We start from the raw sequence: 57,671 nt of genomic DNA, 5'->3' as shown, positions 1-57,671 counted from the left end.
CCCGCACCTTGCCCGGTTCGATCTTGTTGTCCGAAATCAGCGCGGTGACACCATTGGCGAATTCGAGCCGTTCGGCCATCAGCCCCGCGGTATTGGTGGCCGATACGATGCTTCCCGGCTTGCCGATCGGCGGAAGCTGGCTCCATTCGGCGGTCAGCGTCGCGAGCCGTTCATCGCGGACTTTTGCCGGAGCGGCCAGCGCGGCGAGCAGCGCGCCTTCCCCCCCGGCGATCGGGGTCGGCGTCGTCAGCGCGATGCGCGAGACGGGCGCGCTGAAAATCGCACGACTGATGTCCAGCATGACTTGCGGCGTGGCCGAAGCGCGAATGGCGGCGAACATGTCGACCTGGCCCTGCGGCGTCGACACCACTTCGTTGATATCGACCGAACGGACCAGGTCGTCGGCCAGCCGCGCGCCGGGCTCGTTGCGCGCATTTTCGAGCTCCTTGCGCAGTGCGACCTCGATCTCGTTCGCTTCGCGGTCGATATCAGCTTGCGACGGCGCGGTCGTCACGGCGTCGGCGATCACCCCGCGGACATCGGCAAGCGCGACCTTCCAGTCGCCGATCGGCGAGATGACGGCCGAGGTCACATCGGCGCTGCGGCTGATATATTCCTGCGAGACGCCGGCGAGCAGATAGCTGCCGCCGTCGCGCGCGCGGTTTTCCAGCCGCCGGTTCACGAGGGCCTGCGCCAGATATTCCAGATAGAGCCGCCGCGTGTTTTCGACCGTGTCGATGCGTTTCTTCCACGGGCGGATCATCGCAAGGGTGATCGACACCGGCTGGTTGGGTTCGACGATGACCGTCGCGACCCGCCCCTTCGGATCGGGTTTGCCGAAATCCGGCTGCCGCGGCGCTGCCCCCGTCGCTTGCCAGTCGCCATAATATTTCGCCACCAGCCGTTCGAATTCGGCCGGGTCGCCATCGCCCGAGATGACGACGACGGCCCGATCGGGGCGATACCAGCGGTCGTGAAAGGCCTTCACCGTGTCGGCCCGTGCCGCCGTCAGCGATTCGATCGTCCCGATCGGCGAGCGATCGCCGAGCAGCTGGCCGGCGAACAGGTGCGCCGTCATGCGGTCACCGATGCGCTTCTGCGGACCGTCGGCTTCGCGCAGTTCGGACATGACAACCCCGCGTTCGGCTGTCACCGCCGCTTCCGAAATCCGCGGTTCGCGGACCATGCCCGAGAGAAGTTTCATGCTTTCATCGAGATTCGCCGGCGTGATGCTGGGCAGGTCGAGCTGGTAGACCGTCTGCGTCGGTGTCGTCTGCGCGTTCGAATCGCTGCCGAAAGTGACGCCGAAACGCTGCCAGATGCGCTTGGCTTCGCCGTCGGGGATATGCTCCGACCCGCGAAAGGTCAGATGCTCGAGAAGATGCGCAAAGCCACGTTCCTGTTCGGTCTCGAACATCGAACCGACATCCATCCGGACGCGGATCGATACCTGCCCCGGCGGCACGCCGTTGTTGCGCACCGCATAACGGACGCCATTCGGCAAAACGCCGAATTTCCATGCCGTATCGCGCGGAATGTCGCTGCCGGCATAAAGCCAGTCGCCGCCTTTGACTTCGCCCTGCGCGGTCGCGGCGGGCGGGGCGCTCTGGGCCAGCGTCGCAGCGGGAACAAGCAGCAGGGCCGCAGCGGCTCCGGCGAGGAAGAAGGATCGGGCGGAACGGGGCGGCGCGCATGCGGGGAGATGAAACATTGGCCCATCTTATCGCGTTCAAACCTTGCTGGCCACTGAACTGTCACGCGGCGCTTGTCCTTGGCCCGGGAGGCGCTTAGCCATTCGGGATGGATATCTCAGCCGGATCGTCGCCCCTTCCCCCCCTCGCCGCATTGGTGCAGATGACGAGCGGGATCGATCCCGACGCCAATCTTGCCACGATCGACCGTGCGATGGCCGAAGCCGCTGCCGGCGGCGCCGCGATGGCTTTCCTGCCCGAAATGTCCCTGCTGCTCGACCGCGACCGCGCGCGATCGGCCGCCCATATCACGCGCGAGGCCGACAGCCGCTGGCCAGCGGCGCTGCAGGCGCTGGCAGAAAAACATGGATTGTGGCTGCACTCGGGGTCGATCCCGCTGCTTGCGGAGGATGGCGAGCGGCGGGTCAACCGCAGCCATGTCATCGCGGCCGATGGCAGCATCCGCGCGCGCTACGACAAGATCCACATGTTCGACGTCACCTTGCCTTCGGGCGAAAACTGGCAGGAATCGGCCGCTTACGAAGGCGGCGCATCGATCGATGTCGTCGATACGCCGCTGGGTCAGCTCGGCCTCGCTATCTGCTACGACCTGCGTTTCCCCGAACTGTTCCGCGCGCTTGTCGATCGCGGGGCGACGATCATTGCGATCCCCGCTGCCTTCACCGTATCGACCGGCGAGGCCCACTGGCATGTGCTGATGCGCGCACGCGCGATCGAAACGGGGTGTCATATCGTGGCGGCGGCGCAAGCTGGAGCGCACGCCGACGGACGGCAAACCTATGGCCACAGCGTTGCCGTCGATCCTTGGGGCAGCGTGCTCGCCGATGCCGGCGCAGCAGCAGCCGGTGACGGCGGCTATCGCGTCACATTGGCGCCGATCGAGGATGCCCCGCGCGATCGCGCCCGGCAATCGATCCCGCTGGGCCGGTCGCGCGCCGTCCGGAATATCGCACTTTAGGCATATCGTTCAGGCCGTTGCCCAAAGGGTGGCGGCGAATCGGGCGATGGTCGGCACAAATGACCAAGACGCACAAAAGGCCCCGAGCAAAGCTCGGAGCCCTTTGGTATCGGTATCGATCAGCCGAAATTACGGGCTGGTCGGGGTGTCGTCGTTGTTGTCCGACGCGATGATGATGCCGCCGATGATGGCCGCGAGAGCGAGAACTGCGATGATCCAGCTGGTGCTGCCTTCGAGTTCGCTCTGGCCGTCAACAGCCGAAGCTGCGCTTGCCGCCGGTGCTGCCGACGCCGCCACCGGCGCCACAACCATCGAGGTCGCTGCGAGGGAGATCGCAGCCTTCTTAAGCAGGTTCATCTTATTCTCCGTCCACTGGATAGTCTTGTCGAATCACATCGAAGAATATTCCCCGATCTGCTTCTGCAGGGCCCTCTTAGGCACAGCAGCCAGCAATTGCAACGACGTTTTGCCTTAGCCTTGTGAATCTTAGCAATTTGCAAACAGGCAAAAAAGTTGCTCGCCGGAACCCGTTTTAACCACGCCGGACGCGGTCGAAGATTTCGCCCGTCACCGGGTAGCCCAGATGGTCCGGAATACAGAGCCAGGACTGCCCTTCGCGATCTTCGATCCATGGCGTCACCAGTTCGACCGGAAACTGCGACGAATGCTCCGAAAACGCTGGAAAATTGGCACTCAGGGCAAGGCGCTCGAGGTTGCGGCGGGTCGGAAAAATCACCGAAACGTCGCCGCGGTCTGCCATCGCCAGCGTCTCTTCGGCACTTGCCCAGAAGATATGGCTGTGCTCGGCCTCCTCGACTGTCAGTTCATGACCGTGCGGCGGCGCGGCGACCGCGTAGAAACGCGTGTCGAACGTCCGCGCTTCCTTGAAATTCGGACACCAGCGGGCGAACGGCACGAGCGCTTCGATCGCGATTCGGTCGCCCCGCGCGGCGAGCAGGTCGGAAAGCAGCTCGCCCGCAAGCAGCGCCTGCCGCACCTCGGCGACATCCTGTTCCGCGAGCGCCGGCCAGCCGACGGCAAGACCGGTTTCTTCCAGCGTCTCGCGCAGCGCCGCGACGCGCGCAGCGCCGTCGGCTTCATCGAGTTCGGGTGCGTGCTGGCGCGCGACCAGATAGTCGTCGGGATCGATCCTGCCGCCAGGAAAAACGACCGCCCCCGCGGCAAAGGCCATGGCCGCCGACCGTTTGACCATCAGAATCTCGTCGGGTCCACCGCTGCCCGAAGGGCGCATGATCACGAGTGTCGCCGCGGGAATCGCCCCCTCGGGCAGATTGGCGGGCGGGGCGGACGGCGGATCGGCGCGGGTCATGACATGTGGCGATAACGGGGCCGCACAGCCTTGTCATCCCGGCATTGCGGGACGGCGCGCGCGGGTGCAAGATGCAGGCACGACGGGACGGGAGCAGCATATTGGGAATCATCGAGATTCTGGGTGTCGCCGGCAGCCTCAGCCTCCTTGCCGGGTGGCGGCTTTACCTCACCATATTGGCGACGGGCACCGCGATGCATTTCGGCTGGCTGCCACTTCCCGAACATCTCGCAGCGTTACAGATACTCGCGAACCCGTGGGTATTGGGCGTAGCGGCAGTCGGTACGCTCGCGGAGTTTTTTGCCGACAAGATCGCTTGGGTCGATTCCGCGTGGGACATGATCCACAGCATCATCCGCCCGCTCGGCGGCGCGTTGCTCGCGCTGGCGCTGGTCGATTCGTCCGACCCGGCCTGGCAGGTCATCGCGTTCCTGCTCGGCGGCGGAGGCGCGCTGCTGAGCCATGGGGCGAAGGCGACGACGCGCGCGGTCGTCAACGTCAGCCCAGAACCCTTCAGCAATGCGGCGGTATCGACCGGCGAGGATGTCGCGACCGGCGGCCTGCTCGCGCTCGCCATCGCCTACCCGCCGCTCGCGATCGTCATTGCCGTCCTGATGGCGATTGCCGCCGTCGTGGTGATCGTCGCGCTGCGCCGTCTGCTCCGCAACATCAAGGCGACCCTGAAGAGCGCGCTGGGCGATGCCCCTGCCCCACCCGATGCGCTGCCGCCCGCGCCCGATCGCCCGGCCGCGTAACGCGCCCTGCCCGATAACAAGCGTCAGGCGGGGAGCAACGCCTTGAGCGGCGTTTCGGTGTCGGCGAGCTGTTCGGGGGTTGCGGCGAGCCCTGCGGTGACGATCATCCGGCCCTGGACATAATCCCTGGTCGCATTGACGCAGTCGAGCGCGATCACCTTGCCTGCCTTCAAATAGACGACCGAGAAGCTGCGCGTCGCGGGATCGCCGCGCAGCACCGCCTGATCGTGCCCGGTCGAAAGCCCCGCGGTCTGGAGCTTGAGGTCATATTGGTTCGACCAGAACCAGGGAATCGCATGATAGGGCGCCTCGTCGCCGACGATACCCTTCGCCACGACATTCGCCTGGTCATTGGCATTCTGGACCGATTCCAGCCGGATTTCGGCGCCTTCGGCAAAATCGTTCACATGCGATGCGCAGTCGCCGATCGCATAGACATCGGGCAGGCTCGTCTTGCACAGGCGATCGACACGGACGCCGTTGGCGCAATCGGCGCCCGCCGCAATGAGCGGTTCGACCGCGGGAACGATACCGATGCCGACGATGACGAGATCGGCGGGGATCACCTCGCCGTCGGCGAGGCGGACGCCCGTGACGCGGTCGACGCCCTCGATCGCATCGACGCAGACGCCGAGCCGCAGGTCGACACCATGGTCGCGATGTTCCTTCTCATAGAAGCGCGAGAGGTCCACGCCAGCAACGCGCGCCAGCACGCGGTCGAGCGCCTCCAGCAGCACAACCTTCTTGCCCGCCTTGTTGAGCACCGCCGCGGCTTCGAGCCCGATATAGCCGCCGCCGATCACGACGACCTGCCCCGCGGTTTCCGATGCCGCCTTCATCGCATCGGCGTCGGCGCGCGTGCGCACGCCCTGTACGCCGGGCAGGTCGCCACCCGGAATCGGCAGCATGCGCGGATGGCCGCCGGTCGCCCAGACGAGCTTGCCGTAACCGATCATCTCGCCGTCGTAGGTGGTAACTGTATGCGCCGCCGGATCGACCGACACGACGCGCTTGCCGAGCAGCATCGCCACCTCGCGCTCGTCCCAATATTTGGCGGGACGCAGTTGGATGCGCTCGAATTCCTTTTCGCCCGCGAAATATTCCTTCGACAGCGGCGGGCGTTCGTAAGGAAGCTCGGGCTCTTCGCCGATGATCGCGATGCTGCCGGCGAACTTCTGCGTTCGCAGCATGACCGCAACCTGCGCTCCGCCATGCCCCGCACCCACAATCACCACGTCGAACTGCATCGCCTTCGTCTCCTGCGGCCTCCCGTGACGCGGCCCTTGCACGCGGGTGCAAGCGAGGCAAGCCGGTCCGTGTTTGACGGGACGAAAGAAAAGCTGCGGGTCAGGACAGGCCCGAAAGCCATTCGGCGATCATGTTGCGCCCTGCCGCGACGGCGGCCGGGCCATGGCGCCGATGACGCTCGCGCATCTCGTCGACGCTGCCGCCCGTTTCGGCCAGCGCCTCGGGCCATTGGCGGAGCCATTCGTCGAAACGCGGGTCGAGGCCCATCTCGCCATGGAATTGCAGCGCCAATATGTTGCTGCCGCGGCGGAACGCCTGATGGCGATAGGCTGCGGTCGACGCCAGCAGTTCGACATCGTCGGGCAAGTCGAAGGTATCGCCGTGCCAGTGGAGCAGCGGCGTGTTCGCCAGATGTCGCAGCGGCGATGCGCGATCGACAAAATCGAGCGGATGAAAACCGATTTCCTTTGCGGGTCCAGGATAGACCGGGGCGCCCATCGCGGCAGCGATCATCTGCGCGCCGAAACACACGCCGAGCGTCGGCCGGCCGGCGTCGAGCCGCCGCGCAAGCCGGCGTATCTGGCATGCGATCCATGGATGGGCGTCCTGTTCATACACCCCCATCGGCCCGCCCATCATGATGAGCAGGTCGGGTTCGCCAAGGTCGATCGAACCGAACCCCGGGTCGGTCACATCGACGCGCGCAAGCGTATAGCCCGCCGCTTCGATCGGGTCGCGATATCCGGCCAGTCCCTCGTGCGGCACGTGGCGGATGATGAGTCCGGTTCTGGTCATAAAATCTGGCGGTGAATCGAGTGGTTGGCGCGTTGTCTTGAGGCGCCATTGTCTAGCAAAACGAAAGCACGACTGCCACTCTACCAAAGCAGTAGAGATACTGTTGCGGCCCGTAGTTGAGCTTGCTCCCTTTCGCTACGGGCCGCCATTCCACGCATCATGTCCCTAGGGTCGATAGGGTATGGCATCGGGCAGTATCACGCCGACGCGCCGGGCATAGTCGTCCCATGCCGCCGCCAGTGCCGCCTTGCGGTCGGGATCGAGCGCCGACAGGTCGCGCGTCTCGCCGGGATCGCGGGCGATATTGAACAAACGCCACGCGCCGTCGCCGATATCGGTCAGCTTCCAGTCGCCCTGCCGCCAGGCGCGCGATCCGAAAAGTTCGGCCCCCACGCCATCGTCCGCGCCATAGACACGCGCATCGGGGCTGCGGAGCCAGCTCGCCCACGACCTGCCGGTAATCGGACGCACGGTCCGGCCGCCGACCCGCGTCGCGCGGCTGTCCGCACCGGCGAGGTCGAGCAGCGTCGGCGCGATATCGGCGACCGACAGATATTGCGTCTCGGCGCCATCGCGTGGCGCGATGCCCGCGCCGCTGATAAAAGCGACGGCGCGGGTCCCGCCTTCGCTTTGATAGCCCTTGGTCAGCCAGGAGGGCGCGGTCGCAGCCTGCGCCCAGCCAGCACCATAGGTAAGGTATGACGACGCCGTGCCGCGATTGGCGAGGCTGTTGTCGGCTCCCTTGAGCGAGCCCGCAAGCATCTGCGCCCCCGTCGTCTCGACGTCGAGCGCCTCGGCGCCGTTGTCGGCGAGGAAAACGACGACCGTATTGTCGAGCTCGCCCGACGCGCGCAGCGCCTCGATCACCCGGCCGACATTCTGGTCGAGCCGGTCGACCATCGCGGCATAGATTTCCATGTTGCGCGCGGCGAGCGCCTGCTGCTCCGCGGTCAGCGAATCCCAGCTCCCGTCGCGGTTGCGCGGTGTGTGTGCCGCGACATCAGCGGCAAGGATGCCGAGTTCGCGCTGCCGCGCCAGCCGCCGTTCGCGCAGCACATCGAACCCTTCATCGTAGCGCCCCTTGTAGCGTGCGATATCCTCGGGCGGCGCTTGCAGCGGCCAGTGCGGTGCGGTGAAGGCAAGATAGGCAAAGAAGGGTCGCCCACCCTTCCCCGTCGCCGGCCGTTCACCGAGAAAATCGATCAGGCGGGTCGCGAAATAATCGCTCGAATAGAAATCCCGTGGCAGTCGCGCGAGCGTCTTGCCGTCTTCGCGATAGGTCGCGACTCCGCGCGTCGCGGGATCGGCGCCGGCGTCGATGTCGGTGCCATAATGATTATGCCCGCCTTGCAGCAGCGCGAAACTACGCTCGAAGCCGCGTGCGTGCGGATCCTGATCGGGCGTCAGGCCAAGGTGCCATTTTCCCGAAAGCAGGGTCCGGTATCCGGCGGCCCCGAGACGCTCGGCCAGCGTCGCGACATCGCTCCGCAAATAGCCTTCATAGCCGGGCTGGCCCTTCTGGTTCGGCCGGATCATTTCGGCCATCGTCCCGAGCCCAGCGAGATGGTTGTCGGTGCCGGACAGCAGCATCGAGCGCGTCGGCGAACAGGTCGGCGCGGTATGGAAACCTGCGAGCCGGATACCGTTCAACGCGAGCCGGTCGAGGTTCGGCGTGCGAATTTCGCCGCCGAACGCGCCCAAGTCCGAATAGCCGAGATCGTCGGCAACGATGACGAGCAGGTTCGGCCGCTGTTCCTTGGCCTGCACCGGCGCGATCGCCGCCAAGGCTCCCGCGAGCGCAATGAGGATAAGGCGGCCGGGCCGCGAGCCGTGGATCATCAAAGGGTCCTTTGAAAGCAAAAGGTCGGCGCACCCCGGCGAATGGAACCGGGGCGCGCCGCAGACAAAGCCGGCGCAGTCACAGGAAGGGAGAGGAGAGCCAAGCGCCGGCCGGGTTTCGTCAGGCGGGTTCGTATTGAACCGCCTTTTCCTTGCGGACCGTCCGGCTGCGGCGGCCGTCGATCGCCACCGGCACTTCGCCGGCGATCGTCGCGCGGCGCAGTGTCCGGCGTTGCAGCCCGAAATCGGCGGTCGCGCGGTGCTGGGTTGCCTGATTGTCCCAGATGGCGACATCGCCCGCGCGCCAGCGCCAGCGCACGACATTTTCGGGCTTGGTGATATGTTCCTGTAGCGTCTGGAACAGCCGCGCGCTGTCGGTCTGGTTCAGCCCGACGAACTGTTTGACGAAATGACCGAGCAGCAGGCTGCGCTGTCCGCTAACCGGATGGACGCGCACCACCGGATGCTCGGTCTCGTACACCGTCGAGGCGAAGACATTCCGATGTTCCTTGATCCGCTGTGCCGCGCTTTCGGCATTGGGCGCGCTCTGCAGGATCGCCGCATAATCATAGAGATTGGTGTGCGTTGCCCACAGGTTGTTGACGAGCTGGCGCAGCGCTTCGGGAAGGCCTTCATAGGCGGTCTCGCCGTTCGCCCATTGCGTGTCGCCGCCCGCCTCGGGGATCGTCAGCGCGCGCAGGATCGATGCCTTGGGATAGGCATCGACAAAGGTCACGTCGGTGTGCCAGCTCGACGCCGCATAGCCTTCCTTGCTGTCGAGCTCGAGCAGGTAGCGCGACCCTTCGGCGACGGGCACCGTCGGATGCGCGACCGGATCGCCGAGCGCGGCGGCGAAATCCTCATGCTCCTGATCGGTCAGATGCTGCTGGTCGCGAAAGAAAAGCACCTTGTGCCGTACCAGTGCCGCCTGGATCGCCTGCACCGTCGCCGCGGGCAGGTCGCCCGATAGCTGGACGCCGTTCACGATCGCGCCGATCGTGCCGGTCACGGGGGTGACGTCGAGGTCGATAGTCTTGTCGCGGGCATTGGCATAGCTATTGTGAAGGTCCGTCATGTCAGTCTCCTTTGGGGGTTGGACGGCGGGTATTCGGCGCAGGCGCGTCCGGCCGGTTCCGGCTGTCGTCGCGGCGAATTTCGGGAATGACGATACGCATCAGATCTTCGTCCGCAGCGTTGCGCCGATCGTACGCGGTTCGCCGATCAGCGAGGTCACGATGCCCGTGACCGCCGGCGACAGCGTCTGGAAATAATCCTTGTCGAACAGGTTGCGCGCCCAGATCGACAGGTCGAACAAACCATCGTCGGTCCTGAACCCGATGCGCGCGTTCGCGATCCCATAGGCGGGAACATCGGCGTAGATGCTGTTGCTCGACGAGGTGTTGAACGACGATCGGTGCGAATAATCGGCATGGGCGTAGAGTGACAGGTCGCGCCCGCCGAGATTGCCGAGCGGGGCCGACACATCGCCGCCGAGCGTGTAGGTAAATTTGGGGACGCCGGGCAGTTGCTCCCCGGTCAGGTCCTGGATGCCGCTGATATTCAGACGTTCGGGGGCCTGCGGTGCGTTGGGATAGTCGCTGTAGGTCGTGTCGGCATAGGCGACCGAGGCATAGAAGCTCGCACGTTCCGACGGCGCGAAGCTCAGGTCCCCTTCGACCCCGCGCGATCGCACGCCCGGGATGTTCGCGATATATTGGCGGACATTGACCGAATTTTGCACCTGCTCGGTGATCGCGGTCTGATAGTCGCGGATCTCGGTCCAATATCCGGCGACGTTGAGCGTCACCTTCTTGTCGAACCATTCGGACTTGATGCCGAGTTCGTAGCTGTCGACCTTCTCGGGCGCGACCGCGGCGACATCTTCGGGGCGCAGCCCGGCCGGCAGGTTGGTGAGGTTGAGCCCGCCCGACTTGTTGCCACGCGAATAGGTCGCATAGGCGAGCGCATCGTCGCTGAATTGCCACGACAATGTTGCGAGCCCCGAAAGGCTGTTGTCCGTGAAGCCCGTCGAATAGCTGGTGACGGGATTGAATTGTGCCCGAATGCCTGCCGCCTGCGCCGCGAGCAACGCCGGCAGGGTCGACAGGTCGATACCCGCGACATGGACCTGCGTGAAGGATCCGCTCTTCTTTTCGTGCGTGTAGCGCAGCCCCGCAGTCAGCGTCAGCCGGTCGGTGAATTTCCAGTCGAGCTGGCCGAACAGCGCATAGCTTCTGGTGCGCGGGTCCGAGGTCGAATTGGCCTCGAAACCATCGAGCGCGGCTTCCCATGCGGCAAGCGGGAGCGGCGAGGTCGCGGGGCGGTTCCACAGCGCCGCGGCCGGGCCATAGGCACTCGCGCCCTTGCCGCGAATGACCTGCCAGAAATAATAGGCGCCGGCGACATAGTCGATCGGCCCGTCGCTGTCCGACGCCAGCCGGATCTCCTGGCTGAACTGGCGCTGGCGGTTCGCCTGCTGCGCCTTGGTGATCACCGGGAGCGAAGTCGAATCGCCGTCGTTAGCGGGATTCCAGTCCCACCAGCGATATGCGGTAATCGAGGTCAGCTTGACGGAGCCGATATCCCAGTCGACCTGCCCAGACACGCCATAGCCGTCCATGTTCGACTGATAATGGCTGTCAGCTTCGCCGCGCCGTGCGAACGGATCGATCGTCGGAAAGCTGTAGCCGGGGAAGCGCGCCGCGCGTTCGGCAAAGCTGTTCGGGATCGCCGCACCATTTTCGTAGGTGCCGAAATAGCCGGCGAAGATGTTGAGGACGTGGTTCTGTTTCTGCCGCGCGAAGTCGCCGATGATGCGCACTTCGAGATCGGCGGTCGGCGTGAAGAGCAATTGCCCGCGCACGCTCCAGTTCGAATAGTCCTGCGCGCGTTCGTTCTGCGTGTCGTTATAGAGGAAACCGCGGCGTTCGGTCACCGAACCGCTGACGCGCACCGCGAGCAGGTCGTCGACCAAGGCCCCCGACGCCGATGCGCGCAGCTGGTAATAGCCATAGTCGCCGACGCTCGCCTCGCCCGAGAATTCGGGGTCGAAGCTCGGCTTGCGCGAGCTGATGTTGATCGCGCCCGACGTGGTATTCTTGCCGAACAGCGTCCCCTGCGGCCCGCGCAGCACCTCGATCTGCTGCAGGTCCACGAGGTCGAATTGCGACTGGCCGACGCGCCCGAAATAGACATTGTCGACATAGAAACCGACGCCATTCTCGAGCCCGTCGTTGGTCAGCGCGACATTGCTACCGAGCCCGCGGATGTTGATGTTGGTGTTGCGCGGATTGAAGCTGAACACCTGCAGGCTCGGGACGATCTGCTGGATCTGCGTCAGCGTATAATTGCCCGTCTGCTCGAGCTGCGCGGCACCGACGACCGACAGCGCGATCGGCACATCTTGCGCGCTTTCGTCGCGGCGCCGCGCCGACACGATGATTTCGGCACCGTCATAGGAAGCCGCTGAAGCCGCAACCGCGGCGGCGGTAGCAGCCTCTTCGCCTTCGGCGTCGACGGCGGTTTCGGCAGCAAAGGCAGGCGTCGTCGGCAGCAACAGCGCCGCGCCAAGGAGAAACTTCAGGTGATGATCGGGAGAGAAACGGTTCATTGGATATGGTCCCCGGGCGGGGATCCCGCCCCCTTTTTGATGTGATCTATGGTGGCGCGGTGCGCCGCGCCGGATCGGGCAGCCGCCAGCTCCGCCCCCCACAGCGCACGGGCGGCGCTGCGCAAGGACGCAGGATAGCGAGCCAGATCCGACAGGTCGGATTGGGTCAGCAAAGGCATGATATTTCCCCGCGCCGGCGCTCGGGTGCCGGACGTCAGGCCGCAACTGTCTCGCGTGAGGGAGGCGCGGCTGGAGATTTCGGAATGCCGCAACGGGCGGCGAGGCGCGGTCGGTCCGCTACCCCACGCGAGCGCGGCGATGATCTAATTGATGGTGCTACACATATGCATCGCAATACCCCTTCTGGGGGAACGCAATGCCTGGCGCTGTCGCCCGAGCATCACGCGCTTTAGCCGTTGGTAACGCGGAGCAAGCTGCTTCCCGGTCAAAAGCCGCGGGTCGAGGGGGAGAGCCCGTCATTCGTCTCGACCAGTCCCGAATGACAATGTCAACTTAATCGATTGATTTTAGATTCGTCAACGACATCCGACGCTTTTTGCGGCGAAGAAAATCTTTCGGGGGACAAGCCGAGACTTATCGCCGTCCCCAAACCCGCCGGCATGGCTGCCGCCTGGTTCAGCCATCGGTGCCGGACGGAGCCGAAGCGGACGGCGCGAGCTGGCGGCTGTAAAGCCAGCCGATCCCGATCAGGCTGAAACCGAGCGCCACGAAGGAGCCGATACGAAGCAGCCCTTCGAGCCCCGACGCATCGAACAGGAATACCTTGCCGGCAGCGGCGAGCATCAGGACGAGCGAAGCGATGCGCCAGTCGCGCCGCTGCGCGCGAATGCCCCAGAGCAGGAAGGCGATCGCGAGCAACAGGATCAGCAGCGAACGCAGGATATTCTCCGTCGGCGCGACCCCGGGCTCGACAAGCAGGTTGCCATGGAAAAGGTGACGCAGGCTCGCCCACGCGAACAGTGCGACGAGCAGCATCGTGACGATCTGGAGGACGCGGTCGGCGTGATCTGCCCATTGGCCGGACAGCGTCGAGAACAGCCGCGCGCCGAGCCATGGCAAGAGGAACAGTGGCGCAAGCAGATTGAGGAATGGCAGGCCGCCGACTGCCTGTTCGGTCCACAGCGGGTTGTGGAGGACAAGGCCATAGAGGACGGCATGCGCAGTTCCGGCTACCGCCAAAACCAGCGCGCCGACGCGCAGGTCGCGGCGCCACAGCAGCCAGCCGATACCGATCAGCAACGCATCCCAGACAAGGCGCTGCGCCACGCCGGTCGCGACGAAATCGCTGCCCGCGACGGCAGCAAAGCCCAGTCGGTAGAGCATATGAAGGGCGATCAGGCCGATCGCACCTGTAACACCAAGCCCGCCAAACAACACCCAGCGCGGCAGGCGATCGCGGACGAGCCAGAGCGACACACCGGCAAGGAGCGCCGGAATGGCGAGACGGCGCAGCAGCTCGCCGACTGCGAGGGCCGAACCGTCGATCAGCATCGGTACGCCGCCGAGCGACAGCAATGCCTTGCTCGACCAGATCGCGACCGGCAGTGCGGCCCAGCCAAGGCCGATCGCGGCGAACATGGCGGCACCGGCATCGAGCCGATCGAAGGCGATACGCCGCGCGGCGAACAGCAATGCCGCGACGCCGACGGTGGGTACGAAAACCAGAAGCGTCGCGGGAAGCATCTGCGCCGCGGCCCCATAAGCAAGCGCGGCGGCGACCGCCTGCCCTAGCCGGCGCACGACCGACCGCTCGGCGCGCAACGCGAAGAACAGGCCGGCAAGCGCGACAGCAGCCCAACGCATAAAGGCCTCGATGGCGATGGCCCCCGCCCCGCTTGCGAGGCGTGGCAGTTCGCCAAAGGCGCGCGGCGTTGCCACCAGCGCGAAGACGGCTATCGCGAGAAAGCCGGTTCCCACCCATTCGATGCGGCGATCGACCGCCACCTTGCCGAAGATCAGCAAGGCCGCAGCAACGCCCGCGACCGCGACCGGTGCAAGCCAAAACGGAAGGAGCAGGCCCAGCGCCAGCGCCGTCAGCGCGGCGGCGGTTCCGGTCAGCCAGACGAAGCGGCTGTCCGACGCGCGGCCTTCGACGCGCCAGCCGCGCGCGATGCCGATCGCCGGCAACAGCGCAGCGCCAAGTGCGATAAGCGCGAGCACGCCATCGCCGATACTCCATATGTGCCACTTAACGATCGGCGCGGGAACCAGTGCAAGCAGGCAAAGCTCGAGCGTCCGGCGCAGGTGCGGCGGCGCATCCCACAACCGCGCAAGCAACGGTACCGCGTGGATCAGGACCAGCGCCATCCCGATTGCTGCGAGCCAGACGGGCGTCGGATCGGGCCAGAGGGCCATCAGCAAGATCGACAAGGCGAGGCTCGTTGTCCGCACGATCGCGAGGCGATGTTCGCGCCAGGCGAGCCATTGGCCCGCCGCCGCGAGCAGCGCGAACAGCCCCCAATGGAGCGGGGTGAAGCCCGCGTGCGCAACGAGCAGCGCGAGTTGCAGCGCACCGACGATCGCAGCCGCCGCGCGGAGCAGAACAGCACGCGGACCTTCATAGGCGAAGAGCGGCAGGGCAACGCCGAGCAGCAACACATAGGCGCCGATCGACAGCGATCCGACCGCGTCGAGCGCGCCGCCGATGAAGATCATCCACAGGCTCCACCCCGCCCCGCCGGCGAGCGCCGCGACCGCGAGCCACGGCCAGCGTCGCATGCGCGCAACGCCGGTCATCGCGGCAATGGTCAGCGCCAGATAGATGGCAAGCAAGGGGATGTCGGGTTCCAGCGCGCCGACAAGCGCCGGCGCGGCAAGGCCGCCCGCGAGCCCGAGCAGCGCGCTCGGCGAGCCGAAACGCAGCGACAGGGCGAGTGCCCCCGCCGTGATCAGCGCCAGCAGGACGAAAGCGAACAGCGGGCCGATCAGGCCATAGACATTCGCCGCGACCACGATCGCGGCATAGAGCGTCGCGATACCCGCGCCCGACAGGGCCTGCGGCACGCGCACGTCGCGCAGCCTGCTCTCGTTGCGCCAAGCATACTCGGCGCCGCCGATCAGCGCGACGCCGAAGAGGATGCCCGCGATCACTTGGACGCCCGGCGTGAAGACGCGCGCAAAAAAGCCGAGGTCGATCGCATAGCGGACGATCAGGACCCCCGCGATGGCGAGCGTGATGCCGCCGGCCCATATCGGCAGCGTCTTGCCGAACAGATTTTCGAAACGCGCCGAGAGGTTGGCAGGAGCGGCCGGCACTTTCGGTGGCGCCGATTTCGCTGGCGGCGGAAGCGGCGAAACGGTCTCGGCTTCGGGTGGGTCGGCCGGTGCAACGTCGTGCTGCGTTATCGTAGGTAGAGGAGCACTCGCCTTGGCGGCAGCGCGGACCGGAACCTCTGCCATTGCGATATCATCGGGCGGGGCCGCGGATGAGACCGGAGGAATATCGGGTTGCAGCACGATATCGGCGACGAGCGACACATTCTCACCCAAATGCACGCCCGTATGGCGCTGCAACGCACCGATCCGCTTCGCGGCTTCGGCAAGCGTCTTCTCGGCCCGCTTCAGCCGGCCGCGTGTGTCGAGGAGCAAGATGCCCAGGATGATGATCGCCACAAAGGCGAAGAAATCAAACACCTGTGTCCTTTCGTTCCCGTCCCTAGCAGGCAGGAACGAAAAGATCGACGCCCTTATAGCAGATCGGCCGGCGGTTCATCCGGCCGCAGCCATTATGCCGAACCCGCCGCTTCCTTGATCGCCTCGACAAGCTTGTCGCCGGCATCGGCTGCGACCGTCTGAACGACGCGTTTTCCGGTCGCTGGATCGGTCTGGTGGAAACGGAACTCCACACCCTTGAGCGGCTTTGAAATCAGGTCAGCGATCATCAGTTCGCGTTGCCGGTTCTCGGCATTGGCGAAAGGCGCAATCAGATCGACGAGCCAGACCTGATCGCCGGCGTTCCATTCCTCGAGCGTCAACCGGTTCTCGGGCTCGATCATGCCCTTGTCGAGCTTCGCCGCGCCTGCCGATGTGGTTTTTGCCCACATTGCGAGGCCGACAGGCTGCTGCCCGTCGCGGAACAGGTAGAATTGCTGGTGGATAAGCGCGGGCATCACCAGCCACTCGAGGTCACCGATGCTGAGCGCCCGGTGGAGAGGCGACTGTGTCAACAGCCAGGTCATTTCACCCAGAAGGTGACTGACCGTCGGCGGTGCCGCCTGTGCTGCATCCGCCGCCGCCCCGTTGGCCGGCTTCTTGCCCGTCGAACCCGTCTTTTTACTCATATCGTCCTGACCTTAAGCGACCGCGGCCGCGAACCAATCATGCGATCCCATCCCATCCTTCGGGAAGTTGCGCAAGTCGCCCTCGGCCGCATCGGTGCCGAAACGGCTCATCGCCTGCGCGAGGTTCGATGCGGCGCGCGCCGCATCGACGGGCGTGGTGCCCGGCCCGTCACCCGGTGCAGCAGGCGATTGCGCCGCGCGCTGCGATGGCGTGTAACCGAACGCGACCTCGCCGATGGTGGCCGTCGTCCCGTTTGCCCGCGCATAGGTCGCCGTCGACAAGGCCAGATTGTTGCCCACCTTGACGCTGTCCGACGTCGCAAGGTTGCGAAGGCTGATCTCGGTAATCCCGAGGCCGCCGAGCGAGTTGATCTCGTCCGCCTGCGACACGCCGTCGCCATTGCGATCGACCCAGACCTTGAGTTCCGCGAACCGCGTGTCGGCCTTGTCGAGCTTTCCGTCCCGGTTGCTGTCGAGCGTCGCCAGCCCTTCCCAGCTGTTCTTCGCGCCCTCCTTCTCGGACAGGAACGACAGTTCGGTCGCCTTGGTGATCGCGCCGTCGCCGTCGCGGTCGATGACCAGCATGCCGTCGCCGCCCGACATCCATCCGGTGTCGTCATTCTGCCCGTCGTCGTTGATATCGAACGCAGCCTTCGTTTTGCCCGCGCGCCGCGATTCCAGGCCATCGCCATCGAGATCCACAAGGATCGCCGAAAGCATGCCGACGCGGCGCCCGTCGAACGAGATATAGCTCGCCTCACCAATCTGTCCGGCATCCGGAGACAAGGGGCCTTTGACCTCGCGCGGGACGATACGGATCGTGCCGTTGGCAGCCGCCATCCGGTAATGCTTCGCCTTGCCCGAATAGGCCAGCGGCGCGACGGCGGGATCGATGGCGTCGAGGCTCAGCGCGGTCAGGCCAGCTTGATCGAGTCCCTTGAGTTCGGTCGCCTCGACGCGGCCGTTCCGGTTCGCGTCGGCCCACAGCCGGAGATCGAAATAGCGGGCGTCCTGCGCCGTGATGAGCGCATCGCCGTTGCTGTCGAACTCGGCCATCGCGCCGGCGAGCGTCAGCACCTCCGACGGGACCGTGATCGCCCCGTCGCCATCGCGATCGAGCGCCAGCGACGTGCCTTTCGGCAGTGGCTGCGGCGTCAGGGCGGCGGCTTCGGCCGCGGGGGTTGCCTCGGTCGAGGCCACGGCTGCAGCTGCGGCGCGCGCCAGTTCTTCGCGGCGCTCGGCCTGCGCCTCGGGCGAAGCGGTATTGGACGCATCCGGGAGCGGCACCCAGCCCAGTCCGACGTCGCCCGCCTGCCCGGTCGACCCGTCGCGCCAGGTAACGACCGACGTCGCGCTGATGACGTTGGCGACGCCCGAAAAACTCGTCGCAAGCACGTTTCGGACGAGCGAGATGCTGCGAATTCCCATTTCAGCGAGCGTGACGAGTTCGTGGCTCTGCCCGATGCCGTCCTGGTTGATGTCGCGCCATATCCGGAACGTTGCGAAAGCGTCGTCGCCTTCGTCGAGCAGCGAGTTGCCATTGGTATCGAAGGTGACGAGCCCCTCGAGGTCGGTCGTCGCGCCTTCCCTGTCCTTGACGAAACTGATTTCGTCGAGGTCCTGCACCATGCCGTCACCGTTTCGGTCGAGTGCCAATATCCCGTCCGATGCCTTGACCCATCCCATCACCTGGCGCCGCGCATCACCGAACAGGTTGACCACGAGCCCGCTTTCGAAGGCGCTGGAAAGCTCGAAGCCATCACCGAGCAGATCGATCACGACCGGCATATAGGGATTGCCCATCGGCACGCCCCAATGGCTCGTGTTGATATTCTCGTCATCGGCATAGAGCGTATAGGGCGGCGCCGGCCAGGCATTGCCCGGATTCCAGTGCTGGTTGGCGGTATAACCTTCGGCCGGCGTCCCGCCGTGCGGGAACGGCCGCGACGTGGTCCCTTCCCATTGGCTGTATTCGCCAAGGTAAAGGAGGATGTTTCCAGTGGATTTTTCCACCAGCCACGATTCATTGAACCAGGATTGTTGCCCCCATTGCGGATATCTTACGGGCTCATCATAGCCGAGCGGACCGTCGCCCAGCTGGGTATTCTGGAAGCGCATTTCATAGAGGTTCATGTCTATATTACCGTTATTATAGACATATTTCCTGATGTTGGTGATGTTGATCCGGATGTCGCGCGTTGCGCTCGTATTGGCGCCATCGGACGCCGCGACCGACAGGATCGCATATTTTCCGTTCGCATCCGAAAGCCAGTTGGCCGATTCATAGTCGACCCCGCCGTTCGCAATGACGATCTGGCCGGACGAATTGATGCTGAACGCATTGTTGATATTGCCCGCGACGATCGAATAGCTGGGTGCGGTTCCGTCGGCATCGGTCGCGTTGACCGTGGTGACGATGGTCCCGATCGCGAGATTCTCCGATATCGTGAGCACGGTCGGCGCAGTCAGCACCGGTGCATTGTCATTGGTGTTGTTGATCTGCACCGCGATCCAGGTCGTGCCCGAACCATAGGTTCCGTCGACGGTACGGACGCCGACCGACAGCGAGGTGCTCGCTCCGCCCGATGCGAGCCGTTCATAATCGAAATGGCGACTGGTGATGACGCGCACCTGGTTGCCGACGATTTCGAACATGCCGTCGGGATTGTTCGTCAGTTCGTAGCTGAGCGGATTGAGCACGCCATCGGCGTCGCCCGCGGTCAGCGTCGCGACGACATAGCCCGCACCGCTATTCTCGTTGAACGCCGTCGTGCCCCACGCCGAAACGACGGGCGCTCCCGGCGCATTGTCGTTCCGGTTATAGATATGGAAATAGGTGGTGAACGGGTCGGACGTCATCACGCCGTCGGTCGCCACGATCGTCACCGGGATATAGGCATAGGTATCGTTGGGCGCGACATAGGCGCCGAGGCTGCCCGCATTGGCCTTGACCCATTCGAAGTCGCGCGTAACGCCGCCGACGAAGGTCAGCGCGGCGGCCCCCGACGGGTTCGTGATGGCAAACAGGCCGCCCGTGTTGCCGCCGCTGGCAAAGGCGTAAGTGACGGCGCTTCCGTCTGGATCGACCGAACCGGTAATCGCTGCCGAAGCGGCGTCGTTTTCATAAGCCGAGGGCCAGATTGCGGTCGTCGGCGCGGTTGGCTTTTCGTTGACCGCGGCCACGTTGACGGTGAAATTCTGGTAGGCGTCGAGCCAGCCGCTGTTCCCGCTATTGTCGTAGACGCGGAACTGCAGGCCGTGCGTGCGGTTCGCCACGACGTCATAGTCGAGGATCACCCCATCCTTCTTCCACAACTCCTTCACATTCGGGTTGGCGGTGGCGCGCAGCTCGAACAGCGAGGTATCGCCGCTGTAGATATAGAGGACATGCCCTGCTTCGCCGAAGGCCAGTCCGTCCTTGTCGAGATCGGTCGTGCTGATCGTCGCGATATAGGCCGCAGCGCTCACCGCTTCGCTCACCGACGCCGAAGCGGCGGAGGTAAAGGTCGGCGCCTCGTTCGTGTCGGTCACCGTGAAGGTGAGGTTCGTCATCCCCACCGACAGCCCGCCGGCATCGGTCGCCTGCACATTGACCGTCGCCGTGCCGTTCGTCGTGGTTTCATAATTGACCACCGCGCCCGCCCGGATCGTCACGACACCCGTCGTGGGATTGATCTGGAACCAGCCATATTGATCGCTGGTGATCGAATAGGTCAGCGCGTCGCCGTCGGGATCGGTCGCGGCCATCGTCGCGCCCGTCGCCGATCCTGCACCCTGCCCTTCCGTCAGCAGGTTCGCTGCCGCATTGACGTCGGCCAGCCCGAAGGGCGTCTCGTTGATGTTCGACAGGTTGACGGTAAAGGCCTGCGTCGCCGTGAGCCCACCGCCGTCGGTCACCTGCAGCGTCAGGTTGAAGGTGCGCGTCGCGGGATTGTCGTAATCGAATGTCGCCCCGGCGGCGACGACGAGATTGCCGCCCGAAATCGCGAACTTGCCCGCCGAATTGCCGGCGATGATCGTATAGGTCCGATTGGCGGGATTGCCGAAGCTGTTGCCCGCAAGGTCGGGGTCCGACGATGTGAGCGTGCGGATCAGCGTCCCGGCCGCGGCATTTTCCGCCAGCGTCCCGCTGTTTGCCGAGGTGATCGTCGGCGCTTCGTTCACGTCCGAGATATTGATCGTGAAATTGGCGCTGACCGGCGTCGTCACACCGTCGCTCGCCTGGATGGTGAGCGTCACCGACGACGTGGTTTCATATTGCACCACCGCACCCGATACGACGCTGACGACGCCCGTGCTCGCGTTGATCGTGAACCAGCCCAGCGAATTGCCGCCGGTGATCGAATAGACCGGCGCGGTGCCGTCGGGATCGACCGCAAGCGCCGTGACACCGACGAGCGTGCCTGCGCCCGAGCCGTCCGCCAGCGTATTGGCCGCGCCATTGTTGTCGGTCAGCGCCCCGAGTGCTTCGTTGACGTTGGTCGCGCTGATCTGGACGCCCGTTCGCGTGTAGGAAAGCCCGCCCTGATCGGTGACGCGGATGTCGATGGTCGCCGGACCGCTCTCGAAATTGAGCGACTGGCCGGCCGCCAGCGACAGGCTCGTTCCCGAAATGACAAACTTGGCCGCATCGGCCCCACCGACGATGGCATAGGTGAAGCTGCCGCCGCTGTCGGGATCGGTCGCGCCGAGCGTCGCGACGAGCGCGCCCGCCACATTCTCGTTGAACGCCGCCGGGGTCACATTGACCGCGGTTGGAGCGCCGTTGACCGTGACCGTGATCGTCTTTGTGATCTCGGCCGAAAGCGCATTGTTCGACGTCTCGCGCGAACGCGCTCGGACGGTCAGCACATAGTCAGTGGCCGAAGCGCCGGGGTTGAGGGCGAGTGTCGAGAGGTTCCACGAACGGATGTCGACCGTCGCGGTCGTCGCGCTGTTCGCGCCCGACACCAGCTGCGCCCCCGCTGGCAGCCCTTCGATCCGCAGCATGTCGAGCACCTCGGACCCGTCGGTGTCGATCAGGCCCGCAAGAATGCCCGCGAGGCTGATCGAGGTTCCGGTGTTTCCGCTCGCCGATGCCGGCCCCGACAGCGTCACCCCGTCGGCCACCGCGGCGACCGAAATCGGCACGACCAGTTCGGCCGAATAGAGCGCGCCGTCATAGGCACGAATGCGAACATTGCCGCTGCCGAAGGCATTCGCGTTGGGCCGGATCGTCACCTCGCGCGTGGTGGCGTCGATCACCCGCACATCGCTCGCGGGCACGACCGTCTGCAACACGCCGTCGGTAGTGACGACAACCGAGATGCCGGCGCCAGAGGTCTCGGCGTCGGCGACGGTAAAGCGGAGGTTGATCGAACCGTCCTCGTTGACGGTCGTCGGGTTCCCGGCGACCGCTGTGATCGTCGGAATCTGGTTGAGGCCCCAGCTGTTGTCGATCTGCGCCCGCTGCGTCGCGGTGAGTGCGGCGAAGTTGGCGGGCTGGGTGATGCCCTGCATCGTCGTCAGCAGGCCGGGAAGATTGACCTGACGATTGACGCGACTGCCCGCGATAAAGACGTCGACATAGAAATTATCCGCGGCCGTCCAGTCGCCCGCCGTGGCGTTGGCGAACCAGTCCTTGATCGTCGTCGCGGTGGTCGTACCGAGAATCTTGACGACCAGGTCCTTGCCGACCTTGGTGAACCACAATTCGCTGTAGGCGATGTTGTCGGCGGTTTCGTACGAGACAGAATCAAGCGCGCTGTCATCGTCGTAATTATAGATAGTATCGGCGCCCGAATTGCGACCGATCACATAATGATCCTGGCCCTGGCCGCCGATCATGATGTCGTTGCCCGCACCGCCGTCGAGATAGTCGCCGGCATCGCCGGCATCGAGCAGGTCGTTACCCGCATCGCCATAGAGGAAGTCGCTGGCACCATCGCCGAAGAGACGGTCGTCGCCGTCACCGCCATAGATCTGGTCGACCCCGGCCTCGCCGTAAATGATGTCGTTGCCCATGTCGCCATAGAGCTTGTCATCGCCCGCGCCGCCGTAAATGACGTCGTCGCCGGTCAGCCCGTTGACGATACTGTTGCCCGAGTTGCCGCGCAGCAGGTCGCCGAAAGCCGAGCCCGTCAGATTCTCGAAACCCGAGATGACATCGCCGGTGGCGTCGGCACCCGTCGCGCTGTTCGCCAGCAGGTTGACATTGACGCCGTTCAAGACGCGGTCGACGGCCGCGACGATGACCACGCCGTTGACAGTCGACTGGCCGATCGAACCCGAATTGAAATTCGTGCCCACCGCCGAGCCGGAATAAAGCAACGTATCGATGCCGTCGCCGCCCATGAGAACATCGGCCCCCGCGCCCCCTTCGATGATATCGTTCCCCAATCCACCTTCGAGCCGGTTCGCCCCGGCCGCGCCGGTGATGCTATCCGCCCCCGAGCCGCCGACGACATTTTCGATGTTGGTCAGCTTGTGCGCCGCGTTGGCAAGGTTGATGAAGAGGTTCGCCGTCGCCGCCGCAAAGCTGGCCGTATCGGTACCAGCGCCGCCGTCGATCGTGTCCTCGCCGACCACCAGTGCGTGAATGAGGTCGTCGCCGTCACCGCCGTTGACGATATCGGTGCCCGCACCGCCCGTCAGTATATCGTTGCCCTCGTCGCCGGTCAGATAGTCGTTGCCGAGCCCCCCATCGAGCGTGTCGTTCCCCAGCCCGCCGTAGAGGTTATCGCCCCCGCCGCGGCCGAGAAGCGTGTCGTTGCCGTCGCGACCCTGGAGGAAATTGGCAGCATCGTCGCCGCCCAGCGTATCGGCGAAGGCCGTGCCATAGAGATGCTCGATGGAGATATAGGTGTCGCCGGCGGCAAAGCCGGTGTTCAGCGCCGAGTTCTGCAGATCGGCCGTAACGCCCGTCGTGACCGGATCGTTTCCGGTTCGCAGCGAGGATGAGGAATAGTTGGCATAGTCCGAACCCGCGCCGCCATCGATGATGTCGGCACCCGAGCCGCCGAACAGATTGTCGTTCCCGTCCTCGCCGCGCAGTGTGTCATTGCCCGCGCCGCCGACGAGTGTGTCGTCGCCGCTGCCGCCCAATATGGTATCATTGCCCGCACCCGCATCGATGACGTTGGCAAGCGTGTTTCCGGTCAGCTGGTCCGCAAAGGCAGACCCGTTCAGGTCTTCGACATTGGTGAGCGTATCGCCGGCCGCATCGCCGCCAGTCCCCGCTCCGCCGGCAAGGCTGATCGTGACGCCTGCCGCCGAGGACGCATAGGACATGATGTCGACGCCGTCGCCGCCATCGATCGTGTCGGCGCCCGCCGACCCGTTGACGATATCGTTACCCGCCAGCGCGTTGATCGTTTCGACCCGGAACGTACCATTGATCGTATCGACCCCGGTCGTTCCGGTGATCGTCGCGCCGATGCCCTGTGCGATCGTGATATCGAAATTCGAGCTCGCCGAGGCCTGACCGTCGCTCGCGGTGACGCGGACGGTGAAGGTCTGCCCGATAAAGGCCGTTGCCGCACCGCTTGCGAAGGAGAATGTCCGCGTCGCGGCGGTAAACACCAGCCACGCAGGCAGCGCGCTGCCGTTCGACAGCGTTGCCGAATAGGTGAGCGTGTCGCCGTCGGGATCGGAAAAAGCCGTCGCGGGGACGGCATAAGAGAAGGCCGCATTGTCGACGGGGTTCTGGCTGACCGGTCCCGGCGTGCCGGTGACCGGCACCTGATTGGTCAGGCTGATCGTCTGGTCTGCAAATTGCGCAAACTCGAGCCCGGTATAGCTGTCGGTGCCGTCGTCGCCGTTGGCCAGATTGGTGTCGGTGATCGTACGCGCAGCAAAGTTGATCACATAGTCGGCGCGGTTGCCCGTGTAGACGAGCTTGTCCGAACCAGCGCCGCCGTCGAAACTGTCGTTCCCGGCGCCCCCCTGCAGGACATCGTCGCCGCCGAAGCCCTTGAGGACGTTGGCTGCCGACGAGCCGGTCAGCGTATCGGCAAAGTCCGATCCGTCGATATTTTCGATCAGGCCATCGGCGAACTGGTCGCCTTGCGCATCGCCGCCGCTCGCGGTGCCCGTCGTAAGGTTGACGGTCACACCCGCCTCCGACGTCCGGTAATCGACCGTATCGATACCCGCGCCGCCGTACAGCTGGTCGCCGCCCGCACCGCCCTGAAGCCGGTCGTTGCCGATGTCGCCGCGCAGGATATCGGCGCCCCTGCCGCCGATCAGCGCGTCGTCGCCGTCATTGCCGCTCAGGCTGTCATTTCCGTCGCCGCCCGACAGCATGTCATTGCCGAGTCCGCCCGACAGGTTGTTGGCAAAGTCGTTGCCCGTGATCGTATCGTCATAAGCCGATCCCACGACATGCTCGATCGACACGGCACCACTGCCCGCAGCCGACAGGTCGAGCACCGCGCCGAACGCGCTGCCGCGAATGGCCGCTCCGTCGCCCCCCAGCCGCAATTCGTCGGTACCGCTGCCGCCGTCGACCGTGTCTTCGAGCGTCCCGTCGGCTTTGGCTCGGCCATAGATGAGGTCGTTGCCGCTGCCGCCCAGCAAAATGTCGGCGCCGTCGCCGCCTGCGATCAGGTCGTCGCCGCCGCCGCCGTCGATGCGATCGGCGCCGCTCACCGTATCGGGGCTTCCGATCTGGCTTTCCACGCCGCCGCCGTACAGCTTGTCTCCGCCGGCGGTTCCCGTGATGCGGTCGTCAAAGGCCGATCCCCGGGCTTCTTCAATCGAAATCAGCGTGTCGCCTTCGGCATCGCCGCCAGCCGCGCTGCCCGTCGCGAGATCGATGACGATACCCGCCGTCGAGGCCGAGTAGTCGACCCGGTCGATATCGGCGCCGCCGTCGATACGGTCCGCGCCGCCCGATCCCGTGAAAACATCGTTACCCGCAAGCCCGACCATCGTTTCGCCGCGGAAAGTCCCCGCGAGCGTATTGGCGGCAGCCGTGCCGTTGATGTCCGCGCCCTTGGCAAGCGTGATATCAAGCTCGAACCCGTCGGAGATCGAATAGCCTTGATCGGTGGCGGTCACCTTGACCTGGATCGTGGTCCCGACCGCGGCAACCGGCGGTGTGCCGCTGAAGGTTCGGGTCGCCGGATTGAAGCTTAGCCAGGTCGGCAAGGTCGATCCGTCGGCGAGCGTTGCGGTGAAGCTCATCGCGTCGCCCAGATCGAGGTCGATGAACGCCGTCACCGGGATCTGGTAGCTATACGCCGCGCCGTCCTCGATCGACTGATCGGCCATTCCCGGCACGCCGAGGACGGGCTTGTTGTTCGCGTCGATCCCCAGCGAAACAAGATGATCGGCGAACTGGATGAACTGGATATTCTTCAGCGTGTCGGTGCCGTCCGCGGCGCGCGCGCCGACCCCGGTCACGGTTGTCGAAGGCACCCCGGCAACGATCAGATAGTCGGCGAAATTACCCGCATAGACAGCCGTGTTACTGCCGGTCTGTCCGTCGATATAGTCGTTCCCGGCGTCGCCGCTCAACCTGTCGTCGCCCGCGCCGCCATACAGGGCGTCGGCGCCGGCCCCGCCCGACAGCAAGTTGGCGGAATCGTCGCCGGTCAACATGTCGCCGAATTGCGAGCCCGTCAGATTCTCGACCTGATAGAACCAGTCGCCGGCCGCATCGCCCTGCGCTGCCTTGACGCCCGGTGCGGTCGTGCCGTTCGTCGAGCTGTTGATTTTCAGATCGACCTTGACGCCGTTGATCGACAGCCCGCTCGTCGCGTCGGTGGTCGCGGTGGCGGCAACCGCCATCGTGTCATAACTTGCCGTATCGCTGCCGACGCCGCCGACGAGCTTGTCGCCGCCAGCGCCGCCGACGAGGATGTCGTCGCCGTCGCCGCCATCAATATTATCGGCCGCTCCGCCACCGTCGAGCCGGTTCGCCCCGGCCGAGCCGATGATCGTGTCGGCCTGCGTACCGCCGATGACGTCTTCGATATTGGCCAGCGTGTCGATCACGCTTCCCTGAACATGCGTTCCGGCAACCAGGCTGATCGTGCCCCCTGCGGTAATATCCGACGCGTCATAGGTGTCGATGCCGTCGCCGCCGTCGACATTGTCGCTGCCCGCGCCGCCGCGCAGCCGGTCGTTGCCAAGGCCGCCCTTCAGCACGTCGTTGCCGCCAGCGCCGAGGATGAAGTCGTTCGCCGCGCTGCCGATGATCGTATCGATACCCGACGACCCGTTGATCTGTGCGATCCCCTCGACGACGACCGCGGTCAGATCGATGGTGGCGGCGGTGTTCAGGTTCACGACGACGTTGGATTTGCCGTTACCGCTGATCTTCTCGATCGAGGCCAGCGGCGCCGCCGCCGTGGACGTCAGCCCGATCGTCGCATTGTCGACGTCGGCGATGATGACGTCGTTACCGGCCTTGCCGTCGATCGTCTTGAAGCCGCTGTCGACCCCGAAATGGAATTCATCGTTGCCCGCACCGCCGGTCAGGACGTCGTTGCCGGCCAGCCCGTAGAATTTGGCCCCGCCGGCCAGCGTCGGATCGGCGACGAGCGTGTCTGCGCCGGAGGTGCCGGTGTAGACGATCGAATCCACATAGACGCCATTGTCCTGCCATGTATCGGTAAGGGCGTCGGTCAACGCCTGCGCCGGCGCAGCGGGCCATGTCGACGGAACGGTCGCGCTCACTGCAGCCATCGCCGCTACCAGCGCCTGGACATCGCCGCGCGCCAGCGACTTGTCCGCCGCGACAAGGCGGCGCGCCTGGTTGGCGGTGCCCGCGAACCAGTTCTTGACCAGAACCGACGAGCCTAGCCCGATTGCGGTGATTTCAAGGTCGTTACCGACCTGCCGCAACCAAAGCTGGTTATGGGCAATCTTGTCAAAGACGAGTTCGTCCTGACCGCCGCCGGTCACGACGCTGTCGTTGCCGCTTCCCGCAGCGAAAAGATAACGATCGTTCCCCGCGCCGCCGTCGAGCGTATCGTTCCCCGCGCCGCCATCGAGCGTATCGTTACCGGCTCCGCCATAGAGCCCGGCAGCGAACGTCTGTCCGGCGCCCGCACCGGCCGTGATGTTGATCGTCGACGCATCGTCGCCGTCACCGCCCAGCAGGACGTCATCGCCGCCGCCGCCGATAAGCCGGTCGCTTCCCGCTCCGCCGACAAGCTGGTCGTTGCCACCGCCGGTCCGCGTCAGCCGGACATTGTCGATCACCACCCCATTGCTATCGACGGTACCGATGGCGCGGAACGACAGGGTATTTGTGCCTTCGAGCACCTTTGCCGCCGGTATCGCGCCAAGGGCGCCATTGGTCATGGCCGGCCCGGTCCCGTTTACCGACCTGACGATGACTTCGCCATTCCACAGGATTTCGAACCCGCTGGTTTCACCAGCGATCATTCCCGCATAGGTGTAAGCGAGCGATAGCCCTTCACCCGCGCGCAGTCCCTTGATCTCCTGCGTCAGCGTAATATTGCCGGTTCCATCGTCGAGATGGACAGCGCGGGTTCCGGTAAGCCCCGTCACCCCCCCCGTGACAAAGGCCACGGGCCGTGTTTCGGAACTGGCCCATCCGGCGCCGGCCGATCCATCCAGCGCGACTTCGAAACTGGCATTCACGATACCATAAGCGCTCTGTTCGTCGGCGGATGCGTCGTTCCCGGCAGCGACGAAATAGGTATCGCCGCGCAATATGTCGTTCCCGTCGCCACCGGCGAGAATATCGCGGTCGGCTCCGCCTTCGAGGACGTCATTGCCCGCGCCGCCATCCAGATTGTCGTCCTGGACGCCGCCGGTCAGCGTGTCGTTTCCATCGTCGCCGATCAGGACGTCGGCGCCCAGTCCCTTCACGAGTCCGGTACCGGATCCACCGCTCAGAACATCGTCCCCGCCATTGCCCTTCAGGACATTGTCGGCATCGTTGCCGGTAAGCGTGTCGGCGAGCTGTGAGCCGATGACATTTTCTATGCTGTTATAGGTGTCGCCCGCGGCCTCGCTGCCCGCCCCACTGCCGGCATTGGTCGTGAGGTTCACCGTGACTCCGGTCGAACCGTCCGAACCGAGATAGCTGACGGTGTCAACGCCAGCGCCGCCCTGGAGCACGTCGGCGCCGAGCCCACCGACCAGCATATCGTCGCCGTCGCCGCCCTGAAGCGTGTTGGCGCCGGCACCGCCCACGAGCGTGTCGTTGCCAAAGCCGCCCGAAAGCGTCGCGGCGTTGCTGACGATCAGATCGTCCGCGGGCGCTGCCAGCGTGTCGGTCGATGCCGCGAGCAGGACGCCATTGGCATCGAATTTCAGTCCGGCAAGATTGACCGAACTGCCGTCGGAGAACTGGATCGTTTCGACCGCGCTGTTTGCGTTCGCTGCCGCTCCGCTGCGGAAATTCTGGATCGTGATCTTTCCGCCCAGCACACCGGACGCGGTATTGAGCGTGATGTCGAGGTCGTTGCCCGTGAAGGCGAAGCTGAGGTCGGACAGGGCGATAACATGGCTGCCGGTCGTGAAACCCGCGTCGCCGGTATAGTCTTGGAGGAGGATCGTGTCGGTGCCGCCGGGCGCGGCGCGGGGAATCGTGATCCGGCTGGCGGCGATCGTGTTGCCGCCGGAGTCGAGATTGACGAAGTCGAACTGCTCCGATCCGTCGAGGTTGCGCACGAAGCCATCGCGGGCGAACACGCCGGGAGCCTGGAAGTTCAGCCCCTGCGCCACCGGGTTGGCGATCTCCTTGCGATAGACGACCTCGCCCGTCGCAACTTCCGAGATCACATGCTCATATATGTTGCTGTTGCCCTCGCGGTCGACGAGCTGCACCGTCGAGACATAGCCTTCGGCGAGCTTGCCATTCTCCATGAGAACGATCTCGCCGGCAGCCGCCACGTCGAGGATCGTGTCGTTTCCGTCGCCGCGGCCGAAGACATAGATGTCGTCGCCCGACCCGCCCTTGAGCAGGTCGTCGCCCTTGCCGCCGGTCAGTTCATTCTCGCCCAGGTCGCCCTCGAGCGTGTCGGCGAAATCCGACCCACGCAAGTTTTCGATGCCGTCATAGACGTCACCCGCAGCGTCGCCCGCGGTCGCGTCGGATATCGGCGCCGGCGTCGCGAGCGACGCCTTGACCGCCGCACTCGCAGTTTCGTAACTCGCGGTGTCGAGTCCGTCGCCGCCGAACAGAAGATCGCCCGTCGCCGCGCCGTCGCGCGTTCCGCCCGCGCCGCCGATCAGCACATCGTTCCCGGCGCCGCCGAGCAGCACGTCGGCCCCCGCGAGGCCGAGCAACCGGTCGTCGCCGCTGTTCCCGTTGATAATGTCGTTGAGCCCGGCACCCGACAGCGTGTCGTCGCCGGCGCCGCCGGTGACCCAATTCTCGCGCGCCGCGTTACCCGTCAGCGTATCGTTGCCGTCGGTCCCCGCGACGATATCGGTCGTCACCATGTTGACGGCGCCGGTGTTGAAGAAAGCGAATTTCTCGATCGAGCCCTTGGCGCCCGGGTTGCTCACCCATTCCTTGAGGATGATCTGGTCCGCGATGCTCGCAAAGGATGCGGTGACGCTTCCGCTGCCCTCGATGCCAACGATCAGGTCCTTGCCATTCGCCGCGACCTGGAACTGGATGTCGTTGATATCGATACCGATACCAAATTCGAGCAAGTCGGCGCCGCTGTTCGCGACCACCGCGTCGGCATTGGCCGGACGGTGGAGATAGAGCGTTCCCGTCTCGATGTCATAGCGGGTGCGCGCCGCCCAGTTGGTTCCGTCGAACAGCGTGCCATAGGTCGCATGCGTGATCGTCCCGTCGGGATTGACGACATAGCCGTTCTGGCCACCCTGCCCCGAAACCCACACGACATCCCATTCGTTCGACAGCGCGTCGATGAGGATGTCGCGGCCATCGCCGCGCTGGAACTTGAACAAATCGTCGCCGCTGCCGCCGATCGCCTCGTCATTGCCCGCACCGCCGGCGAGGATGTCGTTGCCGTCGTCGCCCGAAAGGCGGTCGTTGCCGCGCCCCCCGCTGACCGTGTCGCGCCCCGCACCGCCGTAAAGCGTATCGTCGCCATCGGCACCGGCGACGATATCGTTGCCGCTGTCGCCCGATACCGTATCGTCGCCAAGCCCGCCGTTGCCGAAATCATTGCCCGAGAGCAGATAGACGAGATCGTTGCCGGCGCCCGCATGGACGAAATCATTGCCGGCGGTGCCGACGATCGTCTCCGACGAATCCGAACCCAGGATATAGGTGTCGAAATCGGCGAGCCGTATCTCGTTGCCGTCGGCAAAGCGCAGCGTTTCGATCTGGTTGAAGCCGGTGAACCAGTCGCGCATGATCACGCGGTCGCCGGCGAAGACTCCGTCGGGCCACAGCTCGACGATCAGGTCCTTGTTGTCGGCCGATTTCAGGATCTTGATATCCTCGATCCCGATCCCAACACCGAGGACCAGCGCATCATTGCCGCCCGCCGCCACGCCCTGCGGCGTGACCTGCGCACCACCGCCACGCCAATTGTCGAGGCCCCGCCCGTCGCGGAACAAGGATCCGTTCAGCGCCGCCGCATTGTTCGCGACCGAGCCGCCATAGGCCTGCTGTACGATCGAGGTAAGCGACATGCCGCTCTCGTCGCGGATTTCGTCGAAAACGGTCGCATTGCCGATCCCGGTCGCGCCGACATCGCCGATGCGGAAGATATATTGATCGTCGCCGCGCCCGCCGCGCAGCTGGTCGCCGACGCCCGCGCCGCCCGCAAGGACGTCGCCGCCGTCGCCGCCCTCGAGCGTGTCGGTGCCGTCGCCGCCCTCGAGCCAGTCGGATCCCTCGCGCCCGATCAGCAGGTCGTTGCCCGCACCGCCATCCAGGTAATTGCCGTCGCCGCCGAGCGTGCCGGCGCCGTCCGAGCCCGCGTTGATCAGGTCGTCGCCGTCGCCGCCGAGCAGCCAGTCGTCGAGCCGGCCGCCATAGAGCTTGTCGTTGCCCGCGCCGCCGATGATATTGTCACCGAGGTTCGAGGCGTAGACGGTGTCGTCGCCAGCGCCTGCATCGACAGTCGCGGCGATATCGATGTCGAGCAAGCGCCGATCCGACGTCGCAAAACCGACCGTGGTGGAAGTCGCCATCGTACGCGAGCGCGAAATCACGAAACGCGCCTGTCCCGTCGCCTCGTCGACGATCACGTCGTCGATCCAGACGAGCGGCTCTCCGCCCGCTCCATCGACGATCGTACCGGTACCCGATACGGTTTGTGTGCCATTGGCAAGAGCGTTAGCGCCTGCGGTTACCGTGGCGGATAGGGTGAAGCGCTCATTGCCCTCGACATCCGAATGCGCATTGTCGGATACGACAGCCGTCCGGACGAACAGCTCCTTAACGCCGACCGCAAAGGTTGCGGCCGTCGCATTCGACCACGTCACGCCATCGAGCGAAACCTGAATATTAGCGGCGCCGGCGGCGCCATAGTCGGCGCCCGCGCCCTTGGCATTGCCATCTGCCAACGCCAGCGCAAAGGTAATTTCCTGCGACGCGGCCTTCGACAACGACAGTCGGAAGACGGCATAGCCGTCGCCTTCCCAAGCATAGCTGTCGCCGACGAGCAAAGTCGGCAGCGCCGCGGTGCCATCGATCACTGTTGCAACAGCCGCATCGCCCATAATCTGCATTGCAGCCGCGTTGCTTAAGCTCGCCTCGAACCGTTCGACGGCCTCGGTGATTCCGTCATTGGCCAAAGCGACGGTGGCGGTAGCTCGCAACGCATTGGCGGCGAAAGTCACCGAGTTGGCCAAGGCGGTAAAATCCGTCCCGGTGATAGCAATATCATCGTTCAGGTGGTCGTTGACGGTGTAGCCGATCTGGTTTTCAAGTTTTCCGGTGCGAAGGTCGATGGCCTCCGCGCCGCCCCCGGCTTCGATAACGGTCTGGCCCGCGACGTCGATGGCATCGTCCAGTGCCACCTGTCCAAATCCAATACGCCTGCTGATCTTGTCGCTGAACGGATCATACGCGAAACTAAATGTGACTTCAGAAGAAACTGCACCAGCTTCGTCCAGAATTGCGTTAAATCCACCAAACCAATCCGACCTGTGACGCCTTGTCAGGCCAAGTTCAGATGCGCGAACCAAATTAATGGTTGTCTCTAGAGAAAATGCACTATCAGATTCAGCGGAAGCCAGTGCCCCAATCACCATTTTATTAAGCAGGTAATTTTCATATGCTCGCGCGGAAGATATATTACCAATCAAGGTAGACTGTTCGAAATTTTCTGCGGTCACTCCTGCCGTTTCAAATGACGCATATATAGCCCGCTTTACATAGTTACTTCCGCCAACGATCTGAAAATCTGGATCTGTAATTCCTTTGAATATCCCATACGCCGATATCCGATCAAAAGCTCCTTCTGATTTCGATGATATTTTATAGGTTATCGCATCCTTGTCCCTGCTCGACATCGGACGATAGACATAGCTCGACTTGCGCATGCCATAATTGCCGGTCTGTATATTTTGGGGATTGGACAGCTGACCGCCCGAAGCCGTCAAGACAAAGTTGAAAGTCTCCGCAACGCTCGAAGCCAGCGCTTCGGCGGCAGATTTTGAACCTCCCTTTCGGCTATAGGAATTCGCAACCTTGAATTCACCGTTGACCCCATCCCATACGACATCGGCACCTGAACGCGGCGTGCCACCGAAGATGGAGCCGATAAGCCCGCCCACGATGAAGCCAAGGAATGCGCCGGCGAATGCCCCCAGCGGACCCGCAAAACCACCCAGCATGGTAAATTTCTCGGCGAACAGCAGAGCTAGGCCCGCGCTCGCGACGGCGGAGCCGACGGCCGAGCCGATCTGACCACCGATGGTTTCGAAACCTATGATTTCCTGAGCGAGCTTGGTTCCGAGGAAAGACCCTACGGCGTTCCCAATCATCGCAAGGTTAACGCCCTCAAAAAGGGCAGCGCCATCCACGATATTGGTGAGAACCTGCCCTATGACGGCCCCAGCAGTCGTATTTGCAAGCTCTCCCGCCAAACCGTCCAGACCAACCGCGTTGATCAACTCCGCAGTCAGGAAGGAGGAGAGCGCCCCCACTCCCGCAGACTTGAGATTGGCAAGCAGCTCGGGCCCAAATGTCGAGAACGCGTCCTTGGTGGCCTGGGTCGCGGATTGATTGCCAATCAACCCGTCCAAGACATCTCCAATGTTGTCGCCCAGTGTTTGCAGGATGGCCGACGAGCCTATGGATAGAACCACATTATTTCCGGCAATTCGGTAACCAAGCTGCTGCCCCAAGGCAGCCCCGATGTCGGAAAAATCGAACGGGACAGGATTACCTGCGATCAAGATGTCGGTCGATACCGGCTTATGGGTGTCCGGATCGATCTGCTGAACGACCTTGACGCCGCCCTTGCCATTGCGGCCTTGGCCATCCGATACGCGCGTCTCGCGAACGACGGGCGCCGTATCCGTTATGTCCGTTCGCAGATTGCCTTCCGCGTCGAGCAACGGCTCTCCCGCGGCATTTAACGGCACACCATCTTCGTTCGTTACAAAAACGAGTTCCACGGATCGCCCGTAGCGATCCGCCTTACCCACAGAGCCATCAGGAAGAGTCCGAAGCATGGTATTCGTCGGAAGGATGGCCCCCGTTTCCGGATCGGTTTCAAATACGGGCGCGTCAGAAACTGTCTGCAGGCCAACGACGATTTCCTCGTCACCAAATTCGATCTCTAAGTTCGGGATTTCCAGAGCCGAAACGTCGATCTCGCCGACGAGGCTCTCCAGGCCGCCATTTTCGCCGTTGTCCGCATAATTAACCATCGCGTCAATATACGACCCGAAACCAGCGGCGTCGGATTGAGCAATGTTGAGTATTGCCGTGCCTTCTTCCTCAGAAATAGCAACAATCTTTATGGAACCATCGGGCTCTTTTTCAACTCTCCCGTAAGAGTCATATTCAATATCTCCGTTTTCCTTTACGGTAGCCCTTTGAAAATAAACAGTCTTTTTGTCTCCTTCAACATTAACTATAGTATTACCAACAAGCATATCGCCATTCGGTTGCCTTATCGTCGTTGGAACACCATAAATTTTCGTACCATTTGCGCCTGCAAACAGATTAAGATACTGGGACACCGACATGACTGTCGATGACCCTTCGATATAAAATACTCCATTTTCTGAATTGTGGCGGTATCTCAGTCCCGCAGAACCGAAATCGGCACCGAGGACATCCTTTATATAGTCCGCTCCATGAATCCCGTTTCGATTACGCCAGCCCAAAGGCTGATAGACTTGCACACCGTTAACATTCACCCATACGCCGTCCAACCCCTCGCTCAGGAGCGTCGGGCCGAGCGCCACCGCAGCGCCAGATGCCCCGACCCCCTCCATGAGACCCAGGCTGGGCCTTCCGTTTTCGACCCATACATAAGCGCCGCCCGCCACATTGTGCCGGATGATCTTGCGCCCATATCCATCGATTTCCGCAATATATCGCCCATCAGAACTTATCTGACCGTTTGTGAGGCCGCTCGCCCCTCCGGCAAAATTATACTCTTCGGGTCGCTTCCCAAGCGACTGGCCCCAGCTCGTGCCATAGGCCGCAGCAACAAATATACCGTTGTTCATGAGGGAGAAGCCCAGAGCGCCGTAGCTCCTCCCCTCAAGATATCTGCGGGCATTGGGCGTCGCTATTCTCCACACTATGGAGTCCGACGGGAGCTTAGTATAATCTATTCCCAAACCGGTGCCCGGGAAATGATTTATCAACCCTTTACTGTTCCAAACAACCCCGTCAACGGCCAAGATGGAATTTGATGATATTTGGTTAAAAACAGAATCACCACCTATATCCACCATTCTCTCAAAGAAATTTACTACAGCACTGTCAATTTCCCAAGAAAATACGTCGAGAGGTGTATCATATCTTCCTTTATTACTTATAAGTGCGTTGTAGTTACCCAATATGGCCGCTGCGCCGGCTTCCCCCGAGTAAGTTGTAATTTCCGCCTGAGTCTCAAGTATATAAGCAGCCTCCAATAGATTATCCATCGTTACCTGATAGACACTTCCATTATAAGCGTATGGATTGTTTATCGCTCCGCTTTGAACCTGCTCAACATATTTAAGTCGAACGCGCTCAGCTTCCTGCCTCAAGACGGTTGCAATATTATAATATGATTTTGCGCGATTTGCCGAAAAGCTAAAACTGGTTCCGATCTCGGCGCGCGATTGGGCCGTGGCGGCTCGAAGCTGCGATCGGAATTGAGTAGAGTATACGCTATCGCTCATAGCATTTTACCTTTGTCCTATAGCTTTTCGACGGCCATTCTAGAAACAAAAAAGTTCCGAACCGAGCTATCTATGACACGCCAGTCCGATCGGTCATTCGGATTTATTCTAGTGTACAAATTAATATGGTATAGACCACCATCTTTCGACTTCAGCTCAACCTGCCTACCGATCAGGCACGTCTTCTCTTCCATCTCTTGATCATCTGGGCAATGAAGGAAAAAATCGTGAAAGTCTTTTTCTTCTAGATAAAGATTCCTTTCCGGGTAATCTGGAGAATTTACAACTTTATATGCAAAATTCTTCAGCCCAAATTCTTTTTTTCCTTCATATTTGTACCAATCGAAATTCTCGCCGATAGGCTGATCTATAAAATTGCTTCTATATCCCGGAACTTTTTCTGGAGGAACCAAGGCATATGACAATATGCTCCCCCTAGATTTCCAAGGAAGATCGGAAGCTGGACTATCGTCTTTGTAATTTAACGCGATCAATCTTGGCCCATCGAATTTCCCAATCAGTTTGTCCGCCAAGAATCTATTTTCTACATTCAAGACAATATTTGAAGTTTTCTTTCCATCTTCATAGAAAGGATAGACAATCCGCATCTTGGATTCATCTTTCATATTATTTGCGTTACAGGAACATAGGAGCACTAGCGGGATGACCCCGGCGGAAACCCTGAGGCTGTAAAGCTTGCCCAGCCATCGGCGCATTGAAATCAACGGAGCAGGGCGCACTTTCAATCGACGTTCTCCAGCCGCGCCTTGGCTTCCCGCAGGCCCTGTATCTTCGGACCTGAATCGACGGAGATCAGCCTGCCCGACTCGCCTTTCCGAACCGGCGGCGAATATATCCAGATAACGCCGCCGCTATCTCGCGCTGCCCGGGCAAACATAGCTCGAGCTGCATGGGCGTCCGAAGGCACTCCTATACCCTTCTCGAATTTCAACCCGAGTTCCAGCTGGGCCTGCTTGTCTCCGTCGCGAGCTCGTTCGGCAATTCGCTGGAGACCGGCCTCTGCCGCGCCGGGCGCGAGCGGAATGCCCATATAGCTGTTCGCGGCGCAGGCGCCGAGCGACAGGGCAACCGCCAGCAACGGCAGAATGCCCGCTTTTCCAGAACGGAAACGACCCGAATCGATCACAGACAGATGCCCCCATCTACCTCTTAAGACAGAGAAAATCCGATTTCCGGGGCGCCGTCAACTATTGTTCGCCACCTATTCGGCAGTATTTCAAAAAGTGACAGAAAACCGTCCGAATCCGCGAGATTATCTTTCGCGACCTGCTTGCGAAATACTTGTCTGGAGCGGACTGATTAAATAGCTAACTATTCGCCGCGTGCCCGTCTTTACGTCGACCGTCGCGGCGAGGCCGGGAGCCAGCGCATAGCGCCGGCCGTCGGCGTCGACGAAGCTGCGGTCGAGCGTGACCGTCACGACATAGACGAGCCCCAGATCCTTGTCCTGCACGGCATCGCGGCTGATCCGCGCGACACGCCCGGGAACCGCGCCATAACGCGTGAAGGAGAAAGCCTCGAGTTTGACCGCCGCCTCCTGCCCGACGCGGATGAAGCCGATGTCCTTGTTGAGCACCTTGGCCTGCACCTCGAGCGCGCCGCGCGCGGGAACGACGGTCATCAGCGGCTTCGCAGCCTCGACCACACCGCCCACCGTATGCACCTCGAGATTCTGCACGGTGCCGTCGACGGGCGCGGCGAGCCGCTGGAAGCGGTTCATCTGACGCGCCTTCGTCACTTCCTCGCGCCGCAGGATCGCCTCACCTTCGGACTTGGCAAGGTCGGCCAGCGCGGTGCGCAGCGCGGTCTCGCGCGTCTCGCGGATCTGTTCGCCCGCCTTGCGCGCCTCGGCCTCGCCGCGCGTGATCTGGGTCAGCGCGACTTCGCGCTCGCCCGCTTCTGCGCGCCGCTGGCGTTGCAGCTCGAGCAGGCGTTGCCCCGGCGCATAGCCCTTGGCATCGAGGCGGTTCATCCGGTCGATCTGACGGTCGAGGATCGGTACCGTGTCGGCGAGCCGCGCGGCGTTGGCGCGCGCGGCATTGGCGTCGGACAAAGCGGTGGCGCGCGCGGCGGCGAGGCTCGCCGACATCGCCTCGATCTCGGCAAGCTGGGCAGCGATCAGCCGGCGCTGGGTTTCGGCGATCTCGGGCGCGGTGCCAGGGGGCGCAACGAAGCGGAGCGCCTTGCCCGAGAGGGCATCGGCGATCGCCCTGTTCCGCGCGATATCGAGCTCGGCGGTCGCCAGCGCCTTTTCGGCGGCGGCAAGGTCGGCGCCGACGATCGTCGGGTCGAGATCGAGCAGCGCCTGCCCCTTGCGGACGGCATCGCCGTTGCGCACGTAAATCGCGCGCACGACGCCGGCACCGGGCGACTGGACGAGTTTGATATTTCCGGTCGGGATCAGGGTCCCGGGCGCCGATGCGACGACGTCGACGCGGCCGAACACCGTCCAGACGATGGTCAGCGCAAGGCCGATCACCAGCACCCATGTCACCACCCGCGCGGTCGGCGATACCGGGCGCTCGGCGACTTCGAGCGCGGCGGGAAGGAAATCGGCCTCCTGCGTCGGAATGAAGCCCTTGCGCCGTTCGCGGTCGGCGCGGATCGCTTCCTTCAGTACGTCCCAATGGTGGCGCCAGCCGCTCATGGCTGCCCCCCCCCGCTCTGCCGGCGATGAAGGTCGGCATAGCGACCGCCCGCCGCAAGCAATTGCTCGTGCGAGCCGCGTTCGACGATATGGCCGTTTTCCAGCGCGATCAGATTGTCGCACTGGCGCACCGCGGACAGGCGGTGAGCGATGATGATGACCGTCCGGCCCGCCGAAATCGCTTTCAGATTGCGCTGGATGATCTCCTCGCTCTCGGCGTCGAGCGCGCTCGTCGCTTCGTCGAGGATGAGGATGCGCGGCTGGGTCACCAGCGCACGCGCGATCGCGAGCCGCTGGCGCTGCCCGCCCGACAGGTTCGTCCCCCGCTCCTCGACCGGCGTGTCATATCCTTGCGGCAGCTTGACGATAAATTCGTGCGCGCCGGCAAGTTTGGCCGCCGCCATCACCTGTTCGAGCGGCATCGCGGGGTTCGCCAGCGCGATATTCTCGCGGATCGAACGATTGAACAGCAGGTTTTCCTGCAACACGACGCCAATCTGCCGGCGCAGCCAGGCCGGATCGATCTGGGCGATGTCGACCCCGTCGATCAGCACCCGCCCGCTCGCCGGCACATACATGCGCTGGAGCAATTTGGTCAGCGTCGACTTGCCCGACCCCGACGATCCGACAATCCCCAGCGTGGTCCCCGCAGGCACGGTCAGGTCGATATCCTCGAGCGTCCACGGTCCCTCAAGCCCGTAGCGGAATTTGACGGCGTCGAACCGGACCTCGCCCTTCAGTGCCGGAAGTGCAACGCGGCTGCCGGTGCCCGGCTCGACCGGCTGGTTCAGCACATCGCCGAGCCGTTCGATCGCGATGCGCACCTGTTGGAAATCCTGCCACAGCTGCGCCATGCGGATGACGGGTCCCGACACGCGCTGCGCAAACATGTTGAACGCGACCAGCCCGCCCACGGTCAGGTCCTTGTCGATCACCGCCTTGGCGCCGAAATAGAGGATCAGCACCATGTTGATCTTCGAAATCAGCTGGATCAGCTGGCTACCCGTATTGCCAAGGTTGATAACCTTCTGCGACGCGAAGCTGTATCCCGCGAGCTGGCGTTCCCAGCGATCCTGCCATTGCGGCTCGACCGCCCCCGCCTTCACCGTCTGGATGCCGCCGATGCTTTCGATCAGCAGTGCGTTGTTGGCGGCCGACCGCTCGAACTTCTCCTCGATCCGCGCGCGCAGCGGGCCCGTGATGAAGATAGCGACCGCGACGTAACAGGGGATCGCCAGCACCGCGATGATGAAGAGCTGCACCGAATAGAACCACATCACGACGAGGAAGACGATCGTGAACAGCGGATCGACAAGGACGCTCAGCGACGCGTTGGTCAGGAATTCGCGGATCGTTTCGAGCTGCCGCACCCGCATCGCGACGTCGCCGACACGGCGCGCCTCGAAGTAGGAAAGGTTGAGGCCCAAGAGGTGGCGGAACAGCTTCGCGCCGAGTTCGACGTCGATCTTCTGGCTGGTTTCGGAATAGAGCCGCGTCCGCAGCCAGCCGAACAATGTTTCCCAGATCGACACGACCGCAAAGCCGATCACGAGGATGGTCAGCGTATCGAGCGTGTTGTGGACGAGGACCTTGTCGATCACATTCTGGAAAAAGAGCGGCGAAGCCAGCCCGAGCAGGTTGATCGCAAGCGTCACGAGCAGGACCTCGCCGATCAAACGGCGATATTTGACGATCTGCGGAATGAACCAGCTGACGTCGAAGGCGCGCGTCACCCCGCCGATGCCTTCACGCGTGGTCACGAGCAGCAGTTCGCCCGACCACATCGCCTCGAGCGCACTGCGCTCGACCTTGATCACCTGCGGCTGGACGCCGTCGGTGCTGCGGCAGGGCGGCTGGATCAGCGCTTCGTCGGCGGTGACGCGCGCGATGATGAACCAACCCGCGGGGCCGTTCGCGAGCGCGGGCAGCGGGGTGCGCTCCAGCTTGTCATAACTGGTCCGGAGCGATTTTGCCCGGACCTCGTCCTGCCGTTTCGCAATCCGCTTCAGATCGTCGGCATCGACGGCGCGGTCGTGCCCGACACCGTGTCGTAGCTGGTTCGGATCGACCGCGATGCGATGCAGCGCGAGAATGGTCGCATAGGCGACAAGGCCGCTGTCGTCGCGGCCGTCGGCCACATCGCCCGGTTGCGCTGGCGCGGTCATTGCGGCCCCTCCCCGGCGGGCAGGTTCGCGCCATGCTTGATGAGCGTCCGTGGTTCGGTCGCACCTGCCTCGGGCGAAACGACCCGCGCATCGGTCGCCGGGGCCGGGACTTCGACGGGTTGCGGCTTCCCCGCCGGCGCGCCGAGGCTGTCGATCGCACGAAAGACCGCGTCGCTGGGCAGTCCCCCGCGCCGCGCCGCGCGCTTCGTATATTCCGCCGGATCGTAGAGCGGCGGCCCGGCAAGCAGCTGCCGCGTTTCGAGCTGGCCGAGCTGGCGAAGCAGGACCGCCTGCGCGACATAATTGTCGCGCTTGCTGGCGAGCAGCGCCACCTCGGTCTCGCGCAGCGAATTTTGCGCATAAAGGACGTCGAAGGTCGACCGCAGCCCTTCGCGATATTCTTCGAACGTGCCTTCATAATAGATGCGCGCCGCCTTCAGCTGCAACGTCTGCGCCTCGAGATTGCGCGTCGCGGTGACCCACTGGTTCCACGCGTTGAGCACCGCCTGCACCATCTGCCGGCGTGTCGCATCGACGCGCAAGGCATCGGCGCTCTGCCGGTTCCGGGCCTGCGCGACAAGCGAGCGGACGCGCCCGCCCGACACGATCGGAATGGTCAGCGTCGCCCGGCCGGTAAAGGTCACATCATGCTCGCGCTCGTCGAACGGCAGGGCCGGGCCGTTCGTCCCCGCAATCCCCTGGATCGACAGCTGCGGATTCCCCTCGGCGCGCGCGGCCGCTATCCGCGCGCGCGACGCCCGTTCGGTCGCCATCGCGGCCGCCAGATCGGGATTGGCCATTTCGGCAACGGCAAAGGCCTCGTCGGGACTGGCGGGCAGGCCCGGCAGGTCAGGTTCGGCCGCAAGGTTGCCGGGTTCACGGCCGACGATGGCGACGAAGGATGCCGTACTCGCCTCCAGCTGCGCCTCGGCGACATTGCGCTGCACCCGCGCCGCCTGAAGCTGCGTTTCCGCCTGCGCAATATCGGTCCGCGTCAATTCGCCCGCTTCGCGGCGCGCGACGATCTCGTCCAGCGTCGCTTCGAGTACGCGCACATTTTTCCGGCGGATAGCGAGCGACCGCCGGTCGCGCCGGACGTCGCTATAGGCCGCGATCAGTTCGACCAGAAGATCGCCCTCGACCCCGCGCAGCACCTCGCGCCCGGCGGCGCTCGCCGCGACCGCGGCAGAGACGGCACCGCGCACGCGCCCGCCGGTGGTGATCGGCTGGTCGATGACCAGCTGCGTCGCCACATTGTCGCGCTGGATATGCGGGTCGTTCAGCCGGTCCGAAATCGGCCGGGCGGCCTGGGTGATCGATCCGGGCAGGATATAGTCGTAATTGCCCGAAACCTGCATTTGCGCGGTGGGCCGGATACCGGACAGCGCGATCCCGATTTCGTCATCCGTAGCGCGAAGATCATAGCGGCGCGACGCGAGCCCGGGATTGGAAGCGAACGCCTCTGCGATCGCGGCGGCGAGACTGTCGTCCGGCGTCGGCTCTCCCGCCTCTGCCTCGAAAGGCAGGTCGGGATCCGCGTAGGAATCATGCACCGGGCTGAGCCGCTGTTCTTGCGCCGCGACCGGAAACCACAAGGCTCCGGAAATAAAGATAGACAGAACAGCGCGCTGCGTCGCGCCGAAACCCATTGCCATGACTATTGCAAGCCGACCGCAATATTTCGCTGATGCGCATAGTCCGGCAGATCAAGGGTATCGGGAGAAAGATTCGATTCCCGCCGACTTCTTTTCTCTATAATCAACGACATATGCGACGCGCCCCTAGCCGAGCAGACTGGAAGTCCCGGCTAGGGCAATGATTTGATTACAAATATTTTCAAGTCAATCCCGATCTTCGGGCTGGATCGTTTATCGCATTTTCAGGTCGAATATTTGGCGAAATACCGCAGGCACTGCACCAACAACTCGGATCCCCTTTCCAGGGGCCGAACCGGCATCGGGATTCGGCACGATAAAGCCGCCAGCGCGACGACGCGCCCGTTCCCCGAGAAGGTCGGGCGCTCTTTCCCAGATTTACGTTGTTTCTTCAACCGTCGGCAAACGGGAAAATGGTGCCCAGAAGAGGACTCGAACCTCCACGACCTTGCGATCGCCAGCACCTGAAGCTGGTGCGTCTACCAATTCCGCCATCTGGGCACGGGGTAGGAGCGGGCGCTTAGCGGCGGGTCCCTTGCCTTGTCAACTGCGTCGCGGGGCACAATGTGCATTTTATCGCAAAGCGTCAGCTTTTGCGTCATATTGCCGCCGTCGCCCCTTGCCCCCCTTCCCGCTTCGCGGCATGGGGAAGGCCGTCGGCGCACCCGCGCCATCCAGAGAATCGATACAGGCGGACGCACATGCAGAAACTCGATGGGCAATTGATCACGGTGCTGGGCGGCGGCGGCTTCCTCGGTCGCTATGTCGTGCAACGCCTGCTCGCACGCGGCGCGCGCGTTCGCGTCGCGCAGCGCGAACCGCGCGCGGCGACCTTCCTCAAACCGCTCGGCGGTCTCGGCCAGACGCAGTTCGTCGCGTGCGACGTTCGCGACGCCGCCAGCGTCGCACGCGCCGTTCAGGGCAGCGACGCCGTCATCAACCTCGTCGGCGCCTTTGGCGACATGCAGGCGGTGCAGGCCGACGGCGCAAGCCACGTCGCGACGGCTGCGCGGACGGCGGGCGCGGCAGCGCTCGTCCATGTCTCGGCGATCGGCGCCGACGCGGGCAGCGCGTCGGCCTATGGCCGCAGCAAGGGCGACGGCGAAGCCGCGGTGCGCGCGGCATTTACCGACGCCGCCATCCTGCGCCCGTCGATCATCTTCGGACGCGAGGACCGGTTCATCAACCGCTTCGCGACGCTGATGCGCATCTCGCCCGTCGTGCCGGTCATCGCGCCGAATGCGAAGTTCCAGCCAGTCTATGTCGGCGATGTCGCCGATGCCGTCGTCGCGGCATTGGGTGACGCCGCCGCCGGCAAGACTTTCGAAATCGGTGGCCCGCAGGTGCTGACGATGGCCGAGCTCCTCTGCTGGATCGCCGACGCGACCGGCCGCTCGCCGCTGTTCGTTGACGTCCCCGACTTTGTCGCCTCGACGCTCGCGAGAGGCTTCGGCTGGGCGCCCGGCGCGCCGATCACCAAGGATCAGTGGCTGATGCTGCAGCATGACAATATCGTCGCGGAAGGTGTCGAAGGTGCCGCGCAGCTTGGCATCACACCGGCGTCGCTTGCCGCGGTTGCCGACGGCTGGCTGGTCCAATATCGCCGCAACGGGCGCTTTGCCGAGCTCGCCTCGCGATAATGGGCATCTGGCTGACCGCAATCATCCTCGGCATCGTCGAGGGTCTGACCGAGTTTTTGCCCGTCTCCTCGACGGGGCACCTGATTCTTGCAACGGAACTTCTCGGCTACGACGCTTCGCGCTGGGCGATCTTCAATATCGCGATCCAGCCAGGCGCGATCCTCGCGATCGTCGTTTTGTACCGGAAGCTGTTCTGGGAGATGTTCACGGGCTTTTTCCGGCGGGATCCGGTGGCAATCGCCTTTGTCCGCAACCTTCTCCTTGCCTTCTTCCCAGCGGTCATCCTCGGTCTCGCCTTCGGCGACTATATCGAGCTGTTGCTGGAAAATGCCGTCGTCGTCGCCTGGGCGCTCGTCATCGGCGGCTTTGCGATCCTGCTGGTCGAGCGCTTTGCCAAGACCACCGACGTGGGCGGGGTCGCCAATGTGACGGCGCGGCAGTCGATCCTTGTCGGGCTGGTCCAGTGTATCGCGATGAGCCCGGGGGTCAGCCGGTCGGGCGCGACGATCCTAGGCGCGATGTCGTTCGGGGTCGACCGCAAGACCGCGGCCGAGTTCAGCTTCTTCCTTGCGCTGCCGACGCTGACCGGCGCGACCGCGCTCCAACTGTTCAAGCATCGCGACGCGATCACCTCGAACGACCTTGGCCTGATCGCGGTCGGATCGCTTGTGTCGTTCATCGTCGCCTGGGCGGTGATCAAGGCCTTCCTCGCGGTGGTGACGCGCTACGGCTTCACCCCCTTTGCCTGGTACCGAATCATCGTCGGCGTCGCCGCGCTGATCTGGCTCGGCATGAGATAGGTCCGAAACGGTATCAATTGACGAAAGATAATTGCGCAGAGCTGCCTTGAGGCAAATCAGCCCCTTATTTTAGGTTAGCAATACTGACCTAACTCGCATTTCGCCCGTGACAGGGCTTTTCGGGCCATGCAAATCCCCGCTCAACGAAGGGGATACTGCATGGCTTCCGATCGCATGCTCCAGTTTGTGGGGCGTGAACAATCCTATCCGGACAAACGCTCCGCCGACGAGCGCGCGCAAGACTTTCGCGAGATCGCCGAGCGCTACGCCGCTCCGCAAGCCGACGCACAGGCGGCGCGCTGCTCGCAATGCGGCGTACCCTATTGCTCGGTGCACTGCCCGCTCCACAACCATATCCCCGACTGGCTGCGCCTGACCGCCGAGGGGCGCCTGCGCGAAGCCTATGAGCTTTCGAACGCAACCTCGACGATGCCCGAGATTTGCGGCCGCATCTGCCCGCAGGACCGCCTGTGCGAAGGCAATTGCGTGATCGAGTTCTCGGGGCATGGCGCGGTGACGATCGGCAGCGTCGAGAAATATATCACCGACACCGCGTGGGCCGAGGGCTGGGTCGAGCCGCTGCATGTCGGCGCCGCGACCGGCCAGTCGGTCGGTGTGATCGGCGCAGGTCCCGCGGGGCTGACCGCCGCCGAATATCTGCGCGCCGCGGGGCATGAGGTGCATGTCTATGATCGCCACGACCGCGCCGGCGGCCTCCTCACCTATGGCATCCCGGGCTTCAAGCTGGAGAAGGATGTCGTGATGCGCCGTATCGACCGGCTGGTCGAGGGCGGCATCCATTTCCATCTCGGCTTTGCCGTCGGCGAAGATGCGACGCTCGACGCGCTGCGCCAGAAGCATGACGCGATTCTGATCGCAACCGGCGTCTACAAGGCGCGCGAGATCAACGTTCCCGGCAACAGCGCCGACGGCGTGATCGCCGCGCTCGACTATCTGATCGCGTCGAACCGCAAGAGCTTTGGCGATGACGTGCCGGCGTTCGACGACGGCCGCCTCGATGCCAAGGACAAGCATGTCGTCGTCATCGGCGGCGGCGATACCGCGATGGACTGCGTCCGCACCGCGGTGCGCCAGGGTGCGAAGTCGGTGAAGTGCCTCTACCGCCGCGACCGCGAAAATATGCCGGGATCGCAGCGCGAGGTCGCCAATGCCGAAGAGGAAGGCGTCGAATTCGTCTGGCTGTCGGCGCCCGAAAGCTTCACCGCCGACAAGCATGTCAAGGAAGTCGCGGTCGCGGGCATGCGCCTCGGCGCGCCCGACGCGAGCGGTCGTCGCAGCCCCGAAGCCGATCCCGGCCGCAAGTTCGATGTGCCCGCCGACATGGCGATCAAGGCGCTGGGCTTCGATCCTGAGGAACTGCCGCACCTGTTCGGTTCGCCCGACCTGTCGGTCACGCGCTGGGGCACGCTGCGCGTCGATCACCAGACGATGATGACCAGCCTGCCCGGTGTTTTCGCCGCCGGCGACATCGTTCGCGGCGCCAGCCTGGTCGTCTGGGGCATCCGCGACGGGCGCGATGTCAGCGACCAGATGGCAAAGTGGTTGAAAGCGAAGGCCAAAAGCGAAAAGAAGGCAGCATGACCAACAGGGAAGGAAAATTCATGATGCCGTCGTTCCAATCGATCCTGCTTGCCGGTGCCGCCGCGATGCTGCCGTTCGGCGCCGCAGCCCATGCCGCGCCGAAGAAGGCCGCCAAGGAAGCACCGGTCGCCGAGGTGATGGTCGCCGAACCAGCGCAGGTCGAGGAAGAGCCTGCCAGCGACTTCGACAGCGAAGCCTATGCCAAAGAGCAAAAGGCCAAGATGCAGAAGGAAATGGACGAGGCGATCGCGCTGATCGAAAAGATGTTCGACACCGGCAACCTGCCGCCGATCGAACCCGCGCGCCTTGCGCTCGCGCAAAAGACGATGGGCCAGCTGATCCCCAGCGGCAGCCTCGAGAAGATGATCGACAATCTGTACGGCAAGATGTTCAAGACGATCATGGGCGAGTTCGGCGGCCAGTCGGACCTGATGCTGTCGATCAAGACCGGTGTCGAAAGCGAAAAGATCGCCGCGCTCGACGAAGCGACGAAAACCAAGGTCGCCGACATGTTCGATCCGCACCGCAAGGAGCGCGAAGACCAGATCACCAAGGTGATCAAGCCGCTGATCAGCGAAGTGCTGGGCGACATGGAGCCGCCGATGCGCGAGGGCATGTCCAAAGCCTATGCGCGCAAGTTCACCGCGGCGCAGCTCACCGACCTCAACGGCTTTCTCGCGACGCCGACTGGCACGCTCTACGCCAATGAATGGATGGCGCTGCAAGCCGACCCCGAAGTGATGCTGGCGATCATCAAGGCGGTTCCTCCGCTGATCACCAAATTCATCGATCGTGCGCCGCAGATCGAAAAGGACATGAAGGAGCTGCCGAAAGAAAAGCAGCTGTCCGATTTCAGCGACAAGGAACTCGGCCAGCTCGCCAAGCTGATGAAGATCGACGTCAAGGTGCTGAAGGAACAGCGCGACATGTGGAACAGCCCGGCCGAGGACGCGGCGACGACCGACGTGGCCGAAGCCGCCGACGATTATGCCGTCGATGCGGCCGCCGACGCCGCGGATGCCGCCGCTGCGGCTGCCGATGCCGCCGTCGCGGCGGTCGACGACCCCGCCTATGACCGCAGCAACTGGTCGGCGGCCGACCTGAAGCGTGTCGAGGACCTTGAGACCGCCTACGAAAACGCGTCGCTCGCCGCGCTGCAGGCGGCCGAAGAAGCGGCCGCAAACGCCCGCAAAAAACTGCCGCCGACGGAGTAAGCCAAGCGATGTTCGCGCTCCTTCTCACAATGGCCCTCGCGCCCGACGCACCGCCGCCGGCCCGGCTCACGCCGGTGTCGGCGGCCGCGCCCGCGCAAGGATCGTTGGCGCTGGGCGTGGAAATCGCGTCGCTTCTGAACAACGCCGACAGCACCAGTCGACAGATGGTCAAGCTTTTCGACGAAACCATGCCCTCGACGCTGGCCGCGAATCCCGACCTGGCGGCGCTCGAAGCCGAATATCCCGGTATTATCAAGCGCATGATCGAAGCCATGCGACCCGAAGTCGAACGGCAGGTTATCGGCGGCCTGCCCGTGCTGTGGGATCGCATGGCGGCGGTCTACGCCAGCGCGATGACCGATGCCGAAATGCGCGAAATGCTGGCCTTCTATCGCAGTCCCACGGGTCAATGGCTGATCGAAAGCATCGGCGAAGGCGCGGATCTGTCGAAGCTGATGACCAATCTGCTCGAGAATGAGAATGCATCGATCACGTCGAGCGACCTCAATGCTGTGGTCGCCGACAGCGTCGAGCGCGATTTGAAGCGCACCATGACCAAGGAGCGCGAGCGCGATATCCTGCGAATGTACGCGAGCCCCGTCGGCCGCAAGATCACGGCCCTCAATCCAAGGCTGCTCGAGATCGGCGCAGCCTGGTCGAACGAAAGTACGCCCGAAGAAGACGCGCGGCTCAGCGAGATCGTGGAGGGCGTCGTCGCCGAATTCATGAACGCATCCGAAGACAAAACCTCAAGGCAAAGCAGCTAATGACCCACTATCCCACCCCCGATCATGCGCGGCTCGCAGCCGAGGGCATGTATCGCCCCGACATGGAATCCGATGCCTGCGGCGTCGGCATGGTCGCGGCGACCGACGGCAAGCCGTCGCGCCGTGTCGTCGAGGCGGCGATCGAAGCGCTGCGTGCCGTGTGGCACCGCGGCGCGGTCGACGCCGACGGCAAGACCGGGGATGGGGCGGGCATCCATGTCGACCTGCCGGTCCGTTTCTTCGACGATGCGATCGCGGCGTCAGGGCACAAGGTGCGCCCGAACCGCCTCGCCGTCGGCATGGTCTTCCTGCCGCGCACCGATCTGGGCGCGCAGGAGGAATGCCGCACGATCGTCGAGGCCGAGATCATCGACGCAGGTTTCACCATCTATGGCTGGCGCCAGGTGCCCGTCGACGTCTCGGTGATCGGCGACAAGGCGCAGCGCACGCGCCCCGAGATCGAGCAGATCATGATCGCGGGGCCCCTGCCCGACGAACAATCGGTCGCCGAGTTCGAAAAGCAGCTCTATCTCGTCCGCCGCCGCATCGAGAAAAAGGTGATCGCGGCGCAGATCGCCGACTTCTATATCTGCAGCCTGTCGGCGCGCTCGATCATCTACAAGGGCCTGTTCCTTGCCGAGAGCCTTGCGGACTTCTTCCCCGACCTCACGAACAAGCTGTTCGAGAGCCGCGTCGCGATCTTTCACCAGCGCTATTCGACGAACACCTTTCCGCAATGGTGGCTGGCGCAGCCGTTCCGCTGCCTCGCCCACAATGGCGAGATCAACACGATCCGCGGCAACAAGAACTGGATGAAGAGCCACGAGATCAAGATGGCGAGCCTCGCCTTCGGCGAGCATTCGGAAGACATCAAGCCGGTGATCCCCGCTGGCGCATCGGACACCGCCGCGCTCGACGCGGTGTTCGAGGCACTGTGCCGCGCCGGCCGCGACGCGCCGACCGCCAAGCTGATCCTCGTCCCCGAGGCGTGGACGACCGAATGCGATGTCCCCGACAACCACCGCGCGATGTACTCCTATCTCGCCAGCGTGATGGAACCGTGGGACGGCCCCGCCGCGCTCGCGATGACCGACGGCCGCTGGGCGGTCGCCGGGATGGACCGCAATGCGCTCCGCCCGCTCCGCTACACGCTCACCGCCGACAATCTGCTCGTCGTCGGCTCGGAAAGCGGCATGGTGCTGCTGCCCGAGGCCAGCGTGCGCAAGAAGGGCCGCCTTGGCCCGGGTCAGATGATCGCGGTCGATCTCGACGACGGCACGCTCTACGAAGATCTCGCGATCAAGGACAAGATCGCCGACGCCGCCGACTATGCGTCGCGCGTCAAGGGCTTCCGTACGATGGCCGACCTGCCCAGGGGCGGCAAGTCGAGCCTGCCGACCTTCGAACGCAGCGAATTGCTCCGCCGCCAGGTCGCCGCGGGCCTCACCATGGAGGATATGGAACTGATCCTCAGTCCCATGGTCGAGGATGCGAAGGAAGCGATCGGGTCGATGGGCGACGACACGCCGCTCGCGGTCATTTCCGACAAGCCGCGCCACGTCGCGCAATTCTTCCGCCAGAATTTCAGCCAGGTCACCAACCCGCCGATCGACAGCTTACGCGAACGGCATGTGATGAGCCTCAAGACGCGCTTCGCGAACCTCGCGAACATCCTCGACGAAAAGGGGCAGAGCGACCACGTCCTCGTGATCGATTCTCCCGTGCTCGTCGGCGACGACTGGGATCGCCTGCGCGCCTATTTCGGCGATGCGGTTGCCGACATCGACTGCACCTTTGCCGCCGGCGGCGACGCCGCGACGCTACGTGAAGCCATCGCGCGCGTCCGCCGCGAGGCCGAGGAGGCCGTGCGCGCCGGGCGCTCCGAGCTCTTCCTCAGCGACCAGAATATTGGCGAGAAGCGCGTCGGCATGGCGATGGTGCTTGCCGCCGCCGCCGTGCACACGCATCTCGTGCGCAAGGGGCTGCGCAGCTATGCCTCGATCAACGTCCGTTCGGCCGAAGTGCTCGACACGCATGCGTTCGCCGTGCTCGTCGGCGTCGGCGCGACGACGGTCCATGCCTATCTGGCCGAAGCCGCGATCGCCGACCGCTGGACGCGCGGCCTGTTCGGCGGCGAGCTGTCGCTGAACGACTGTCACCTCCGCTTCCGCAAAGCGATCGACGACGGTCTCTTGAAGATCCTCGCCAAGATGGGGATCGCGGTGATCTCCTCCTATCGCGGCGGCTATAATTTCGAAGCGGTCGGCCTGTCGCGCGCGCTCGTCAACGACCTCTTCCCCGGCATGCCGGCAAAGATTTCGGGCGAGGGCTATCAGTCGCTCTTCATCAACGCGACCGACAAGCACACGGCGGCGTTCGACAGCCGTGTCACCACCTTGCCGATCGGTGGTTTCTATCGCCAGCGCGCGGGCGGCGAGGCGCACGCCTATTCGGCACAGCTCATGCACCTGCTGCAAACCGCAGTCGCGACCGACAGCTATTCGACCTATCTGCAGTTCGCGCGCGGGGTCGCCGACCTGCCGCCGATCTATCTGCGCGACCTGATGGAGTTCAACTATCCGGCGCAGGGCGTCGCGCTCGACAGCGTCGAGGCGATCACCGAAATCCGCAAGCGCTTCGTCACGCCGGGCATGTCGCTGGGTGCGCTGTCGCCCGAAGCGCATGAGACGCTGGCGATCGCGATGAACCGCATCGGTGCGAAGGCGGTGTCGGGCGAAGGCGGCGAAGCGAGCGAACGTTATCGCCCCTATGCGAACGGCGACAATGCCAACAGCAACATCAAGCAGATCGCGAGCGGGCGGTTCGGCGTCACCGCCGAATATCTCGGCGCGTGCGACGAAATCGAGATCAAGGTCGCGCAGGGCGCCAAGCCCGGCGAAGGCGGCCAGCTTCCGGGCTTCAAGGTCACCGAATTCATCGCGCGGCTGCGCCATGCAACGCCGGGCGTGACGTTGATCTCGCCGCCGCCGCATCACGACATCTATTCGATCGAGGATCTGGCGCAGCTCATCTATGATCTCAAGCAGATCAACCCGAAGGCGCGCGTCTGCGTGAAGCTGGTTTCCAGCGCGGGCATCGGCACCGTCGCAGCGGGCGTCGCCAAGGCGCACGCCGACGTCATCCTCGTCGCGGGCAACACCGGCGGCACGGGTGCCAGCCCGCAGACCAGCGTCAAATATGCCGGCACGCCGTGGGAAATGGGCCTCAGCGAAGTCAATCAGGTGCTGACGCTCAACGGCCTCCGCCACCGTATCCGCCTGCGCACCGACGGCGGGCTCAAGACGGGGCGCGACATCGTGATCGCCGCGATCCTCGGCGCCGAGGAATATGGCATCGGGACTTTGAGCCTCGTCGCGATGGGCTGCATCATGGTGCGCCAGTGCCACAGCAACACCTGCCCTGTCGGCGTCTGCACGCAGGACGAGAAGCTACGGCAGAAGTTCACGGGGTCGCCCGAGAAGGTCATCAACCTGATGACCTTCATCGCCGAGGAGGTGCGCGAAATCCTTGCCAAGCTCGGTTGCCGCAGCCTCGACGAGGTGATCGGCCGTACCGAATTGTTGCGCCAGGTCAGCCGCGGCGCCGAGCATCTCGACGACCTCGACCTCAATCCGATCCTCGCCAAGGTCGACGCGCCAGACGATCAGCGCCGTTCGCAAGGGCCGACGTTCCGCAACGCAGTGCCCGACAGCCTCGACGCGCAGATCCTGAGTGACGCCAAGCCGCTGTTCGAGCGCGGCGAGCGGATGCAGTTGACCTACAATGTCCGCAACACGCACCGCGCCGTCGGCACGCGCCTGTCGGCCGAGGTCACCGCGCGCTTCGGCATGAAGGGCCTCGCCGACGACCATGTGCAGGTGCGCCTCCGCGGCACGGCGGGCCAGTCGCTCGGCGCCTTCCTGTGCCAGGGCGTCACGCTCGAGGTCTTCGGCGACGCCAACGACTATGTGGGCAAGGGCCTGTCGGGCGGCCGCATCGTCGTGCGCCCGACCGTCTCGAGCCCGCTGGTCAGCCAGCACAACAGCATCGTCGGCAATACGGTCCTTTATGGCGCGACTGCAGGCACCTTGCTCGCCGCGGGTCAGGCGGGCGAGCGTTTCGCGGTCCGCAACTCGGGCGCGAAGGTCGTCGTCGAGGGCTGCGGCGCGAACGGCTGCGAATATATGACCGGAGGTACCGCGGTGATCCTTGGTCCTGTCGGCTCGAACTTCGGGGCAGGCATGACCGGCGGCATGGCGTTCATCCTCGACACCGACGACCAGTTCGAACGCCGCGCCAACGGCGAATCGATCGTCTGGCAACGCCTCGCCAGCAGCCATTGGGAAGCCGTCCTCAGGGGACTCGTCGAAGAGCATGCCAAGGCGACGGGCAGCAAATGGTCGGCCGAAATCCTCGCCGACTGGGATCGCTGGCGGGACCGTTTCTGGCAGGTGTGTCCGAAGGAAATGCTGAGCCGCCTGACGCATCCGCTGAACGAGGAAGAGGTCGAGGTCGTCGCGGCCGAATGACCCGTCGCGGAGGCGGTGCGCTTCGTCGCATCGCCGCGCGACGTTCACCCCAGCGAAAGCGTCTTTCCTTTAGGGACGCGGCTTTGATGAACCCCCTCGTCCCCCTCGAAAGGATCGAGCCATGACCCGCCTCGCCCTGCTCGCCCTACCCCTGTTCGCGCTCGCCGCGCCCGTGCCCGCATCCGCCAGCGAGATGCAGGGGGCCGTCGCGACGCTCAACGATCCGGTAGCGCAGGACCGCATGGCCGACACGATCACTGCTGTTGTCGGCGCGCTCATGCAGATGCAGGTCGGCCCGCTTGCCAAGGCGGTGGCCGAGATCGATCCCGAATCCGACGCGGCCTATATCCCGCCCGACGCGACGCTCGGCGAAGTGACCGGCCGCGGTGCCGACTATGCGAACCGCATGGGTGACGATGTACGCGCCGGAACGCGGATGGCGGGCCACGCAGCATCGGCGCTCGCGGCTTATGCCCCGGTCCTCAAGGACATGGCGCGCGATCTTGCCGCCCAGTGGGAAAGGGAGCGCGCGGAGGCGCGCCGCTGACGGCTTAATCCACAATCGCTTTACCGCCGCGCGCCATAGGCGTTGCGCCCGGCGCCTTGCTGCCGCTATGCCGGGGGTATGTGGCAACTCTATCAATTCCCGCTCTGTCCCTTTTCGCGCAAGGTTCGCCTGTTGCTGGGCGAAAAAGGCGTCGGGTACGAATTGGTGCGCGAATCGCCGTGGGAACGCCGCGACGAATTCATCGACCTCAATCCCGCCGGCCGCACGCCGGTGATGGTCGATCAGACGCGCGGACAGGTGCTGATCGACAGCATGGCGATCGCCGAATATTTCGAGGAAACCGTCGAAGGCAAGGCGATGATTAACGGCACGGCGGCGAACCGCGCCGAAATCCGCCGGCTGACCTCGTGGTTCGACCATGACTTCTATTATGAAGTCACGGGCCCGCTGCTGTTCGAGCGGATGCAGAAGCGCATCGTCCACCGCCAGCCGCCCGACGGCGGCGCGCTGCGTGAGGCGATGAAGGCGGCGAACAACCACCTCGACTATGTCGACTATCTGATCGATCACCGCACCTGGCTCGCCGGCGCGACGATGAGCCTCGCCGACCTCACCGCCGCGGCGCATATCTCGGTTGCCGACTATCTCGGCGGCATCGACTGGACGGGGCACGAGCAGACGAAGGGCTGGTATTCGGGACTCAAGTCCCGGCCCAGCTTCCGCCCGCTGCTAGCCGAGCGGATGGAAATCGTGACGCCGCCGAAATATTATGAGGACGTGGACTTCTAGGGGAGCGGATGAACGCCCCACTCCGTTCGTGCTGAGCTTGTCGAAGCACCGTCCTTGCCTTTGATATCGCAAGAAGGAAGAACGGCCCTTCGACAAGCTCAGGGCGAACGGGTTTATTCTTCTAGCAGCCCTTGTATTTCCAGTTGCGGTCCTTGCCCTCGGCGACCTGCGCGACGATCGTTTCGATGCGTTTGATGCGCGTTTCCTCGCGCTTCGCCTCGAGCACCCATTCGATATAGTCGCGGCGCTTGCCCGGCGAGAAGGCGTCCCAATGGCCCTGCGCTGCCGCGTTGACCTTGAGCGCCGCTCCGAGATCGGCGGGCAGGTCGAGCGCGGCCTTGGGCATCGGTGCCGGGCGCTTGGGCTTGCCTTCTGCACAAAGCGCGGCTGCCTTGACGATATACGCCGCCATCTGCTTGTCGTCGGGCAGGTCGGCGAGCGATGTCAGGCGCCCCATGCTACCCATCGCGCCGGTATCGCGCGGCGATCCCGTCACCTCCTCGTCGCGCCAGAAGCCAAAGGTCGCATGCTCCTTGAACGCGGCCATGCCCGCGAGATTCTGGCCGTTCAGCACGAAATGCGGCACGCCCCATTTCAGCGTTTCTTGCGAGCCAGGCGCATGTTTATGCACCAGTTCGCGCAAATGGGTCAGGATCGGCTGCGCGAACGGCTGGCGCTTCGCGATATAATCGTCGACGCGCGGATCGCGGCTCACGCCGTGTGCCTCGCGGCGACCAGATAGTTGAGCGCCTCGCTGCCGCCAAGCTTGAAACCCTTCGCCGCCGATGGCGACAAGCCCGTACGGTCGACGACTTCCAGCCCCGCGCCTTCGAGCAATTTCGTCAGTTCTTCGGGCTTCAGGAACTGGTCCCAGTCGTGCGTCCCGCGCGGCACCGCACCGATGCGTTCGGCCGCCTCGACGAGCAGCAATTTCGACAGCATCGTGCGGTTCGGCGTCGACAGGATCATCAGTCCGCCCGGCGCAAGCCGCGCCGCGAGTTCGCCGACGAAAGCGGCCGGATCGGTGACATGCTCGACAACCTCCATCGAGGTGACGAGATCGAAGGTCGCGGGCGGCAATGCCGCGAGTTCGCCGGCGTGATAAGCGATCGCCAGCCCCTGCCCCGCCGCGTGGCGCTGCGCCGCCGCGATATTTTCGGGCGCTGCATCGACACCCGTCACCGCCGCGCCCATCCGCGCCAGCGGCTCGGCAAGCAGCCCGGCGCCGCAACCGACATCGATCGCCGTTCGGCCGGCAAGCGCATGGCGCTGACGCGCATCGACCTGCCAATGCGCGTCGATCTGGTCGCGGATATAGGCAAGGCGCACCGGGTTGAGCTTGTGCAGCATCGCCGAAGACCCGTGTGGATCCCACCAGTCGGCGGCGAGCGCGCCGAAATGGGCGGCTTCATTCGGATTGATCGTCGCGGCGCTCATGCTTCGCGATGTGGCACCGCACCTTCACGGGTGCAAGAAATTCTATCGCACGCATAGGTTCTCACGCTTGCCATCGCCCGCCCCCTTCCGTAACGACGCGAGCGCCGCGGAAATCCACGGGAAGTTGCGGCAGAAACCAGATTCAGGAAAGCGGGGCGAGATGGCGCGGATCGTGATGAAATTCGGGGGCACGTCGATGGCGGGCACCGAGCGGATTCGCACCGTGGCGAAACTCGTCGCGCGCGAAGTCGCCAACGGCAACGAAGTCGCGGTCGTCGTTTCCGCCATGGCGGGCGAGACCGACCGGCTCGTCAATTTCTGCCGCGAAGCGAACCCCCGCTACGACCCCGCCGAATATGACGTCGTCGTCGCCGCGGGCGAACAGATCACCTCTGGCCTGCTCGCGCTGACCTTGCAGGCGATGGGCACCCCAGCGCGCAGTTGGCTCGGCTGGCAGCTCCCTATCCGCACCGAGGAAGCGCATGCGCGCGCGCGCATCATCGACATCGACACCGGCGCGCTGACCGCCGCGATGGGACGCGGCGAGGTCGCGGTGATCCCGGGCTTTCAGGGCATGATGGACGATGGCCGCGTCTCGACGCTGGGTCGCGGCGGGTCGGACACCAGCGCCGTCGCGGTTGCCGCTGCCGTGAAGGCCGATCGCTGCGACATCTACACCGACGTCGACGGCGTCTATACGACCGACCCGCGCATCGTCGCGCGCGCGCGCAAGCTCGATTATGTCACCTATGAGGAGATGCTCGAACTCGCGAGCGTCGGCGCGAAAGTGCTCCAGACGCGCTCGGTCGGGCTCGCGATGAAGATGGGCGTGCGCGTGCAGGTCCTCTCGAGTTTCGTCGAAGGCGACGAGGCTCCCAAAAAAGGCACGATGATCGTCAGCGACGAGGAAATAGAGGAACATCAGATGGAACGGCAGCTGATCACCGGCATCGCCCACGACAAGAATGAAGCGAAGATCATCGTCACGCGCGTCCCCGACAAGCCGGGCGCGGTCGCGAACATCTTTGGCCCGCTCGCCGCCGCCGGCATCAACGTCGACATGATCATCCAGAATGTCGGCCGCGAAAAGGGCGAGACCGACGTGACCTTCACCGTTCCCGGCACCGACCTCCTCCGCTCGATCGACCTGCTCGAAGCCGCGAAGGACAAGATCGGCTTCAACCGCATCATCAGCGACGACAAGGTCGCGAAAGTCAGCGTCGTCGGCGTCGGCATGAAGAGCCACGCGGGCGTTGCGAGCACGATGTTCCGCGCATTGGCCGATCGCGGCATCAACATCCAGGCGATCTCGACCAGCGAGATCAAGGTCAGCGTGCTGATCGACGAGGACGAGACCGAACTCGCGGTGCGCGTCCTTCACACGGCGTACGGGCTCGACGCAGAATAGGGCGCCGGTCCCGGGAGCCGCTCAGTTCCAGTCGCGCGCAAGGAAGCGTTCTTTCGCGCCGCCGAGCACTGCAAGGGCGCGCTCGACATTGCGTTGCCGCGCCGCGTCCGATTTCAGATTGGCGAGATAGCGCAATATCTCTTTCTGCAGGCTGGGTGACAGGCCGTCCCACCGGGCCTTGGCCGATGGTTCGGCATCGAGGCGCGCTGCGAATTCGGGCAGCATCTCATGCTGCGGACCGCCCGTATATGCTTCGTCAAAGACGACCGACACATCGACCATGTCACCCAGATCGGTGCCCGACGCCTTGCGAACCACGCCGTCGAGATAGAGGTAGAAGCTCCCGTCGCCCGCCGGCATCATATTGATGCGCCACGGTGGGTCGGGCTGGCCGTTCACCTGGACCAGCACGGGCATCGGCTTTTTCCAGCCGGCCTTGATCCGCCCCGCCCGCGCCGGGCTCACCAAGACATAGGGATTGATGCCCCTGATTTCGATTTTCGCTTTGAAGTTCATGCCCGATCCGTAGCAGCGATCAGGACGGCGTGACCACCGAAACGGCTGCCCGGCGGCGCAACCGCGCCTGTCCGATGAAATGCACCACCGCGATATGGATCGCGAACAGCCCGAATTTCGAGGCGAGCGGGAAGACGCCGATGAACAGCGGCCACCACTGTGTGAAGAAGAGCGCGA

At 64.0% G+C, this 57,671-nt stretch carries 32 protein-coding genes and 1 tRNA gene (2 of these 33 only partly in view); 12 read left to right on the top strand and 21 right to left on the bottom strand.

What is annotated here, in order from left to right:
* Positions 1 to 1,711: the 5' portion of a M16 family metallopeptidase gene (locus VGU00_RS12600; protein WP_327468990.1), read on the bottom strand. The gene continues 1,253 nt to the left of window position 1, outside the view; the window shows 1,711 of its 2,964 coding nt (coding positions 1-1,711); its start codon is at positions 1,709 to 1,711; its stop codon lies off the left edge, out of view.
* Between the two features lie 89 nt (positions 1,712 to 1,800).
* On the opposite strand from VGU00_RS12600, the gene VGU00_RS12595 reads away from it, so the two are divergent.
* Positions 1,801 to 2,670, top strand: coding sequence for a carbon-nitrogen hydrolase family protein (locus tag VGU00_RS12595; protein WP_327468988.1), 870 nt, complete (start codon positions 1,801 to 1,803; stop codon positions 2,668 to 2,670).
* A gap of 129 nt (positions 2,671 to 2,799) precedes the next feature.
* Here VGU00_RS12595 and VGU00_RS12590 read toward each other — a convergent pair whose 3' ends face one another.
* Together VGU00_RS12590 and VGU00_RS12585 are read right to left on the bottom strand one after the other, a co-directional pair.
* Entirely contained in the window at positions 2,800 to 3,027 is a 228-nt protein-coding gene (locus tag VGU00_RS12590) for a hypothetical protein (protein ID WP_327468986.1), read from the bottom strand.
* A gap of 175 nt (positions 3,028 to 3,202) precedes the next feature.
* Positions 3,203 to 4,000 carry an NUDIX domain-containing protein gene (locus VGU00_RS12585; RefSeq protein WP_327468984.1) on the bottom strand — a complete coding sequence of 266 codons (798 nt, stop codon included), beginning with the start codon at positions 3,998 to 4,000 and terminating at the stop codon, positions 3,203 to 3,205.
* A 101-nt stretch (positions 4,001 to 4,101) separates the two neighbouring features.
* Here VGU00_RS12585 and VGU00_RS12580 point away from each other — a divergent pair, with 101 nt between their 5' ends.
* Positions 4,102 to 4,755 (top strand): DUF4126 domain-containing protein, encoded by a 654-nt coding sequence (locus VGU00_RS12580; protein WP_327468982.1) that lies wholly within the window; start codon positions 4,102 to 4,104, stop codon positions 4,753 to 4,755.
* Positions 4,756 to 4,778: 23 nt separating this feature from the next.
* On the opposite strand, the gene VGU00_RS12575 is transcribed toward VGU00_RS12580, so the two are convergent.
* The 8 genes from VGU00_RS12575 to VGU00_RS12540 all read right to left on the bottom strand — a co-directional run bounded on the left by VGU00_RS12575 (position 4,779) and on the right by VGU00_RS12540 (position 32,463).
* Entirely contained in the window at positions 4,779 to 6,002 is a 1,224-nt protein-coding gene (locus tag VGU00_RS12575; RefSeq protein WP_327468980.1) for an NAD(P)/FAD-dependent oxidoreductase, read from the bottom strand.
* 100 nt (positions 6,003 to 6,102) lie between these two features.
* Positions 6,103 to 6,798: a glutamine amidotransferase gene (locus VGU00_RS12570; RefSeq protein WP_327468978.1), complete on the bottom strand. Its 696-nt coding sequence runs from the start codon at positions 6,796 to 6,798 to the stop codon at positions 6,103 to 6,105.
* Between the two features lie 165 nt (positions 6,799 to 6,963).
* Entirely contained in the window at positions 6,964 to 8,637 is a 1,674-nt protein-coding gene (locus VGU00_RS12565; protein WP_327468976.1) for an arylsulfatase, read from the bottom strand.
* 121 nt (positions 8,638 to 8,758) lie between these two features.
* Entirely contained in the window at positions 8,759 to 9,712 is a 954-nt protein-coding gene (locus tag VGU00_RS12560; RefSeq protein ID WP_327468974.1) for a TauD/TfdA family dioxygenase, read from the bottom strand.
* A gap of 99 nt (positions 9,713 to 9,811) precedes the next feature.
* Positions 9,812 to 12,247 carry a TonB-dependent receptor gene (locus tag VGU00_RS12555; protein ID WP_327468972.1) on the bottom strand — a complete coding sequence of 812 codons (2,436 nt, stop codon included), beginning with the start codon at positions 12,245 to 12,247 and terminating at the stop codon, positions 9,812 to 9,814.
* A gap of 636 nt (positions 12,248 to 12,883) precedes the next feature.
* The gene (locus VGU00_RS12550; protein ID WP_327468970.1) at positions 12,884 to 15,901 is read right to left on the bottom strand and encodes a DUF2339 domain-containing protein; all 3,018 of its coding nucleotides are present in this window, start codon (positions 15,899 to 15,901) and stop codon (positions 12,884 to 12,886) included.
* A gap of 92 nt (positions 15,902 to 15,993) precedes the next feature.
* On the bottom strand, positions 15,994 to 16,548 hold the full coding sequence (locus tag VGU00_RS12545; protein WP_327468968.1) for a toxin-activating lysine-acyltransferase: 555 nt from the start codon (positions 16,546 to 16,548) through the stop codon (positions 15,994 to 15,996).
* A 12-nt stretch (positions 16,549 to 16,560) separates the two neighbouring features.
* The gene (locus VGU00_RS12540; RefSeq protein ID WP_327468966.1) at positions 16,561 to 32,463 is read right to left on the bottom strand and encodes a cadherin domain-containing protein; all 15,903 of its coding nucleotides are present in this window, start codon (positions 32,461 to 32,463) and stop codon (positions 16,561 to 16,563) included.
* Between the two features lie 1,404 nt (positions 32,464 to 33,867).
* On the opposite strand from VGU00_RS12540, the gene VGU00_RS12535 reads away from it, so the two are divergent.
* Positions 33,868 to 34,029, top strand: a complete 162-nt coding sequence (locus VGU00_RS12535; RefSeq protein WP_327468964.1) for a hypothetical protein — start codon at positions 33,868 to 33,870, stop codon at positions 34,027 to 34,029.
* Between the two features lie 1,784 nt (positions 34,030 to 35,813).
* Here the strand turns inward: VGU00_RS12535 and VGU00_RS12530 are convergent.
* The 6 genes from VGU00_RS12530 to VGU00_RS12505 all read right to left on the bottom strand — a co-directional run bounded on the left by VGU00_RS12530 (position 35,814) and on the right by VGU00_RS12505 (position 42,785).
* Positions 35,814 to 36,542 carry a hypothetical protein gene (locus tag VGU00_RS12530; protein WP_327468962.1) on the bottom strand — a complete coding sequence of 243 codons (729 nt, stop codon included), beginning with the start codon at positions 36,540 to 36,542 and terminating at the stop codon, positions 35,814 to 35,816.
* Positions 36,539 to 36,943: a hypothetical protein gene (locus tag VGU00_RS12525; protein ID WP_327468960.1), complete on the bottom strand. Its 405-nt coding sequence runs from the start codon at positions 36,941 to 36,943 to the stop codon at positions 36,539 to 36,541. Before VGU00_RS12525 ends, VGU00_RS12530 begins: the two co-directional genes overlap by 4 nt.
* A 126-nt stretch (positions 36,944 to 37,069) precedes the next feature.
* Positions 37,070 to 38,464 (bottom strand): HlyD family type I secretion periplasmic adaptor subunit, encoded by a 1,395-nt coding sequence (locus tag VGU00_RS12520; protein ID WP_327468958.1) that lies wholly within the window; start codon positions 38,462 to 38,464, stop codon positions 37,070 to 37,072.
* On the bottom strand, positions 38,461 to 40,629 hold the full coding sequence (locus VGU00_RS12515; RefSeq protein ID WP_327468956.1) for a type I secretion system permease/ATPase: 2,169 nt from the start codon (positions 40,627 to 40,629) through the stop codon (positions 38,461 to 38,463). The genes VGU00_RS12520 and VGU00_RS12515 overlap by 4 nt, the downstream gene beginning before the upstream one ends.
* Positions 40,626 to 42,224: a TolC family outer membrane protein gene (locus VGU00_RS12510; protein WP_327468954.1), complete on the bottom strand. Its 1,599-nt coding sequence runs from the start codon at positions 42,222 to 42,224 to the stop codon at positions 40,626 to 40,628. The genes VGU00_RS12515 and VGU00_RS12510 overlap by 4 nt, the downstream gene beginning before the upstream one ends.
* A gap of 474 nt (positions 42,225 to 42,698) precedes the next feature.
* Positions 42,699 to 42,785, bottom strand: a tRNA-Leu gene (locus VGU00_RS12505).
* A 200-nt stretch (positions 42,786 to 42,985) separates the two neighbouring features.
* Between VGU00_RS12505 and VGU00_RS12500 the strand changes: the two genes are divergently transcribed.
* From VGU00_RS12500 to VGU00_RS12465, 8 genes are all read left to right on the top strand, one after another.
* Positions 42,986 to 43,924, top strand: a complete 939-nt coding sequence (locus VGU00_RS12500) for a complex I NDUFA9 subunit family protein (protein ID WP_327468953.1) — start codon at positions 42,986 to 42,988, stop codon at positions 43,922 to 43,924.
* Positions 43,924 to 44,724 carry an undecaprenyl-diphosphate phosphatase gene (locus VGU00_RS12495; protein WP_327468951.1) on the top strand — a complete coding sequence of 267 codons (801 nt, stop codon included), beginning with the start codon at positions 43,924 to 43,926 and terminating at the stop codon, positions 44,722 to 44,724. Before VGU00_RS12500 ends, VGU00_RS12495 begins: the two co-directional genes overlap by 1 nt.
* 159 nt (positions 44,725 to 44,883) lie before the next feature.
* Positions 44,884 to 46,326 carry an NAD(P)-dependent oxidoreductase gene (locus VGU00_RS12490; protein WP_327468949.1) on the top strand — a complete coding sequence of 481 codons (1,443 nt, stop codon included), beginning with the start codon at positions 44,884 to 44,886 and terminating at the stop codon, positions 46,324 to 46,326.
* 20 nt (positions 46,327 to 46,346) lie between these two features.
* On the top strand, positions 46,347 to 47,540 hold the full coding sequence (locus VGU00_RS12485; RefSeq protein WP_327468947.1) for a DUF2059 domain-containing protein: 1,194 nt from the start codon (positions 46,347 to 46,349) through the stop codon (positions 47,538 to 47,540).
* Positions 47,541 to 47,548: 8 nt separating this feature from the next.
* Positions 47,549 to 48,307, top strand: a complete 759-nt coding sequence (locus VGU00_RS12480; protein WP_327468945.1) for a DUF2059 domain-containing protein — start codon at positions 47,549 to 47,551, stop codon at positions 48,305 to 48,307.
* Positions 48,307 to 52,836, top strand: coding sequence for a glutamate synthase large subunit (gene gltB, locus VGU00_RS12475; protein ID WP_327468943.1), 4,530 nt, complete (start codon positions 48,307 to 48,309; stop codon positions 52,834 to 52,836). Before VGU00_RS12480 ends, gltB begins: the two co-directional genes overlap by 1 nt.
* A gap of 121 nt (positions 52,837 to 52,957) precedes the next feature.
* Positions 52,958 to 53,383 (top strand): hypothetical protein, encoded by a 426-nt coding sequence (locus VGU00_RS12470; RefSeq protein ID WP_327468941.1) that lies wholly within the window; start codon positions 52,958 to 52,960, stop codon positions 53,381 to 53,383.
* Between the two features lie 78 nt (positions 53,384 to 53,461).
* Entirely contained in the window at positions 53,462 to 54,133 is a 672-nt protein-coding gene (locus tag VGU00_RS12465; RefSeq protein ID WP_327468939.1) for a glutathione S-transferase family protein, read from the top strand.
* 121 nt (positions 54,134 to 54,254) lie between these two features.
* Here the strand turns inward: VGU00_RS12465 and VGU00_RS12460 are convergent, their stop codons facing one another.
* On the bottom strand, positions 54,255 to 54,848 hold the full coding sequence (locus tag VGU00_RS12460; protein ID WP_327468937.1) for a YdeI/OmpD-associated family protein: 594 nt from the start codon (positions 54,846 to 54,848) through the stop codon (positions 54,255 to 54,257).
* Entirely contained in the window at positions 54,845 to 55,570 is a 726-nt protein-coding gene (ubiG, locus tag VGU00_RS12455) for a bifunctional 2-polyprenyl-6-hydroxyphenol methylase/3-demethylubiquinol 3-O-methyltransferase UbiG (RefSeq protein ID WP_327468935.1), read from the bottom strand. Before ubiG ends, VGU00_RS12460 begins: the two co-directional genes overlap by 4 nt.
* 160 nt (positions 55,571 to 55,730) lie before the next feature.
* Here ubiG and VGU00_RS12450 point away from each other — a divergent pair, with 160 nt between their 5' ends.
* Entirely contained in the window at positions 55,731 to 56,978 is a 1,248-nt protein-coding gene (locus VGU00_RS12450) for an aspartate kinase (protein WP_327468933.1), read from the top strand.
* 21 nt (positions 56,979 to 56,999) lie between these two features.
* Here VGU00_RS12450 and VGU00_RS12445 read toward each other — a convergent pair whose 3' ends face one another.
* Together VGU00_RS12445 and VGU00_RS12440 are read right to left on the bottom strand one after the other, a co-directional pair.
* Complete coding sequence (locus tag VGU00_RS12445) at positions 57,000 to 57,494, bottom strand: YdeI/OmpD-associated family protein (RefSeq protein WP_327468931.1); 495 nt, start codon at positions 57,492 to 57,494, stop codon at positions 57,000 to 57,002.
* Between the two features lie 19 nt (positions 57,495 to 57,513).
* A protein-coding gene (locus VGU00_RS12440) for an inner membrane-spanning protein YciB (protein ID WP_327468929.1) crosses the window boundary here: on the bottom strand, positions 57,514 to 57,671 show its final stretch. The gene runs 421 nt beyond the window's last position; 158 of the gene's 579 nt are visible here — the last part of the coding sequence; its start codon lies beyond the right edge, outside the window; it ends in the stop codon at positions 57,514 to 57,516.

Source organism: Sphingopyxis sp. (genome assembly GCF_035944815.1).
Taxonomy (GTDB): Bacteria; Pseudomonadota; Alphaproteobacteria; order Sphingomonadales; family Sphingomonadaceae; genus Sphingopyxis.
Note: the sequence above shows the minus strand (reverse complement) of the source record. Positions and strands in the feature narration are given on the sequence as shown.

Bases quoted from the DNA above. Each gene is read 5' to 3' on its own strand.
- VGU00_RS12595 (WP_327468988.1), top strand. From the start codon at position 1,801: ATGGATATCTCAGCCGGATCGTCGCCCCTTCCCCCCCTCGCCGCATTG.
- VGU00_RS12590 (WP_327468986.1), bottom strand. From the start codon at position 3,027: ATGAACCTGCTTAAGAAGGCTGCGATCTCCCTCGCAGCGACCTCGATG.
- VGU00_RS12585 (WP_327468984.1), bottom strand. From the start codon at position 4,000: ATGACCCGCGCCGATCCGCCGTCCGCCCCGCCCGCCAATCTGCCCGAG.
- VGU00_RS12575 (WP_327468980.1), bottom strand. From the start codon at position 6,002: ATGCAGTTCGACGTGGTGATTGTGGGTGCGGGGCATGGCGGAGCGCAG.
- VGU00_RS12570 (WP_327468978.1), bottom strand. From the start codon at position 6,798: ATGACCAGAACCGGACTCATCATCCGCCACGTGCCGCACGAGGGACTG.
- VGU00_RS12565 (WP_327468976.1), bottom strand. From the start codon at position 8,637: ATGATCCACGGCTCGCGGCCCGGCCGCCTTATCCTCATTGCGCTCGCG.
- VGU00_RS12560 (WP_327468974.1), bottom strand. From the start codon at position 9,712: ATGACGGACCTTCACAATAGCTATGCCAATGCCCGCGACAAGACTATC.
- VGU00_RS12555 (WP_327468972.1), bottom strand. From the start codon at position 12,247: ATGAACCGTTTCTCTCCCGATCATCACCTGAAGTTTCTCCTTGGCGCG.
- VGU00_RS12545 (WP_327468968.1), bottom strand. From the start codon at position 16,548: ATGAGTAAAAAGACGGGTTCGACGGGCAAGAAGCCGGCCAACGGGGCG.
- VGU00_RS12535 (WP_327468964.1), top strand. From the start codon at position 33,868: ATGGGTGTCCGGATCGATCTGCTGAACGACCTTGACGCCGCCCTTGCC.
- VGU00_RS12520 (WP_327468958.1), bottom strand. From the start codon at position 38,464: ATGAGCGGCTGGCGCCACCATTGGGACGTACTGAAGGAAGCGATCCGC.
- VGU00_RS12515 (WP_327468956.1), bottom strand. From the start codon at position 40,629: ATGACCGCGCCAGCGCAACCGGGCGATGTGGCCGACGGCCGCGACGAC.
- VGU00_RS12500 (WP_327468953.1), top strand. From the start codon at position 42,986: ATGCAGAAACTCGATGGGCAATTGATCACGGTGCTGGGCGGCGGCGGC.
- VGU00_RS12495 (WP_327468951.1), top strand. From the start codon at position 43,924: ATGGGCATCTGGCTGACCGCAATCATCCTCGGCATCGTCGAGGGTCTG.
- VGU00_RS12490 (WP_327468949.1), top strand. From the start codon at position 44,884: ATGGCTTCCGATCGCATGCTCCAGTTTGTGGGGCGTGAACAATCCTAT.
- VGU00_RS12485 (WP_327468947.1), top strand. From the start codon at position 46,347: ATGATGCCGTCGTTCCAATCGATCCTGCTTGCCGGTGCCGCCGCGATG.
- VGU00_RS12480 (WP_327468945.1), top strand. From the start codon at position 47,549: ATGTTCGCGCTCCTTCTCACAATGGCCCTCGCGCCCGACGCACCGCCG.
- gltB (WP_327468943.1), top strand. From the start codon at position 48,307: ATGACCCACTATCCCACCCCCGATCATGCGCGGCTCGCAGCCGAGGGC.
- VGU00_RS12470 (WP_327468941.1), top strand. From the start codon at position 52,958: ATGACCCGCCTCGCCCTGCTCGCCCTACCCCTGTTCGCGCTCGCCGCG.
- VGU00_RS12465 (WP_327468939.1), top strand. From the start codon at position 53,462: ATGTGGCAACTCTATCAATTCCCGCTCTGTCCCTTTTCGCGCAAGGTT.
- ubiG (WP_327468935.1), bottom strand. From the start codon at position 55,570: ATGAGCGCCGCGACGATCAATCCGAATGAAGCCGCCCATTTCGGCGCG.
- VGU00_RS12450 (WP_327468933.1), top strand. From the start codon at position 55,731: ATGGCGCGGATCGTGATGAAATTCGGGGGCACGTCGATGGCGGGCACC.
- VGU00_RS12445 (WP_327468931.1), bottom strand. From the start codon at position 57,494: ATGAACTTCAAAGCGAAAATCGAAATCAGGGGCATCAATCCCTATGTC.